General features: G+C 58.7%; 57 protein-coding genes (2 of these 57 running past the window's edge). 28 read left to right on the forward strand and 29 right to left on the reverse strand.

What is annotated here, in order from left to right; translation table 11 throughout:
- On the reverse strand, positions 1 to 424 hold the start of the coding sequence (locus tag WMO45_RS10275; protein ID WP_349140643.1) for an aminotransferase class V-fold PLP-dependent enzyme. Its footprint begins 740 nt before the window's first position; only the first 424 of its 1164 coding nucleotides appear in the window; the start codon lies at positions 422 to 424; its stop codon lies off the left edge, out of view.
- Positions 425 to 436: 12 nt separating this feature from the next.
- Complete coding sequence (locus WMO45_RS10280) at positions 437 to 1630, reverse strand: hypothetical protein (protein ID WP_349140644.1); 1194 nt, start codon at positions 1628 to 1630, stop codon at positions 437 to 439.
- Positions 1631 to 1824: 194 nt separating this feature from the next.
- On the opposite strand from WMO45_RS10280, the gene WMO45_RS10285 reads away from it, so the two are divergent.
- The 7 genes from WMO45_RS10285 (at position 1825) to WMO45_RS10315 (ending at position 8705) form a co-directional block, all read left to right on the forward strand.
- Positions 1825 to 2454, forward strand: a complete 630-nt coding sequence (locus WMO45_RS10285) for a UBA domain-containing protein (RefSeq protein WP_349140645.1) — start codon at positions 1825 to 1827, stop codon at positions 2452 to 2454.
- Positions 2455 to 2466: 12 nt separating this feature from the next.
- Complete coding sequence (locus WMO45_RS10290) at positions 2467 to 3150, forward strand: response regulator transcription factor (RefSeq protein WP_349140646.1); 684 nt, start codon at positions 2467 to 2469, stop codon at positions 3148 to 3150.
- 40 nt (positions 3151 to 3190) lie between these two features.
- Positions 3191 to 3688 carry a hypothetical protein gene (locus WMO45_RS10295; protein ID WP_349140648.1) on the forward strand — a complete coding sequence of 166 codons (498 nt, stop codon included), beginning with the start codon at positions 3191 to 3193 and terminating at the stop codon, positions 3686 to 3688.
- A 39-nt stretch (positions 3689 to 3727) separates the two neighbouring features.
- Positions 3728 to 5224 carry a sensor histidine kinase gene (locus tag WMO45_RS10300; protein ID WP_349140650.1) on the forward strand — a complete coding sequence of 499 codons (1497 nt, stop codon included), beginning with the start codon at positions 3728 to 3730 and terminating at the stop codon, positions 5222 to 5224.
- 120 nt (positions 5225 to 5344) lie between these two features.
- Positions 5345 to 6070, forward strand: coding sequence for a DUF4358 domain-containing protein (locus WMO45_RS10305; RefSeq protein WP_349140652.1), 726 nt, complete (start codon positions 5345 to 5347; stop codon positions 6068 to 6070).
- 85 nt (positions 6071 to 6155) lie between these two features.
- Positions 6156 to 7556 carry an MBOAT family O-acyltransferase gene (locus WMO45_RS10310; RefSeq protein ID WP_349140654.1) on the forward strand — a complete coding sequence of 467 codons (1401 nt, stop codon included), beginning with the start codon at positions 6156 to 6158 and terminating at the stop codon, positions 7554 to 7556.
- A 15-nt stretch (positions 7557 to 7571) separates the two neighbouring features.
- Positions 7572 to 8705, forward strand: coding sequence for a DHHW family protein (locus WMO45_RS10315; protein WP_349140656.1), 1134 nt, complete (start codon positions 7572 to 7574; stop codon positions 8703 to 8705).
- A gap of 53 nt (positions 8706 to 8758) precedes the next feature.
- Here WMO45_RS10315 and ygfK read toward each other — a convergent pair whose 3' ends face one another.
- Together ygfK and ssnA are read right to left on the reverse strand one after the other, a co-directional pair.
- The gene (gene ygfK, locus WMO45_RS10320) at positions 8759 to 11755 is read right to left on the reverse strand and encodes a putative selenate reductase subunit YgfK (RefSeq protein WP_349140658.1); all 2997 of its coding nucleotides are present in this window, start codon (positions 11753 to 11755) and stop codon (positions 8759 to 8761) included.
- 34 nt (positions 11756 to 11789) lie between these two features.
- On the reverse strand, positions 11790 to 13130 hold the full coding sequence (gene ssnA / locus WMO45_RS10325) for a putative aminohydrolase SsnA (RefSeq protein ID WP_349140660.1): 1341 nt from the start codon (positions 13128 to 13130) through the stop codon (positions 11790 to 11792).
- Between the two features lie 341 nt (positions 13131 to 13471).
- Here ssnA and WMO45_RS10330 point away from each other — a divergent pair, with 341 nt between their 5' ends.
- A complete protein-coding gene (locus tag WMO45_RS10330) occupies positions 13472 to 14110 on the forward strand; it encodes a helix-turn-helix transcriptional regulator (RefSeq protein WP_349140662.1) in 639 nt (212 codons plus the stop codon).
- 37 nt (positions 14111 to 14147) lie between these two features.
- Here WMO45_RS10330 and WMO45_RS10335 read toward each other — a convergent pair whose 3' ends face one another.
- On the reverse strand, positions 14148 to 15479 hold the full coding sequence (locus tag WMO45_RS10335; protein WP_349140664.1) for a uracil-xanthine permease family protein: 1332 nt from the start codon (positions 15477 to 15479) through the stop codon (positions 14148 to 14150).
- A 298-nt stretch (positions 15480 to 15777) separates the two neighbouring features.
- Here WMO45_RS10335 and secG point away from each other — a divergent pair, with 298 nt between their 5' ends.
- The 3 genes from secG (at position 15778) to nagZ (ending at position 19436) form a co-directional block, all read left to right on the forward strand.
- On the forward strand, positions 15778 to 16014 hold the full coding sequence (gene secG, locus WMO45_RS10340; RefSeq protein WP_349140665.1) for a preprotein translocase subunit SecG: 237 nt from the start codon (positions 15778 to 15780) through the stop codon (positions 16012 to 16014).
- A gap of 93 nt (positions 16015 to 16107) precedes the next feature.
- On the forward strand, positions 16108 to 18168 hold the full coding sequence (gene rnr / locus WMO45_RS10345) for a ribonuclease R (RefSeq protein WP_349140666.1): 2061 nt from the start codon (positions 16108 to 16110) through the stop codon (positions 18166 to 18168).
- The gene (gene nagZ / locus WMO45_RS10350; RefSeq protein ID WP_349140667.1) at positions 18165 to 19436 is read left to right on the forward strand and encodes a beta-N-acetylhexosaminidase; all 1272 of its coding nucleotides are present in this window, start codon (positions 18165 to 18167) and stop codon (positions 19434 to 19436) included. The genes rnr and nagZ overlap by 4 nt, the downstream gene beginning before the upstream one ends.
- Before the next feature lie 46 nt (positions 19437 to 19482).
- Here nagZ and WMO45_RS10355 read toward each other — a convergent pair whose 3' ends face one another.
- Complete coding sequence (locus WMO45_RS10355; protein WP_349140669.1) at positions 19483 to 21558, reverse strand: 5'-nucleotidase C-terminal domain-containing protein; 2076 nt, start codon at positions 21556 to 21558, stop codon at positions 19483 to 19485.
- A gap of 220 nt (positions 21559 to 21778) precedes the next feature.
- Between WMO45_RS10355 and WMO45_RS10360 the strand changes: the two genes are divergently transcribed.
- From WMO45_RS10360 to asnS, 10 genes are all read left to right on the forward strand, one after another.
- Complete coding sequence (locus WMO45_RS10360) at positions 21779 to 22588, forward strand: hypothetical protein (protein ID WP_349140670.1); 810 nt, start codon at positions 21779 to 21781, stop codon at positions 22586 to 22588.
- 98 nt (positions 22589 to 22686) lie between these two features.
- A complete protein-coding gene (locus WMO45_RS10365; protein WP_349140671.1) occupies positions 22687 to 23094 on the forward strand; it encodes a hypothetical protein in 408 nt (135 codons plus the stop codon).
- Positions 23094 to 23294 carry a helix-turn-helix transcriptional regulator gene (locus WMO45_RS10370; RefSeq protein WP_349140673.1) on the forward strand — a complete coding sequence of 67 codons (201 nt, stop codon included), beginning with the start codon at positions 23094 to 23096 and terminating at the stop codon, positions 23292 to 23294. Before WMO45_RS10365 ends, WMO45_RS10370 begins: the two co-directional genes overlap by 1 nt.
- Before the next feature lie 94 nt (positions 23295 to 23388).
- A complete protein-coding gene (locus tag WMO45_RS10375; RefSeq protein ID WP_349140675.1) occupies positions 23389 to 23823 on the forward strand; it encodes a LytTR family DNA-binding domain-containing protein in 435 nt (144 codons plus the stop codon).
- Between the two features lie 15 nt (positions 23824 to 23838).
- Positions 23839 to 24681 (forward strand): DUF3021 family protein, encoded by an 843-nt coding sequence (locus WMO45_RS10380; protein ID WP_349140677.1) that lies wholly within the window; start codon positions 23839 to 23841, stop codon positions 24679 to 24681.
- A complete protein-coding gene (locus WMO45_RS10385; RefSeq protein ID WP_349140679.1) occupies positions 24682 to 24969 on the forward strand; it encodes a hypothetical protein in 288 nt (95 codons plus the stop codon). It begins immediately after the preceding gene.
- A 7-nt stretch (positions 24970 to 24976) separates the two neighbouring features.
- Complete coding sequence (locus tag WMO45_RS10390; protein ID WP_349140680.1) at positions 24977 to 25252, forward strand: hypothetical protein; 276 nt, start codon at positions 24977 to 24979, stop codon at positions 25250 to 25252.
- Positions 25249 to 25755, forward strand: a complete 507-nt coding sequence (locus tag WMO45_RS10395) for a hypothetical protein (protein WP_349140682.1) — start codon at positions 25249 to 25251, stop codon at positions 25753 to 25755. Before WMO45_RS10390 ends, WMO45_RS10395 begins: the two co-directional genes overlap by 4 nt.
- Before the next feature lie 83 nt (positions 25756 to 25838).
- The gene (locus WMO45_RS10400; RefSeq protein WP_349140683.1) at positions 25839 to 27239 is read left to right on the forward strand and encodes an APC family permease; all 1401 of its coding nucleotides are present in this window, start codon (positions 25839 to 25841) and stop codon (positions 27237 to 27239) included.
- 85 nt (positions 27240 to 27324) lie between these two features.
- Positions 27325 to 28719, forward strand: a complete 1395-nt coding sequence (asnS, locus tag WMO45_RS10405; RefSeq protein ID WP_349140685.1) for an asparagine--tRNA ligase — start codon at positions 27325 to 27327, stop codon at positions 28717 to 28719.
- A 57-nt stretch (positions 28720 to 28776) separates the two neighbouring features.
- On the opposite strand, the gene WMO45_RS10410 is transcribed toward asnS, so the two are convergent.
- The 7 genes from WMO45_RS10410 to WMO45_RS10440 form a co-directional block, all read right to left on the reverse strand.
- Positions 28777 to 30504 carry a sensor histidine kinase gene (locus tag WMO45_RS10410; RefSeq protein ID WP_349140687.1) on the reverse strand — a complete coding sequence of 576 codons (1728 nt, stop codon included), beginning with the start codon at positions 30502 to 30504 and terminating at the stop codon, positions 28777 to 28779.
- 14 nt (positions 30505 to 30518) lie between these two features.
- A complete protein-coding gene (locus tag WMO45_RS10415; protein ID WP_349140688.1) occupies positions 30519 to 31187 on the reverse strand; it encodes a response regulator transcription factor in 669 nt (222 codons plus the stop codon).
- A gap of 12 nt (positions 31188 to 31199) precedes the next feature.
- The gene (gene phoU, locus WMO45_RS10420; RefSeq protein WP_349140689.1) at positions 31200 to 31844 is read right to left on the reverse strand and encodes a phosphate signaling complex protein PhoU; all 645 of its coding nucleotides are present in this window, start codon (positions 31842 to 31844) and stop codon (positions 31200 to 31202) included.
- 13 nt (positions 31845 to 31857) lie between these two features.
- Positions 31858 to 32673: a phosphate ABC transporter ATP-binding protein PstB gene (gene pstB, locus WMO45_RS10425; protein WP_349140691.1), complete on the reverse strand. Its 816-nt coding sequence runs from the start codon at positions 32671 to 32673 to the stop codon at positions 31858 to 31860.
- Between the two features lie 11 nt (positions 32674 to 32684).
- Positions 32685 to 33551 carry a phosphate ABC transporter permease PstA gene (gene pstA / locus WMO45_RS10430; RefSeq protein WP_349140693.1) on the reverse strand — a complete coding sequence of 289 codons (867 nt, stop codon included), beginning with the start codon at positions 33549 to 33551 and terminating at the stop codon, positions 32685 to 32687.
- A gap of 9 nt (positions 33552 to 33560) precedes the next feature.
- The gene (gene pstC, locus WMO45_RS10435; protein WP_349140695.1) at positions 33561 to 34427 is read right to left on the reverse strand and encodes a phosphate ABC transporter permease subunit PstC; all 867 of its coding nucleotides are present in this window, start codon (positions 34425 to 34427) and stop codon (positions 33561 to 33563) included.
- A gap of 82 nt (positions 34428 to 34509) precedes the next feature.
- Positions 34510 to 35391: a phosphate ABC transporter substrate-binding protein gene (locus WMO45_RS10440; protein WP_349140697.1), complete on the reverse strand. Its 882-nt coding sequence runs from the start codon at positions 35389 to 35391 to the stop codon at positions 34510 to 34512.
- Positions 35392 to 35694: 303 nt separating this feature from the next.
- Between WMO45_RS10440 and WMO45_RS10445 the strand changes: the two genes are divergently transcribed.
- Both WMO45_RS10445 and galU read left to right on the forward strand, forming a co-directional pair.
- Positions 35695 to 36222, forward strand: a complete 528-nt coding sequence (locus tag WMO45_RS10445; protein ID WP_349140698.1) for a QueT transporter family protein — start codon at positions 35695 to 35697, stop codon at positions 36220 to 36222.
- 37 nt (positions 36223 to 36259) lie between these two features.
- Positions 36260 to 37132, forward strand: a complete 873-nt coding sequence (galU, locus tag WMO45_RS10450; protein ID WP_349140699.1) for a UTP--glucose-1-phosphate uridylyltransferase GalU — start codon at positions 36260 to 36262, stop codon at positions 37130 to 37132.
- 61 nt (positions 37133 to 37193) lie between these two features.
- Here galU and WMO45_RS10455 read toward each other — a convergent pair whose 3' ends face one another.
- Positions 37194 to 37976 carry a PepSY domain-containing protein gene (locus WMO45_RS10455; protein ID WP_349140700.1) on the reverse strand — a complete coding sequence of 261 codons (783 nt, stop codon included), beginning with the start codon at positions 37974 to 37976 and terminating at the stop codon, positions 37194 to 37196.
- Positions 37977 to 38219: 243 nt separating this feature from the next.
- Between WMO45_RS10455 and rpsF the strand changes: the two genes are divergently transcribed.
- The 3 genes from rpsF to rpsR all read left to right on the forward strand — a co-directional run bounded on the left by rpsF (position 38220) and on the right by rpsR (position 39326).
- Positions 38220 to 38519 (forward strand): 30S ribosomal protein S6, encoded by a 300-nt coding sequence (gene rpsF, locus WMO45_RS10460; RefSeq protein ID WP_349140701.1) that lies wholly within the window; start codon positions 38220 to 38222, stop codon positions 38517 to 38519.
- Positions 38520 to 38535: 16 nt separating this feature from the next.
- Positions 38536 to 39006, forward strand: coding sequence for a single-stranded DNA-binding protein (locus WMO45_RS10465; protein ID WP_349140702.1), 471 nt, complete (start codon positions 38536 to 38538; stop codon positions 39004 to 39006).
- A gap of 80 nt (positions 39007 to 39086) precedes the next feature.
- Positions 39087 to 39326 carry a 30S ribosomal protein S18 gene (gene rpsR, locus WMO45_RS10470; protein WP_007490771.1) on the forward strand — a complete coding sequence of 80 codons (240 nt, stop codon included), beginning with the start codon at positions 39087 to 39089 and terminating at the stop codon, positions 39324 to 39326.
- Between the two features lie 67 nt (positions 39327 to 39393).
- Here rpsR and WMO45_RS10475 read toward each other — a convergent pair whose 3' ends face one another.
- The 7 genes from WMO45_RS10475 to WMO45_RS10505 form a co-directional block, all read right to left on the reverse strand.
- On the reverse strand, positions 39394 to 40560 hold the full coding sequence (locus tag WMO45_RS10475) for a pyridoxal phosphate-dependent aminotransferase (protein WP_349140703.1): 1167 nt from the start codon (positions 40558 to 40560) through the stop codon (positions 39394 to 39396).
- Between the two features lie 11 nt (positions 40561 to 40571).
- The gene (locus WMO45_RS10480; RefSeq protein ID WP_349140704.1) at positions 40572 to 41015 is read right to left on the reverse strand and encodes an ACT domain-containing protein; all 444 of its coding nucleotides are present in this window, start codon (positions 41013 to 41015) and stop codon (positions 40572 to 40574) included.
- Positions 41016 to 41030: 15 nt separating this feature from the next.
- A complete protein-coding gene (locus tag WMO45_RS10485) occupies positions 41031 to 42332 on the reverse strand; it encodes a phenylacetate--CoA ligase family protein (protein WP_349140706.1) in 1302 nt (433 codons plus the stop codon).
- Between the two features lie 21 nt (positions 42333 to 42353).
- The gene (locus WMO45_RS10490) at positions 42354 to 42926 is read right to left on the reverse strand and encodes an indolepyruvate oxidoreductase subunit beta (RefSeq protein ID WP_349140707.1); all 573 of its coding nucleotides are present in this window, start codon (positions 42924 to 42926) and stop codon (positions 42354 to 42356) included.
- Between the two features lie 3 nt (positions 42927 to 42929).
- Positions 42930 to 44672, reverse strand: coding sequence for an indolepyruvate ferredoxin oxidoreductase subunit alpha (gene iorA / locus WMO45_RS10495; protein ID WP_349140708.1), 1743 nt, complete (start codon positions 44670 to 44672; stop codon positions 42930 to 42932).
- Between the two features lie 150 nt (positions 44673 to 44822).
- Complete coding sequence (locus tag WMO45_RS10500) at positions 44823 to 46394, reverse strand: sodium:solute symporter family protein (protein ID WP_349140746.1); 1572 nt, start codon at positions 46392 to 46394, stop codon at positions 44823 to 44825.
- 23 nt (positions 46395 to 46417) lie between these two features.
- Positions 46418 to 48055 (reverse strand): class I adenylate-forming enzyme family protein, encoded by a 1638-nt coding sequence (locus WMO45_RS10505; RefSeq protein WP_349140709.1) that lies wholly within the window; start codon positions 48053 to 48055, stop codon positions 46418 to 46420.
- 372 nt (positions 48056 to 48427) lie between these two features.
- On the opposite strand from WMO45_RS10505, the gene WMO45_RS10510 reads away from it, so the two are divergent.
- Positions 48428 to 48634 (forward strand): helix-turn-helix transcriptional regulator, encoded by a 207-nt coding sequence (locus WMO45_RS10510; RefSeq protein WP_349140711.1) that lies wholly within the window; start codon positions 48428 to 48430, stop codon positions 48632 to 48634.
- A gap of 1 nt (position 48635) precedes the next feature.
- Positions 48636 to 49379 (forward strand): DUF3169 family protein, encoded by a 744-nt coding sequence (locus tag WMO45_RS10515; RefSeq protein WP_349140712.1) that lies wholly within the window; start codon positions 48636 to 48638, stop codon positions 49377 to 49379.
- Between the two features lie 43 nt (positions 49380 to 49422).
- On the opposite strand, the gene WMO45_RS10520 is transcribed toward WMO45_RS10515, so the two are convergent.
- From WMO45_RS10520 to WMO45_RS10555, 8 genes are all read right to left on the reverse strand, one after another.
- Entirely contained in the window at positions 49423 to 51177 is a 1755-nt protein-coding gene (locus WMO45_RS10520) for an NADH-dependent [FeFe] hydrogenase, group A6 (protein WP_349140713.1), read from the reverse strand.
- 14 nt (positions 51178 to 51191) lie between these two features.
- On the reverse strand, positions 51192 to 52994 hold the full coding sequence (locus WMO45_RS10525) for an NADH-ubiquinone oxidoreductase-F iron-sulfur binding region domain-containing protein (RefSeq protein WP_349140714.1): 1803 nt from the start codon (positions 52992 to 52994) through the stop codon (positions 51192 to 51194).
- Positions 52995 to 53006: 12 nt separating this feature from the next.
- Positions 53007 to 53375 (reverse strand): (2Fe-2S) ferredoxin domain-containing protein, encoded by a 369-nt coding sequence (locus tag WMO45_RS10530; RefSeq protein WP_349140716.1) that lies wholly within the window; start codon positions 53373 to 53375, stop codon positions 53007 to 53009.
- A gap of 4 nt (positions 53376 to 53379) precedes the next feature.
- On the reverse strand, positions 53380 to 53928 hold the full coding sequence (locus WMO45_RS10535) for an ATP-binding protein (RefSeq protein ID WP_349140717.1): 549 nt from the start codon (positions 53926 to 53928) through the stop codon (positions 53380 to 53382).
- 145 nt (positions 53929 to 54073) lie between these two features.
- Positions 54074 to 54568 carry an NADH-quinone oxidoreductase subunit NuoE gene (nuoE, locus tag WMO45_RS10540; RefSeq protein WP_349140718.1) on the reverse strand — a complete coding sequence of 165 codons (495 nt, stop codon included), beginning with the start codon at positions 54566 to 54568 and terminating at the stop codon, positions 54074 to 54076.
- 78 nt (positions 54569 to 54646) lie between these two features.
- On the reverse strand, positions 54647 to 55354 hold the full coding sequence (locus tag WMO45_RS10545) for a PHP domain-containing protein (protein WP_349140719.1): 708 nt from the start codon (positions 55352 to 55354) through the stop codon (positions 54647 to 54649).
- Between the two features lie 29 nt (positions 55355 to 55383).
- On the reverse strand, positions 55384 to 55722 hold the full coding sequence (locus WMO45_RS10550; RefSeq protein ID WP_349140720.1) for a DRTGG domain-containing protein: 339 nt from the start codon (positions 55720 to 55722) through the stop codon (positions 55384 to 55386).
- 73 nt (positions 55723 to 55795) lie between these two features.
- Positions 55796 to 56835, reverse strand: partial view of a [Fe-Fe] hydrogenase large subunit C-terminal domain-containing protein gene (locus WMO45_RS10555; protein ID WP_349140721.1) — the 3' portion only. It continues 286 nt past the right edge of the window; 1040 of the gene's 1326 nt are visible here — the last part of the coding sequence; its start codon lies beyond the right edge, outside the window; its stop codon occupies positions 55796 to 55798.

Here is a 56835-nt window from a genome sequence, read left to right on the forward strand (position 1 = left end):
TCCGGGTATCGGGAGTCAGGTGGTCTGCGACCTGTTCCAGACAGAGCTCGCCCGTTTCGGTGCAGGGAAGGTAATCAATCTCGACACCCTGCCGTTCCAGCTGGGTCAGTGGACGGAGTACGGCGTTGTGCTCCATGGGAGAGGTGACCACCCGGTCTCCGGGCCGCAGCAGACCCTTGAGCAGAAAATTCAGACTGTAAGTCGCTCCGGGGGTAAAGATCACGTTGCGCCCTCCGGGTGCGCCCAGCAAACGGCTGAGGCTCTCGCGCACTTCAAGAACCGTTTGAGCCGCATCGTAAGCTGGCTGATAACCACCCCGGCTGATGTTGCATCCTACCCGCTCCAAATAGTCGGCCATGGCCTGGCCCACGCCCGGTGCCTTGGGAAAGCTAGTGGCTGCGTTGTCCAGATAGACCTGCTTCATACCGGTCGCTCCTTAAAATTGAGTTTCTACCGCCAGATGGAACTGGAAATCATTTCGCCGGAGAGAAGGAAGAATACGGCTGAGGATACCAGCGCTGTCCGTACTGGCGTCCAGGAGCAGGCTGGTCTGTCCGCCACGGCTGTTCAGCCGGTTCAGCAGAGCGGAAGCCTGAGTGCTTTGACTGCGTCCATCAGGGCGAGCGTCGAGATCGGGATTCCAGCATACCCAGCCCGCCTGCTCAAGCTGGCGAAGAGTCCCGCTGGAGGCATCGGGAGCATAAAGAGTGTGGGTGCGCAGATGAGCTGCCCGTTCCAGCTGTTTCGTGCCTTCTTCCAGGGAAGAAAGCAGTTCATCCGTCTTGTTTCCCGAAACGGTCAAACCTATCATATGTCCCGAACCCAGGATTTGCCGGATCTCAGTGGCGTATTGGGAGATATCTTCTGGCTGAAAAAGAAACAGAGCTTGTATTCCGGCGCTGTCCAGTGTACTCAGCAGGGTATCCAGTCCATCTGCCGGGGTGCACAGGAAAGCGAGCATGAGATCTCCACCGGTCTCCTCCTCCGGTTCCTGACTGGACTGGGTTGGGGGGGTGGAAGCGGAAGGAGAGGCAGAGGGCGTGGGGGAAGAGGAGCTGCTGGGGTTGAGCTGGGCCAGATAATTGTAATAGCGTGAGCGCATTGCACTGCTGGCGGTGGCTGCATCCACAAATTGATTGGTGTTCATTCGCTCCTGACCGTTGGTAATGCGAATGAGAGTGCCATAGATGGTTGGGGTATAGGTATAGCTCAGTTCAAAATAACGGCATACTGCTGCCAGAGGGACAAAAGGACGGCCGTTGCGCAGTACGGCTTTCATATCCAGACTTTCTCCCGTGAGACTGTCCACGCAAGTGCCGTCATTGAGATCAAAGACCAGAGTGCCGCTCAGACTGTACAGGCTGAGCTTGTACTCACTGTCTGTCCGGCTCAATCCATAGGATACACCTAGATTGACCAAGGTGACCGAGCGGTCAAATACCAGATATGGTACATATATAATCCCATTGATCCAGGCAGGCATAGCGTCCACCGGCAGCTCCACCATTTTATCGTTTTCTGCAACCTGGTAAATTTCAATTTCATCCGCAGAGGCTGTTCCAGCCAAAACGAGTGCCAGCAGCATTGCAGATACGCATAACGCAGCCAGCAGCCGTCTACAGCGTTTCATATCTCCATCACCTCCAGGCCATTTTTCTGCATTATAACATGGTTTCCGGCTGGGGTAAAGCGTCCGCTTGCGTCCGGTGGTCCACCGTGGTATGATAATACGGAAACCTGATTTAATCCGCTTTTAAGAAAGAATCAATTCCATTTCCACTGAAAAATGGCTATACTAAAACCGATAAAAAGGGGGTGGCAGCGATGGCGATTACGCTGGAACAGGTGGAGCGTCTGCGGGAAAGAGCGGACGTCAGCTACGAACAGGCCAAAGCCGTATTGGAACAGACGGGCGGAGATCTGCTGGATGCGCTTATTCTTCTGGAACGGCAGGGGAAAATACGAGCGGGGCAGGATCGAGGGGCTTTTTTTACCACACAGCCTGGCGCACCATCAGCCACACCGCCGGAGGCCGCGGGTACAGAACGGACAGGGCCTTTGGTCAGGACTGGATTCACTTCGGAAGCAGAGGGAGAATCATCCCGCGGCGGAATAAAGAACCGTCTGCTGGAGTTGCTGGCTGGGGTGGTGGACCTGCTGCGCCACAGTACGGTGAATCAGTTTGAGGTATGGCGTGAAGGAGAGATGATGACCTCATTGCCAGTCTTGGTGTTAATCCTGTTGCTGTTGGTGGCATTCTGGATTTCACTGCCGTTGCTGGTGGTGGGATTGATGTTTGGATGTAAATACCGCTTTTCCGGACCTGATCTGGACCGCAGCCGGGTGGGAGAGGTCGTCAATGAGGTCTCCGAGGCCATGCGGGATGCGGCCGGACAAGTCCGGCAAAGCGTGCAGCGGGAGACACAGCGCTGGAGTAAGCGAAAGGGCAAGTAAGGAGCGAGATGGATGGGAGAGCGGATCCTGCTGGTGGAGGATGAAGAAAAGCTGGCTCGTATGGTGGAGCTGGAACTGAAGTATGAGGGATATGAGGTGGAGAAAGCCTTTGACGGGCGCACCGGACTGGAACGGGCACTGTCGGGGGAATTCGACCTGATCCTGCTGGACATCATGCTGCCAGCCCTGTCGGGGATGGAGGTGCTGCGTCGGCTGCGCCGGGAACAGCAGACCCCGGTCATTATGCTCACTGCGCGGGATACGGTGGTAGATAAGGTCACCGGCCTGGATATGGGAGCGGATGATTATATTACCAAGCCCTTTGCTATCGAGGAACTGCTGGCACGTATCCGAGCGGCCCTGCGTAAGCGGCCGGCTCAGGCTGCCGCACCCACCAATCGTCTGTGTGCCGGACCGCTGGTTATGGATACCGACCGGCATGAGGTGGAAGTGGATGGCCAAGGGGTGGAACTGACCCGCCGGGAGTTTGATCTGCTGCGGTACCTGCTGGAAAACAAGGAGAAGGTCATCTCCAGGGAATCTCTGCTGGACCATGTGTGGGGATTTGATTTTGTGGGAGAGACCAATGCGGTGGATGTGTACATCCGGTTTCTCCGCGCCAAGATCGACGAGCGGTTTGGCATCAAGCTGATCCACACGGTCCGGGGCGTGGGTTATGTGATCCGGGAAGAGTAGAGTCCCGGAGATAGGATGCAATGAAAAACAGGAGGCTATCATGAAGGTATCTGCAATCGTTTATACCAGCAACACGGGCTTTACCGCCTGGTACGCGGAACAGCTGGGGCAGCGCACCGGTCTGCCGGTCTATCCCCTGAAGCAGGCTGTGAGTCAGCTGGGTGCGGGCAGCCGGGTCATCTACCTGGGCTGGCTGTGCGCTGAAAAGATCCAGGGGCTGCCCAAAGCCCTGGGGCGCTTTAATGTGGCGGCGGTGTGCGCGGTGGGTATGTCCCGTACCGACATTGCCAATGTGGAGCAGATCGCACAGCAAAACAAACTCAAGGACAAACCGGTGTTCTATCTGCGGGGCGGATTCAACCGCAAGAAGCTGGACCTGGTCCATCGCTTGATGATCCGTATTGCCTCCCAAGGGATCAAGCGCTCTCCGGCGGGTACCCCGGCGGCCGAGTTGATGCAGGCATTCCGTAAGGGCAGCGACTGGACCAACGCGGAGAGCCTGACGCCGGTGCAGCAGTGGCTGGAGCAGGACGGATAACGCACCGCAGATCCGCATCCGTACAAGGAGGGAGCTGACATGGCCCGCAGTACAAACAAGAAAAACCCCAGCCGTATTCAGTCCTCCATCGTGGCCCGGCTCAACACCCGGCTGTTTTTTCGCCTGTTGGGGATCTATTTCACCATGGATGTGCTGCTCATCCTGCTGTTCTGCGGTGGATTGTTTATCTGGTCGGAACAGCAGGCGGCCCAGATCAGCCAGTTGGTAGAGGAGCGGGGAGTACCCAGCGCCGAGGCCACGGAGTGGATGCAGGCCGGCGATTACATTGTCTCTGCTGGAGAAGAGGTGCCTCAGGGCATTCATTTGCCCAACTGGCTGCCTTCTCCTGAGGCTACCCAGGATGGGGAGCGCTATTTTGAGCCAGGTACGGTGGAACTGTTTTCCCTGCTCAGCTTCAGCAGCGGAGGGGCCACGACCTATTCCCTGTGCATGGAACATGGCGGTACTCCGTATGTGATTCAGCTGGATCTGTCCCAACCTGCGGCTATTTTCGTTTTTGCAGCCCGGGTGCTGGTGTTGTGTCAGCTGGCCAGCTTGGTGACCAACCTGTTTAAAAATGCCGGGTCGATTAAAAAAGTGCTTCGGCCCATTCAGGAGCTGGCTGCCACGGCCTCCCGACTTAACCAGGTGGACCGGATGTCACCTGAGGAGCTGCGGACTTTGGCAGGCAAGCTGGATGAGATCAATGCTACGCATCTGGATCAGCGCATCTCGGTGACCGGTACGCAGAAAGAACTCAAGACCCTGGCGCAGGCAATCAATGCCATGCTGGATCGTATCAACGAGGCCTATCGCTCCCAGATGCGCTTTGTCTCCGATGCCAGTCATGAGCTGCGCACCCCCATTGCGGTCATTCAGGGGTATGCCAACCTGCTTAACCGCTGGGGAAAGGACGATCCCGCCACCCGGCAGGAGGCGATTGACGCCATTCGCCAGGAGGCTGACTCCATGAAAGAACTGGTGGAACAGCTGCTGTTCCTGGCCCGGGGCGATAATGATTCCATGCACATTGAAATGGAGGCATTTGATCTGACGGAGGTCGCCGCAGAGGTGCTCAAAGAGACCGAAATGATCGATCAGAGCCACTCCTTTTCTGCATGCTGGGAGGAGCCGGTGCCGGTATGGGCTGATATGGGCTTGGCCAAGCAGGCTTTGCGCATTTTGGTAGATAATTCTATTAAATATACTCCCGTCGGCGGACATATCACCCTGTCGGCAAGAGTGAGAGACGGTATGGCCCGAGTCTCCGTGCAGGATGAGGGACAGGGAATCGACGCCGACAGCTTGCCCCATATTTTCGACCGTTTTTACCGTACCGATGAATCCCGCGCCCGACAGACCGGTGGCACGGGGCTTGGACTGGCCATTGCCAAATGGATCGTGGACCGTCACGGTGGCTGGTTTGAGGTGCGCTCCTGGCCGGGGATAGGTACCCGAATGACCATGGTGTTTCCGCTGGCCGCCATGTCTGCTTCTGTCGGCGAGATGGAGCCGGACGGACAGCAGTCGGCCTGAGATATACAGGACCGCCGCACAGAATGCGGCGGTCTTTTTTATCACAGGGCGGAACTTTTTTGGCAAGCATGTCGTCCAAGGATACGCAAACCACAAAACATCCGAAAAGGAGCATGACTGATGAAAAAACGTATATTCGCCCTGACCCTGGCCGGGGCGCTTGTCTTTGGCCTGCTGGCCGGCTGCGGCAAGACAGAGCCCGCGCCTGAGACCACGCCTCCTGCTGTAGAGAGCCCGGCGGAAAGCCCGGAGCTTCCCGAGGATTCCGCCCTGCCCCAAGAGAGTCCGGAAGCCATCCCTGAAACTACCCAGCCCGTGGAAGAAGAGACTCCGGAGAGCACGGCGTCGACTGCGCCCTCTGCTAAACCCAGTACCGCACCTACCACCCAGCCTACGGCCAAGCCTACTCAGGCTCCCGCTAAGCCCACCCAGACCCCCGCAGCTACCCCCACCCCCGCGCCGGAGAGCGATCCGGTCCAGGAGACATGGGATGAGATCGCTCAGCTGGATCTCCCCTCCCTGACCGATCTGGATGACAGCACTCTGAACGCTTTGTATGGGATTGATCCGGCCGACCTGGACAGTTACATCTGCAAGATTCCGGTGATCAGCGTTCAGGCTACCGAATTTTTCATCGCCAAAGTCAAGGATGGAAAAATGGATACGGTGAAGGCCTGTGTGGAGAAGCGTCAGGCGGATCTGGAAGCTCAGTGGTCTCAGTACCTGCCGGAACAGTTGGAACTGGTGCAGAATTACAAACTGGTTACCAACGGCAATTATATCCTCTTTGTTATCAGTGACCATGCCGATGAGGCGGTCAACGCATTTAATAGCTATACAAAATAACGAATTGCGGGTATAATAGGAGCGCCCAGCAGGGCTGCCTGCTGGGCGTTCTTTGGCGCTACAACACAGAAGAGAAGGTGGTCCATTGGTCTTTTCCAGTCTGTATTTTCTGTTTTTATATCTCCCCATTGTATTATTATTATACTATATTACACCATTGAAATGGCGCAACCTGTTGCTGCTGGTTGCCAACCTGATTTTTTATGCCTGGGGAGAGCCGGTCTATATCCTTATCATGTTCGTATCCATCGCCATCGATTATACCCATGGCATGCTGGTGGAACACAACAAGCGCAGAGGCAATGACCGGGGGGCGCGGCTGGCGGTAGCCTCGTCAGTTATTTTTAATCTGGCATTGTTGTTTTTCTTTAAATACTGGGACTTTATTGCCGGTTCGCTGGATGCCATTGGGCTCACCTTTATGCCCAAGCTGGGGTTGAGCCTGCCCATCGGTATCTCGTTCTATACCTTCCAGACCATGAGCTATACCATTGATGTCTACCGGGGGGACGCCAAGGTCCAGCGGAATATCATTAATTTCGGGACCTTTGTTACGCTCTTCCCGCAGCTCATCGCTGGTCCTATCATTAAATATAAGGATCTGGGAGACCAAATTGACTACCGCACGCACTCTCCGGAGCAGTTTGCATCGGGTGTGCAGATCTTCGTGGTAGGTCTGGCTAAAAAGGTGCTGCTGGCCAACAACATCGGCAAGCTGTGGGATACCATCCTTGCCCTGCCGACCGGGGAACTTACCACCGCCGGGGCGTGGCTGGGCGTGGTGGCGTTTGCCTTCCAGCTTTACTTTGACTTTTCCGGTTATTCGGATATGGCGGTTGGCCTGGGGCGGATGTTGGGGTTTGAGTTTATGCGCAACTTCAACTATCCCTATATATCCAAGTCCATTACCGAGTTTTGGCGGCGGTGGCACATCTCTCTGGGCACCTGGTTCCGGGAGTACCTCTATATCCCTCTTGGAGGCAACCGGGTGAGCAAGCCCCGGCTGTTTTTCAACCTGCTGGTTGTGTGGGCGGCCACCGGAATTTGGCACGGGGCCAGCTGGAACTTTTTGATCTGGGGCCTGTACTTTGCCGCCCTGCTCATTCTGGAAAAGGCCTTTTTGGGCCGAGTGCTCCAAAAGCTCCCGGCCGTTTTCCAGCACCTGTATACCCTGGTGCTGGTACTGGTGAGCTGGGCCATCTTTGCTGTGGAGGATTTCGGCCACATGGGGGCCTACCTGAGTGCCATGTTTGGCTTTGGCAGCGGGCTGAGCAATGCCCAGGTAAGGTACTACTTCGCCTCCTACCTGCCCACGTTGCTCATCTGCGCCGTGGCCGCCACTCCGCTGGCCGCCGGTGTTTGGAAAAAGCTGCCCCGGCGGGTCATGCAGCTGGTGCTGCCTGTGCTGCTGCTGGCCGGACTGGTGTTCTCCACGGCCTACCTGGTGGACGCCACCTACAATCCCTTCCTCTATTTCCGCTTTTAAAGGAGGTATTGCACCATGTCGAAAAAATATTGTATCTTCCTCACGGCGCTGTTCTGTGCCTTCCTGGGGGTATTCCTGGTGGCCAACGCGGTGTCGCCTGACCGGGAATTCTCCCAGATGGAGAACCGTACTCTGGAGCAGCTTCCCACTCCCTCGGTGGAGAGCCTGCTCAGCGGGGAGTTCATGAAGGACTTTGAGACCTATACCACCGACCAGTTTGTGGGCCGGGACGGCTGGATCGGCCTGAAGGCCGCCACCGAGCGGACTCTGGGCAAGCAGGAGAACAACGGTGTTTATTTCTGCGATCAGGACACCCTGATTACCCGCTTTGACCAGCCGGATGCCCAAAAAGTACAGACGAATTTAACCTATGTGAATAACTTTGTGGAAAATGTGGATATCCCGGTGGTCTTTTCGCTGATTCCCACCCAGGCCTGCATCTGGGCAGACCGTCTGCCGGCAGGAGCACCCAACGCCAGCCAGACCGACATCCTGGACCAGGCCAAGGCGGCCACAGGGGCGACGTGGGCCGACCTTTACACGCCGCTGTGGGCGCACAAGGATGAGGATATCTTCTACCGCACCGACCACCACTGGACCAGCCTGGGAGCATATTACGGCTATACCGGTCTGGCCCAGGCCCTGGGCTTTACTCCGGTGAGCCTGGACAGCTATACTGAGACGGTGCGCTCCACGGAGTTTTACGGCACGGTATTCTCCTCCTCCGGCGTGCGCTGGGTAAAGCCGGACACCATCTCCACCTATGTGCCCGACACCGGCATCACCGTCACCGAGCATACCTATGACAACAAGGGTAACCCGGTGGAGAAGCCACGGGCGCTCTATGACACCTCTTACCTCTCGGTAAAGGACAAATACTCCATGTTCCTGGGCGGCAATCAGTCCCTGGGTGTGGTGACCACCCCCAATACGGATCAGCCCAAGCTGCTGATCATCCGGGATTCCTACACCGATTCTCTGGTGCCTTTCCTGACCGCCCATTACTCGGAGATCCATCTGATCGACCTGCGCTACTACAAGCTGTCCATTCAGGACTACATCAAGGCCAACGACATTGATCAGGCCCTGGTTCTCTATAGCGTGCCCAACTTTGTCACCGACAGCAACCTGCTGTGGATCACAAAATAACATCGGACGATAAAAGGCCCGGAGCCATGCGGCTCCGGGCCTTTTATGCTGTTTTACCCCAGCAGATAGGGATAATGATCGTATACCGCGCAGATCAGCCGGCGCAGAGGATCGTACAGACCACAGGCCGGGTCGGACACATCATAGTCCTTTACAGTACCGTCCAGCCGCACCCGGGTGTTGGTGCCGTCCAGTTTCAGGAAGCCCTGGTTCTCGCTGTTGTTGAAGTCTTCCTCGCTCCAGAACAGGGTGAACTTATCCTTATAGGGACGGGAAGCATAGGGGCAGAACGTGCCGCAGTTGCCGCACTCGTTGCACATGCCGTCCACGTGGATGATCTGACGCTGACGCATGCCGGGCACTGCCACGGCCACATTGGCCCGGTTGGGACAGACCTCGGTGCAGGTCTCACACACAGTGGCGCAGCCCAGGCAGCGGATGTCCTCACAGCTCTTGCAGTCGGTGCACACGTCGCCCCGCTTGGAGAGGGGCTTTTGATAGTCGGGATTCACGTTTTTGTCCACGTAGGTGTCCACGTCAAAGTCCTGGATGGCCCGGGCGGCGCGGGTCGCGTCGGCAATGGCCTCCACCACGGTGCCGGGACCCTTCATACCGTCGCCGATGACGAACACATTTTTCACGGAGGACTCCAGAGTGTCACGGTTTACCACGGCCTTGCCCCGCTTATCGACTTCCAGACCGTTGGCGGTGTACAGAGCGGTATCCACCTTCTCGCCTACGGCGGTGATGACGGTATCGGCCGGGACAGTAGCCGTCCGACCGGTGTCCACCGGGGAGCGGCGGCCAGAGGCGTCGGGAGCGCCCAGCTCCATCACGTGGCAGGTGAGCACGCCGTCCTTTACGCCCACGGGAGCCAGCAGCTCCTGGAACTCCACGCCGTCGGCCAGGGCCAGCTCCAGCTCCTCCTGGTCAGCGGGCATGTACCGCTTGGTGCGGCGGTACACCAGGGATACGGTCTCCACACCGGGGATGCGCTTGGCGGCCCGGGCGGCATCCATGGCAGTGTTGCCGCCGCCGATGACCACCACGTGCTTGCCCAGGTTCAGATGGCCGGGGTCCTTCTTGGCGGTCTCCAGGAATTCGATGACGTTCATCTCCTGACCGTACTCCAGACCGGCGCTGCCCTTGGACCAGGCGCCGGTGGCCAGGATCACGTGGGTATAACCCTGCTGGAAAAGCGCCTGCACGTCCTTAACCTCATGGTTCAGCTCCACCTTCACACCCATGGCGTTCATGAGTTTGACGTCGTTGTCGATGGCCTCGTCGCTGATGCGGAAGGCGGGGATGACATGGCGGACGATGCCGCCCAGGGAATCCTTCCGCTCAAAGATGGTCACATCCACCCCGGAACGGCCCAGGAAGTAAGCGGCCGACATACCGGCCGGGCCGCCGCCGATAATGGCTACCTTTTTGTCCGCCACGGGGGCGCCGGGGTGCAGCTTGGGCAGCAGAGCGTCGAATCCGCCCTCGGCAGCCTTCAACTTCTGAGTGCGGATGTACACGCTCTCATCATAGGCGTTGCGCATGCACTTATCCTGGCAGCGGTGGGAGCAGATGGTGCCAGTGATAAAGGGCAGGGCATTGCGGCGGGTGATGATCTCCAGGGCTTCCTCGTACTTGCCGGCATTCACCCGCATCAGATAGGCGGGAATATCCTGCTCAATGGGGCAGCCTCCGCGGCAGGGAGCAGAGAAACAGTCGATAAGAGGGACCTTCTGATCCGACTTGCGGTTGGGGATGGGCTTCATGGGCTTGTGGTAGTAGGGATCGGTAACCGCGGCCTCCGCCAGCGCAGCGGCCCGGGCTGCGTCTACGCCCTCCCAGGGCGTGTAGGGCAGGTCCATCAGTTCCCGTCCGATCTGGCTCAGACGCTGATAGCCGCCGGGCTTGAGCATGGTGGTGGCCATGGTGACGGGCCAGATGCCAGCCTCCACCAGAGCGCGGATGGAGTGAATGTCCGCGCCGCCGGAGTAGGAGATGCGCAGCTTGCCCTTGAACTCTTTGGCCAGCTTGGCGGCCAGAGCCAGGGACAGGGGGTAGAGGGACCGGCCGGACATGTACATCTCCTCGCTGGGCAGCTCACCAGCCTTCACATCCACGGGGAAGGTGTTGGTTAGCTTCACGCCGAACTCCAGCTCCCGCTCGCCGGTGAGTTTCATCAGCCGGTGGAACATGGGCACTGCGTCGGCCCACTGCAGGTCTTCATTGAAATGGTGGTCGTCAAAGGCGATGTAGTCAAAGCCCAGCTTGTCCAGGGTGGAACGGGCGAACGCATAGCCCAGCAGAGTGGGGTTGCACTTGATGTAGGTGTTCAATCCTTTTTCGGTAATGAGATAGGTGGCAATACGCTCGATCTCATCCGGGGGACAGCCGTGGAGGGTGGACTCGGTGATCGAACGGGAGACGTGGGGGGAGATGGAGCGTACATAGGCCTCATCCACCTTTTGGAACCGGTCCAGGTGGCTCAGGGTCCACTCCATGCACGCCTGCCACACCGCGCTGCCCGAGGCGTCCTTCATCCCCTCAATGTAGGCGTCTACCTTGGGGCTCTGGATGCCGGCCAGGTCATAGCCCACGCTCATGTTGAATACAAAGCCGTCCGGATCGCCCAGCTCCAGCTCCTTTGCCAGCAGCTTGCAGGCAAACCAGGCCTTCACATACTCATCAAAAGCCTGGGGCACATACAGCTCGGTGGACCACTCGCAGTTGTAGCACTCATCCTCTGCGGTAATACAGGGTTTGGCCACACAGCGGCTCAGTTCTTCGCCGTCCATGACCTGGACGGTCTTGACCTCAAAGAAGCGGCTGCCGCCAACATAGGCGGCCACCAGATTTTGAGCCAGCTGGGTGTGAGGACCGGCGGCGGGTCCGTAGGGGGCTTCGATCTTCTCATCAAAAATGGACAGAGCCTCTCCGCTGCTGTGGCGCACCAGCTTGGATACGCCGAAAACCGAGCCCTGGGTCTGATATTCCGTGAGGATCCAGTCCATCAGGTGGCCAAACGGGATGGGACGCATAATATCGCTCATGATTGCAAACCTCCAGTTTCAAAGGGTGGGATGGTCAATAGGTGCAGTGGTTCAGCTCGCCCCACAGTTTTTTGCTCTGCTCCATACACCTGGCGTTGATCTTGTCCTCATCAATGTCCACGAACTCCCGGTCCTTGTAGAGTACCCTGCCGTTGATGATGGTGGTGCGGCAGTTGCGGCCCATCATGCCGAAGAGCATATGTCCGTCGATGTTGGCCTCGGAGAAGGGAGTAAAGGGATTGTAGTCCATGACGATCACATCGGCAGCGGCACCGGGCTTCAGCACGCCCAGGGGCTTTTTGAAGTAGCGGGCGCAGATGGCCGGGTTGTTCCGGAACAACATGCCGGTGGCTTCACACCAGCCTACGTTGGGCAGACAGGCATTGTGGCGCTGCATGGGCAGCAGTACCTTCAGGCTCTCCAGCATATCGTGGGTGTAGGCGTCGGTACCCAGACCGATGAGGATACCCTTGCCGTACATCTGCAGCACCGGGGAGCAGCCCACGGCATTGCCCATGTTGGACTCCGGGTTGTGACAGACCATGGTGCCCGTCTCCTTGATGATGTCCAGTTCGGCGGGGGAGACGTGGATGCAGTGGCCCAACATGGTCTTTTCCCCCAGAATGCCGTTATAGAGCAGCCGGTTGATGGGGCGGCAGCCGTAGTTGCGCAGAGAGTCGTACACATCGTTCATACCCTCGGCCACGTGGATGTGGAAACCGGTCATACCGTCGTTGGCCTTTACCATCTCCTCAAAGGTCTTGTCCGAAATAGTAAACAGGGCGTGGCCGCCGAACATTGCCTTTATCATGTCGTCGTCCTGTTCTTTGACCCATTTAGCAAAGTCGGCGTTCTCCTGGATGGACTGGCGGCACTTCTCCTCGCCGTCCCGCTCGCTGACCTCATAGCACAGATTGGCCCGGATACCCAGCTCCTGACACACGTCCTTAATGGCAAACAGAGAGCCGGGGATCTCACAGAAGGAGGCGTGATGGTCAAAGATGGTGGTCACGCCGTCCCGGATGCAGTCCAGCACCGTGGCATAGGCACAGGCTCTGGTACCGTCCAGGGTCAGGTGCCGGTCAATGTTCCACCAGGTTCCTTCCAGTACCTCAAGGAAATTGGTGGGATTGTTGCCGGCAATGGACAGCCCGCGGGCCAGACCGGAATAGATATGGGTGTGTACATTGATGAGTCCGGGCATGATGACACCGCCCTTGGCGTCCACGAATTCCGCATCGGGATATCTGGCCTTGAGTTCAGAAAGAGTACCTACTTCCCGGACAGATTCTCCGTCCAGAACAACGGCACCGTCCTCCAGATAGGGCAGGGCCTCATCCCGCGTGATCAGCTTTCCGTTTCCCACCAGAAGCATAGTTGATTCCTCCTTTAGTTATGGCCCAGTCACAAAAAAAGCGTCCATTCCTCTGGAATGGACGCACCACCGGCGGCCCAAGCACGGAAACGCCAGGTGAATTCAGGTCCATTCAGCCCGTGCGCAAGGCACTCCGTTGCAGCCGCGATTTTGATTGTACTTTGTGAAACCTACACAGATACCAGCTCTGTTTGACTTGATAATACCACATAATGTACGGAGATGCAAGAGAGGGATTTTGAAAAACTAAAAATTTTTCAGGGCATATAATTTTGTTGAATTTATTTCGGGCTGTGGTACAATAAAAAAGAAAAATAAACCATCGCAAAGGAGGCGCAGATATGCTGGAGGCATCTTCTCTGCAACTGTTGTTCCAGCTGGCAAAAGGAATTGCCGGTCAATTCGGGCCAAACTGTGAGGTGGTGGTACACGATCTGGCATCCAATGTACCGGAAAGCTCTATCGTAGCCATTGAAAACGGCCACGTGACCGGTCGTAAAGTGGGGGACGGACCATCCCATGTGGTGCTGGAGGCTCTGGGGGGCGAGCAGGAAAAGCTGCAGGACCACCTGTGTTACCTGACCCGGACCAAGGATGGCAAGATTCTTAAGTCCACCACCATTTATATCCGGGATGACGATGGAAAGGCTATCGGAATCTTCGGCATTAACTATGACATTACCCTCATGCTGGCCATGGAGGAGATGATCAAGCAGTTTACTGCCACCGAGAAGGAGGAGCGGGAGCCGGAGCCCATTTCCCGCAACGTGTCCGACCTGCTGGATGAGCTCATCGACCAGAGCGTGAAGCTGGTAGGTAAGCCGGTGGCCCTGATGAACAAGGAGGATAAGGTGAAGGCAGTCCGTTTTCTCAATGAGACGGGGGCCTTCCTTATTACCAAAAGCGGCGATAAGGTGTGCAAGTTTTTCGGTATCTCCAAGTACACACTTTACAGCTATATTGACGAAGCGAAGGAATAAGGTGCAAAAAAGCCCGGCCATTTGGCCGGGCTTTTGATTACTTTTTCTCGTCTGGATCTTTGGGCAGCAGCAGGTTGAGCAGGATGGCCATGAGAGTGGCCACTACTACGGAAGAAGACCCGAATACCGTATTGACCCAAGCGGGGAATCCTTCCCCGCTCAAGCAGCCGGACACCTGGGTAATACCGACACCTAGGGCAACGGACAGGCCCACCACGGAGCTTTTGCGGGGAGTAAAGCCCCCTTCGGTGATCATACGGATGCCCGTCATGGTAATGGTGGCGAACACCGAAATGGTGGCGCCGCCGATGACGCACTGGGGAATGGTGGTGAGCAGGGAGGCAAACTTGGGCACCAGTCCGGCCACCAAGAGGATGAGGGCCGCCAGGGCGAAGACCGCACGGTTGATGACCTTGTTTACCGTAACGATACCAACATTCTGGCTGTAGGTAGCGGCGGGCAGACCGCCGAAGAAAGCGCCCAAAATGCTCATTACGCCCTGTCCTACGATGCCGCCGGACAGCTCCCGGTTGGTAGGCATACGGTCCATACCGCCCATGGTGGTGGAGCTGAGGTCGCCGATGGTCTGTACTGCGTTGACCACATAGACGATGCCGAGGGACACACAGGCGGCCGGAACGAATTTAATCTCGAACGGCATGAACCGGGGCAGGGCAAACCAAGCCGAGCTTCCCACGCCGGACAGGTCCACAATTCCCAAAAAGTAGGCGATGATGTAGCCTACAATCATTCCAATGAGGATGGCGCCCAGTTTGAAAATGCCCTTGGTAAAGTTGCTCAGAATCACCACTACGGCCAGTGTGATGAGAGCAACCACCCAGCTTTTCACATTGCCGAACCACTCGGTACCAGCACCACCGGCCATATATTTGACCGCTGTGGGATAGAGAGACAGACCGATGGTAAAGATCACTGTACCGGTGACCAGAGGCGGGAACAGGGGGCGAATCCATTTAACAAAGATGCCGAATACGATGGCCACGATGCCGCCCACGATTTCGGCGCCCAAGATGGTGGCCAGGTCAAATTCTGCGCCGATGGCCTGGAGGGTGGGGATGTAAGCGAAACTAATGCCCATGATGACGGGCAGACCCGCGCCAATGCGTCCGAAGATGGGGAAGAGCTGAAGCAGGGTGGCCAGAGCTGTCAGCACCAGAGAAACCTGGATCATCAGGATCTTGTCCGCTTCAGACAGGCCGCAGGTATTGGCGATCAGGATCGCTGGGGTGATAATGCCGACCACAGCGGCTACCACATGTTGCAGTCCAAGCGGGATCAGTTGTCCAGCCTGGGGGATGCCGCGCCACTGAAAGACCACATCAGAGCCGCGGGGAGTCGTTTTGTCCACTCCAATCACCTCACAAAAAATTTTTAGCACAAACTGTTTTTTTGTTTAATCAAACTATATACCATTTGCGCGTCCGATGCAAGTAAAATGTAATGAGGAAATGGAAAAAAAGACAGGGTATTTTTGTATAAAATGTCTGCCGTGGAGGCATGGCCAGCAGAGGAAAAATCAAAAAAACGCTTGCAATCAAGGGGGAAATGTGATACGATAAAAGCCACGTTTAAGGAGTGGCGCGGGATTTTTGCGCCCGGAGATAGAACAAAAACGCCCTGTAGCGGGGCCGAAAGGACGATGTAGCGTGAGTATCCCTCAGCTGATTTTGAGCATTGTGGACGTAGCTGCCGCGATTTTCCTGATTGCCGTGGTGCTGCTTCAGTCTGGTAAGAGCGCAGGCCTGTCCGGCGCCATCGCCGGTGTGGCGGACACCTTTATGGCCAAGAACAAGGCCAAGACCTGGGACGCCAAGCTGGCCAAGATGACCAAGTGGGTGGCCATCGGCTTTGTGGTCATTACGTTTGTAATGTGCCTGATCTAAACACGCGAACAAAACGCCTTCCCGGCCGGGAAGGCGTTTTTGTTTTTATATTAGTGTGTTATAATAGGAAAAAACGGGGAAAGGATTTCTTATATGAAACAAGAAAAGGAAGTCGGAGGGGTAACTGGCATTTATCAGGCCACCAGCCGCGGATTTGGCTTTGTGACGCCGGAGGGTGCCGTGGGTCGGGAAGAGGACTATTTTATCCCACCCCGGGCAGAGGGAGGCGCCTGGAACGGTGACAGAGTCCGAATCTGTCCCGAGGAAGAACAATCCGAAAGCGGCGCCAGGCGTACCGCACGGATCACCGCAGTGCTGGAGCGAGCCAACAAGACGGTGACGGGTGTGCTCAGCAAGCACAATCGGGAGCTCTGGCTCAAGCCGGACAGTGAACGCCTGCCCGGAGCCATTCAGGTAATGACCAAACGGCGGGGCATCCGGGCAGGGGATCGGGCTGCTGTGGCCATCGTGAGTTTTGGCGGCGGAAAGCGTCCTCCGATGGGGACCCTGCGGGAGGTATTTGGCCCCGCGGGAGACCGGGCCAGTTCCGTGGCCGCCCTGCTTTACCAGTATGAGATCCACCCGGAGTTCCCTGACGCTGTACAGGCAGAGGCCCAGGCGGCACCCCAGACGGTGGAGGCGGGGGCCTTGGATGGAAGGTTGGACCTGCGGGGAGAGACCATCATTACCATCGATGGGGCTGCCTCCAAAGATCTGGATGACGCGGTGAGCCTGAAGCGGGATGAACAGGGCTGCTGGGTTCTGGGGGTCCATATTGCCGATGTGAGCCATTATGTCACCGCCGGTTCTGCCCTGGATCTGGAGGCTTGGGAACGGGGGACCTCCGTGTATTTTGCCGATCAGGTGGTGCCCATGCTGCCCAGGGAACTGTCCAACGGCATCTGTTCCCTCAATCCGCAGGTAGATCGGTTGGCTCTGTCCTGTATCATGACGCTGGGAGAGGACGGAGCAGTGGTGGAGCACACCATTGCCAAAAGCGTCATTCGGACAACGGAGCGGATGACCTATGAAGACTGCAATGTGCTGCTGGCCCACGGGGACGACGCCCTGGCGGAGCGGTACAGAGATATCCTGCCCATGCTGGAGGCTATGGCGGCCCTGGCCAGAGTGCTGGAGAGCCGGCGGCGGAGGCGGGGAAGTCTGGATCTGGACACCCGAGAGAGCTATGTGGTGTGCGATGAGACGGGCACGCCGGTAGAGGTGCGTACCCGCACCCAGGGGGAGAGCGAGGCGCTCATTGAGTCCTTTATGCTGGCGGCCAATGAGTGTGTGGCCGAGCACCTCAACCGTCTGGAGCAGCCCTGTGTCTACCGGGTCCATGAAAAGCCCTCTCTGGACAAGACCGAGACGCTGCGGGCTATGCTGGCGCCCCTGGGCTATGACCTGAAGCAGGCCGACGGACCTTCGCTGCAAAAACTGCTGGATACGGCCAAAGGTACACCTGAGGAGGCTGCTGTGGCCATGATGGTGCTCCGCTCACTGATGAAGGCTCGGTATGATACCCAAAATCTGGGACACTTTGGGCTGGCGGCTCCTTATTATTGTCACTTCACCTCTCCCATCCGCCGGTATCCAGACTTAATGGTCCATCGTATTCTCACTGCTCTGCTGGAGGGAAAGCTTTCTGTCGGGACCGCCAAACGGCTGGCTGCAGCGGCGGAAAAGGCGGCCGTCCAGTCCTCTCAGCGGGAGCTGGCGGCTCAGGCCGCCGAGCGGGAGATCGAAAAGCGCTATATGGCCGAATTTATGCAGAGCCATGTGGGAGAGCACTTTACCGGCACGGTATCCGGCGTGACACGTTTCGGACTGTTTGTCCTGCTCTCCAGCGGAGTTGAGGGGCTGCTGCCGGTAGAGAATTTGCCCGGCCGGGGCTATCACTACGATGAGCTCCACCTTACCCTGAGCGAGGAGGGAGGACAAGAGCGCTATACCTTCGGCATGCCGATGGAAGTGGTTTGCGCTGCCGCCGACCCCTCCAGCGGACAGATCGACTTTGTCCTGCCCGGCAGTACGCTACAGGCACGCCCGACCCGCCGGGAGAGCAAACGGGAGAATCCGCCCACACCACGAAAAGAACGGCAGAAACGAGCCATGCATGTACCCAAAGGGCGAAAGGGACGAAAAAAGCGATGACAAAATGTAATTTTGTATTAGCTTTATTGCTTGGAGTATTTGTTTTTGCTGCCGGATGCAGCGTACAGCCCGATGCTGTTCCAACACCGAGTCCCACACCGGTGGTGACGGTTTCTCCTGAGCCTGTACCCGAACCCGAACCAACGCCTACTCCTGACCCAGCGGAGGAACGATTGGCCGGGCTGAGTGTGGAACAAAAGGTAGGGCAGCTCCTGGTGGCTGGAATCGAGGGGACGCAGCCGGGAGAGGACGCGGTGCAGGCCATACAGAACTATCAGGTGGGAGGCGTTATCCTCTTTGGACGAAATGTGGAGAGCGTCGGGCAGCTGTGTGCGCTTACCAATGGCCTGAAGCAGCTCAACGGGGAACATATCCCTCTCTTCCTTTGTGTCGACCAGGAGGGCGGCCGGGTGGACCGGATGCCGCCGGAAGTGGTTCGCACGCCCAGCGCTTGGCAGGTGGGGGAAACGTTGGATCCAGAGGGAGTTGGCACCGCCTATGGTGCGCTTTTGGCGGAGGAGTGCGAGGCGTTTGGCTTTAATGTAAATTTTGCTCCTTGTCTGGATATCTGGTCTAACCCTGAGAATACAGTCATCGGTGACCGGGCCTTTTCAAATGATGGGGAGTGGACGGCTCTGTTTGGTCAGTGCGCAGTGGAGGGAATCCAGAAGGAGAAAAATGTGGTTCCAGTGATCAAGCATTTCCCTGGCCATGGGGATACGGCGGTGGACTCCCATGAGGCGCTGCCTGTGGTAAGCAAGACGCTGGACGAGCTGAGGCAAAGTGAGTTAATGCCTTTTGAGATGGCGCTCCATCCGGAACGGTACACCGGGGGCACAGCTGCGCCTGCCGTTATGGTAGGACACATTCGGATGGACGGAGTGGACCCCAATGTTCCGGCGACCCTCTCCAACAAGGTGGTCACTAAGCTGCTGCGTGAAGAAATTGGGTTTGACGGGGTGGTGTTTACCGACGATCTGACGATGAAGGCCATCACGGATGCTTACGGTGTGGGTGACGCCGCCGTGCGGGCGGTGGAGGCGGGATGCGACGTGCTGTTGGTGTGCCATGGGGAAGAAAATCTGACACTGGCGCGCGAAGCCCTGCTGGAGGCTGTAGAGAGTGGACGGATCTCCGATGCACGCTTGGATAAGAGTGTGTGCCGCATCCTGAAACTGAAACAGATCTATGGTCTCAACGCTGTACTAGTGGAGACGCCTGATTTGGATGCACTGAATGAGCGGATCGAAACTCTTCTGGAAGCATAAAAGAAGCACCCCACATGTCAGCTGACACGTGGGGTGCTTCTTTGATTTACTGAGCGTCAATATAAACGGACAGCGCATCCAGACACAGGGTAGCGTCCTGTCGTGTAAGTGTGCTGTGGGGAAGGAAGAGATCCCCGCGTACTCCACTGGGGGGCAGCGCATTTGTACGGATACAAAATTCCACAGCCGGTCGAGCCCAGACGGAGATGTCACCGTAATCCAGCAGAGCAGTCAGCTCTGTACCAGTCGTGGGTGTGCTTATCCCAAGCCACCGGGCGTAATTGTAGATCATCACAGCAGCCTGTTCCCGGGTGACCGACTGGGAGGGGAGAAATCTGCCCTTTCCGTCGCCACTGACGATGCCATTTTCTGCTGCCCAGATCACAGCATCACTGCCTGTTACGTCCACAAAGGCAGCAGAGGCACCGGGCTGTGGGCGGCCTGCCAGGTCATAGAGCATAGTAACAAACTCCAGCCGGTTAAGCGAACCGCCATTGGAACTGGTGTAGAGAGTACACGTGCTCTCCCGTGCGGGGGAGAGGGAACCGTACTGTTCCGACTGGGCTTTGGCATAAGCGGCCAGCACGCAGGCGGCCGAGCCGCCTGAACTGCCGAAGCGCTCATCGGTGGCCGAACTCCAGGTTGGGATCACGTCCGGGAAATCAGCGGCGCTGTACCGGCAGGCCGGTACCGCTACCCGCAGAAGTGTCGAATCGTCTATCGGCACACCGTCACGGAGCAGGGGGCTGACTCGCTGGCCGGCTGAACCGGTCAGGTAGAGGTCATAGTCCAATCCATAAAGCAGGTCGGCATTTTTGCCGCCCGAGATGGTCAGATCCTGAGTAGACACAGTGTACTGCCCAGCTGAGGCGTCCAGCAGCGTCCGAAGCTGGTGGGCAGTCAATTCTACGACCACTATGGGGGAGTCGTCGGGCAGCAGGCGCGTGCAGTCACGCAGAGTGAGGCTGGTCTTTCCCGCGGCCATCCACTGTGCCACCGAGCCATTTTCCAGCAGGCCGGGGGAGAGCAGGGCTACATCAGCGCCAGAGGCCCACAGCATGGCACGTGCCACCAGGTCGGTGGTATCGGTCTGGGTATAGCAGGGACCAGCGCTGTCCTCCCAACTGCCGCTCAATACGGCCAGGGGTTGGAGCGCTTGGCGCTCAGTGGCAGCGTGGAAGGAGGAGAGCGTGGCAGACAGCGCCGGATCGCTTTCGTAGGACTCCAGCTCCAGCAGGTTGCTGGAGCCAAGCTTCACGCTTCCATCAGGTGAGAGAGTAACCGTGGTGCGGGTCAGAGCGTGACCGCCACCGTTGACATAGCTGACGGCCTCTCCGGCCGCATTTTGAAAGATTTTGGTATCGGCAATACCATGACCGCCCACCAGAAGGTCTATCCCGGTGGTCTCGGTAGCAAAGGCGGTTAATTCCGCGTCAGACCCATGACAGACCACCACGACCAGATCGCACGCCTCCTGCTCCAAAACGGGCTGCCAGATGTAGGTCCACTCCCAGGCGTAGGAGTTGGTAGTGTTCTGACTGTGGGAAAAGCACAGGCCGTTGTAATGAGAGGCGGGGACCTGCTCAGGGGCGTCCATAGCGCCCAGGCCAAGCACGCCCACACGGATGGTCTGCTCCCCGGCAGTCAGGGAAAAAATCTCATAAGGAGTATAGGCCGGAGCCTGGCTGCTGCGGTTGAGAATATTGGCCGAGAGCACCTTGGTGGTGCCTAGAGAGTGGAAAAACTGGGTCTGGTCTCCAGCGGCAAGCTGAAATTCTTCCCAGCCGGGAATCAGCGCGTCATAGCCGATGCCGGTCAGCGCAGCAGACACTGCACTGGACGAAGTAGTGGTCACTGAGCCTCCGGCATCCAGCAACAACACGTCATCCATGACCGAGCGCTCCTGCGTCATGGCTGTAGCGACCTTCAGATAGTTCTGCGGCGTATTCTGCCCCGTCAGCGGATCTGTATCGCTGGTACGGCCGGCCATATCGGCAGTGGTATAGATACCAAAGGTGACGCTCTCATTTTCAGGAATGACTGCCGCCGCGCCGCTTAACAGCAGGGCGGCGGAAAGTGTACCTGCCCAGATCAGCTTCCAGAATGGGGATTTATGTCGCATATTATATCGCCTCATTTCTCCCAATGGAGGGAACGATGTCTTCTTGAGGCAATTATACGTCCCGGCTTGGCGGGATGCAACCGGTGGGGGTACGATGTTAGGAAAAAGAAACATTCGTGGTATAAATAACCCTTAGAATTGCGAAAATGGGGGGCGACCGTCCGGATTCCGGAACTTCCTGAAAAAGAGACCGTCTAACAGAAAAAAGGAGGGAAGCAGCATGAAACGAACCCTATTGCCTACATGTTTGCTGTGCGTTGCCGTGCTGGCCGGGTGCAGCACGTCTGCCGGGACGGGTGAGATCCCTTCGTCCATGGCTCCGCAGAGCGAACCGCCGGCCAATGAATTGCCCGGCGTGGAGATGTGGCAGATGACCTGCCGCATTGTGGACGGAGCGGAGAGCGGCACCCTGCTGCTGGCGGAGGGTGAGGACGGCGTCTATAACGGCACCGGGATCTACACCTTTGCCGTGGGGGATACCCCGGTGTGGATTGACGGAGAGGAGAAAACCGCCGCCGACCTGGTGGACGGCATGCTGGTGACGGTGTATTGGAACGGCATGGTGGCCGAGAGCTACCCCGCCCAGCTGGGGGAGGTCTACTCCCTGCGGGCGGAGCGCAAGGACACCGACGACCGCTGCGGCCTTTACCTCCAGGTGCTGGAGGACCTGTGGGAGGTGGACTCCGGTCTGAATACCGACCTGGAGGAGCTGGCGGTGGACTTTTCGGAACTCACCGACCTGAGCGAAAGTGAAAAGGATGCCCTGGGCTGGGTCTTCGGCAATGCCCACGGCCTCATGCCCATCACCGGCACCTGGGAGGAGCTGGTGGAGCAGGGCTATATCGATGGGGAGGAACTGCTCTGGAACGGGAACGGCTGCCTGTTTACCCTCTCTGGCTCCGCTGACGATACCTTTCAGGCAGACAAGTGGGCCTCCGGCCTGGGAGCGTATTTCTTCGGCGATTGTACCGCCCAAATGGGAGAGGACGGCAGCTGGACCTACGCCGTGGGCTCTGAGGCAATTTCCTGATGTGATAAATTTCTCACATATTATCTTGACAACAGATTCGGCGTGTGATATATTCCTCACATAAGATACAAATATATCACATGAAGGAGCTGTATTATATGAGCCTGTCCAAACGGCTTTCTCTCACCCGTAACCGGCAGCTAGGCGCCCTGTGCTGGGCACTGATCTTGGCGGCCAGCCTGTGCGCCCGCTTTTTCCCGGTCCGGGGCCTGCCCTTTCCCGCCCGGGTGGCTATCGCCGTGGTACTGGGGGCGGCGGGCGTGGTGGTGGTGTTTACCACCCTGGGCCTGTTCACCGAGAAGGGGGATGAGCGCTCCGCCGAAAATGAGCGGCGGGCGGACGCCGCTTTGTTTACCCTGTTTTTCCTGGCGATGGGTGCGGGACTCTTCCTGCTTAAGGACGGGCGTACCTTCCTTGTGGGCAAAAGCGAACTGCTGGTGATTTTTGCCTCCATCTGCCTGGCCAAGGACCTGCTTTTCCTGGCCTATGAGAGGTGGTCAAACTGATGCTGGAGACAAAGATCAAGACGCTCCGGCAGGAGCGTGGGATGGACCAGAGCCAGCTGGCCCAGCTGGTGGGGGTGCGGCGGGAGACCATCGGCAGGCTGGAAAAGGGCCTGTATAACCCCTCCCTCAAGCTGGCCATGGACATTGCCCATGTGTTCGGACTCACCGTGGAGGAGGTATTCACCTTCCGGGAGGAATAAAAAACCGATTATCCCCCCAACGGGGCCGTCTGTCCGAAAACGGTGGACAGACGGTCCCTTTTTGGCTATATTGAGGGTGAAAGGAGGGGGCGGTATGAAGGTAGATATCCACATTCAGCCAGACTGTGGGGAAGTTTCGGTGGCCATCACCGCTCCCGCCCTCACCGACGAAGTCAAGGCTCTGGCTGCCCGGCTCCAGGGCGGCGGAGTCCTCACAGGCTGGCGGGGGGATATGGCCATCCCCCTGGCGGCAGCGGACATCCTGCGGTGCTATGGGGAGGAGAAGGGAGTGAAGGTCCAGACCACTCGGGAGGTGTACGACCTGAAGGAACGGCTCTACGAGCTGGAGAGCAAATTGGACCGGCACACCTTTGTGCGTATCTCTCACTCCGAACTGGTGAATCTGGAACAGATCACCGCCCTGGACCTGTCCCTCACCGGCACCATCCGCATCACCTTGGCGGGGAACACGGTGTGTTATGTTTCCCGGCGGTATGTAAAGAAGATTAAGGAGGCCCTGGGGCTTTGAACGGAGGGAATTCCCATGACGCACAGACAGAAGCAGTGGCTGGTCCGGATCCTCATTGGCGGGCTCATCGGCATAGCTGTCCTGATCCCGGTAGGCGGGCTGTTCAATGATCTGGTGAGCGGCGGTTTCCTATTTTTTATGGGGAGCCTCACCCACTTCCGGCTGGTGAGTTATGACCTGGAGCGGCTGGCCGGCCCTGCCGCTCTGGCGGTCCAGCTGGGGCTCTACTTCCTGATGGGGGCGGTGGTGGGAGTGTCCACCCTCCCCTTTGCCGACGATGGCGCCACTCTGGTTCGCCGCTCTCTGGCCCACTTTGCCGTCACCGCCGGGGCTTTGGCCCTGATGGTGTGCCTGTGCGGCTGGAACTGGGGAGAGCCGGTCGTCTTGCTGGTATACCTGGTGCTGCTGGCAGGGGTCTACCTGCTGATTTGGGTGGCCCGGTGGGTGGGCTGGTACGCCGAGGTGGCCGTCATCCGGGAAAAGCTGGGGCTGCCTCCCGGTCCCTCCCCGCTGAAGTGGAAGGAGACCCTGCCCTATATCCCCTTTGCCCTGGGCTTGTGTCTGGTGCTCCCCGCCCTGCTGCGGGCGCTTGACGCGCCTGATGTTCCGGTGCTGTCCGGGATCCTCTACCCCATGCTGATGGCGGTGGGATGCTTCTTTTCCGGTATGTTCCTGGCCAGACGCCAGGGTTTCTGCCTCCTGTATCCCGTGCTGTGCGGTCTGTTCCTCATCCCAACAATGTTCTGGCTGTATAATGTTTCTGCTCTGCCCTATGCCGCTGTGGCGTTTCTGGCGGCCCTGATAGGTGAGGTGCCCGGCCTTGCACTCAAAATGGCAAGGGAACGGAAGGAGGAGTGAATGAACAGACTATATCTGATGATGCTAGGAGGTTCTCCGATCCTGGGTGGCCTGCTAGGGTCAATGGCACTCACGCTGTTGATAGGGCGGCTGACCCGGCGGCAGTACCGGTTGCTCCGGCTGCTTCCCCTGGGCCTTTTGGCCATCCCTCTGATCGTTGCCGGGGATCAGTACCTGACGAAAAATTTGTTCTGGGAGCTGGGTGTACTGTACTCAGCCGCCGTGGGCGGGGCCATCTTCCTGGGCTGGCTGATGGGGTGGAGCTTCTGCCTGAGGAAGGGAGTGTGATGAAAGCGTGGAGATACTTGCGCTGATGTTTTGGGGGCCTCTGGTCGGGACGCTGGCACTCACCCTGCTGATCGGGCACTTGACCAAACGGCGGTTCCGGCGGCTTGCCCTGCTCCCTCTGGGTCTTCTGTTGATCCCCCTGGTGGAGGGCATACACGAATGGCGGGCAGGCGGGCTTTTCCGGGAACTGGTTCCTCTCCTGTGGGGAATGATCGGCGGGGCGATCTTTCTGGGCTGGCTGGCGGGCTGGAAATTCTGCCGGGGAAAGGAGAGAGTACCGTGAAAAAGAGCATAAAGCTGTACAATGTCCTGCTGCCCATCTGGATTTTGTATTTCTTTCCGCAAGTGTTGCTCATCACCCTGCCGGGGAACCTGCTGATCGACTGCGCGGTGCTGCTGATCACCCTGGCGGTTTTGAAGCACACCGAGAAAAAGACGGTGCTGAAAAAGCTCTGGTGGAAGTTCTGGCTGCTGGGTTTTCTGGCTGACTTTATCGGGGCGGTGTTCCTTTTCGGCTTCTGGTATCTCTCCCTGCTGCCGGAGCCCGTCGGCCCTTGGGTGGATCAGGTGGTCTCCGATGCCTTCCTCAACCCCTTCCGCACTCTGCCCGGCTTCCTGTATACCCTGGCGGGAGTGGCCATAGCCGGTGTGTGTATCTACTTTTTCGACAAACGGGCCATGAAGTCCTGCCCTCAGCTGGACAAACGGCAGCGGCACATCGTTGTTCTGACCATGGCCATCGTCACCGCCCCCTGGACCTTTTTGATCCCCCTCTATATCGGTTGAATTGTCGGCTCGAGGGACAAGGCTTGAAGCTTTGTCCCTCGGGCATTATAATGAGGACAGATCAAAGAGAACGGGGGATGGGCATGGGCAAAAGCATTAGCTATTTCGGCCTTGTGGCCATGGGTGTGGGGTGTATGCTGGGCACCAGTTGGCTGCTTCTTACCGGTACCTGGCTGGAGACGGCAGGAGGGCCGCTGAATCTGGCGGTGGCATTTCTGCTGTGCATCCTCATCGAACTGCCTTTTGCCTTTGCCTATATGGAGGCCATCCCCATGCTTCCACTGCCCGGGGGCGAGGTGGTGTATTCCTGTGCCGCCTTTGGCCCACGGGGCGGGTTTGCTGTGGGCTGGGCGGGCATTTTGATGAACTCCATTGTATTTTGCTGGGTAGATCTGGCGGCCATATCGCTGCTGGACGCTCTGTTTCCTGTTTTGGGGGAGAGCATGGTGCTCTACCGGACGGGGGAGTTTGCTGTGACGCTGCCTAACGTGCTTCTCCAGCTGGCTCTGGCGGGCGGAATTTTGTGGGTTCAGGTCCGGGGAGCCAATGTGTGCGCCTCTCTGGCCAAGTTTGCCACAGTGGTGTTGCTGGTGATGTGCGCGGTGGGGCTTGCCATCTGCATCCCCCATTTTGACCCCGCCGTATACGCCACAGATGGGGGAATGGAATTCAATTTCTCCGGCTCGGCGGCGCTGCTGTCCCTGCTGGTGTTCTCAGTGGCCGGGTGGGAGACGGTGTCCAAGGCCGCAGCCGACGCCACCGGACCCGCCGCACGGAAGGCGGGGGCGGCCCTCATTACCTGCCTGCTGCTGGTGACCGGGCTTTTGTGCCTGGTGTCCACCGTGGTGGCCGGGTGCATGCCCTGGACTGAGGCGGTGGAGTGTACAGCGCCCTTTGCGGATGTGCTGGTGGGCATCACCGGTGTGCCGGCAGTGCGGGTATTGCTGTTGGGTACCGCGTTTGTGGGAGCGGTGGGAGTGATGAACTCCACCCTCTATTCTTCCGCCCAGATGCTCTATGGACTGGCCAAATTCGCTATGGCCCCCCGGGCCTTTGGCCAACTGCATCCAAAGTATGGGACGCCGGTGCGCAGCATCTGCTTTGCTGCGGCACTGGTGTTGGTTATCCCTTTTACCGGAAAGCTGTTTTTCCTGCCGCTGATCAACATTGCATCTCTGGCCACCATTGTCATGTGGGTGATGACCTACGCCGCAGTACTCCGCCTGCGGCGTATCCGGCCTGATCTGCGCCGGCCGGTGTCCATGCCCGGCGGGCGGATCACGGCGGTGCTGGGGGCGGCGGCATCCATCTTCTTGGCGGGCAACCTGCTGCTGCCCATGAGTCCGGGAGGGCTGGACGGGTTGGAGTATGCTCTATCTGCACTGCTGGCCGGGGTGGGCGTGCTGCTTTACCTGGGCCGGGACCGTTCGGTCTCCCGGCAGGAGCAGGAAAAGCTGATTTTTGGGGATGCTTTGCGCCGGTAATTGGCTGCGACCCCTTGCAAAATCGGGGAAAAATGATATACTACTACCCACTGAGGCTATTTTTTACGAATCGAGGGAATAGAGCATGGAACGCACAAAGATCGCACAGCTTTTTGCCGACCGGGAGCAGCTGGGCGGCCAGGAGGTCACCGTCTCCGGCTGGGCCCGCACGATCCGGGACATGAAGGGCTTTGGTTTTATCGAGCTCAACGACGGCTCCTGCTTCAAGAATCTGCAGATCGTCCTGGATGCCAGCGTATTGGACAACTATAAGGAGATTGCCGGACAGAATGTGGGCGCCGCGCTCACGGTCACCGGTACCCTGGTGCTGACCCCTGAGGCCAAGCAGCCCATGGAGGTAAAAGCGGCCTCCGTGGTGGTGGAGGGAACGTCCACGCCCGACTATCCGCTGCAGAAAAAGCGCCACAGCGTGGAATATCTGCGCACCATTCAGCACCTGCGGCCCCGTACCAACCTGTTCTCCGCCGCCTTCCGGGTGCGCTCCGTGGCGGCCCACGCCATCCACACCTTCTTCCAGGACCGGGGCTTTGTGTACGTTCACACCCCCATTATCACTGCTTCCGACTGTGAGGGCGCCGGTGAGATGTTCCGGGTAACCACCCTGGATCTGGAGAACCTGCCCCACACCGAGGACGGCAAGGTGGATTACAGCCAGGATTTCTTCGGCAAGAGCGCCAACCTCACCGTTTCCGGCCAGCTCAACGCCGAGAACTTCGCCATGGCCTTTGGCGATGTGTACACCTTTGGCCCCACCTTCCGGGCCGAGAACTCCAACACCCAGCGCCATGCCGCCGAGTTCTGGATGATCGAGCCGGAGATGGCCTTCTGCGACCTGAAGGGCGATATGGACGTGGCCGAGGCGATGATCAAGTTTATCATCAACACCGTGCTGGAAAAGTGCCCTGACGAGATCAACTTCTTCAACTCCTTTGTGGACAAGGGCCTGAAGGAGCGGCTGGAGCACGTGGCGTCCTCCGATTTCGGCCGGGTGAGCTACACCGAGGCGGTGGAGCTGCTGAAGAAGAACAACGACAAGTTTGACTACAAGGTGGAGTGGGGCTGCGACCTGCAGACCGAGCACGAGCGCTATCTCACCGAGCAGATCTTCAAAAAGCCGGTGTTCGTCACCGACTATCCCAAGGAGATCAAGGCTTTCTATATGCGCCTCAACGACGACGGCAAGACCGTGGCCGCTGCCGACTGCCTGGTGCCCGGCATCGGCGAGATCATCGGCGGCTCCCAGCGTGAGGAGCGTCTGGACATCCTGGAAGCCCGCATCCAGGAGCTGGGCATGAACCCCAAGGACTACTGGTGGTACTGCGACCTGCGGCGGTACGGCGGCTGCAAGCACGCCGGCTACGGCCTGGGCTTCGAGCGGATGGTGATGTACCTCACCGGCATTTCCAACATCCGTGACGTGCTGCCTCATCCCCGTACCGTGGGCAACGCGGATTTCTAAGACAGAATCATTGGATCAAAGAAAAGGACGGCTGAAAATTCAGCCGTCCTTCTTTGTTTACTGCGCAAGAGGCAGGGCCACGGTAAACGTGGAGCCCTTGCCCACCTCGCTCTCCAGCGAAACGGTGCCGCCGTAGAGCTGGGTGATGTGCTTGACGATGGCCAGACCCAAGCCGGTGCCGCCGTGCTTGCGGGCCCGGCCCTTGTCCACCCGGTAGAATCGTTCAAAGACCCGGCTCTGGGCTTCGGGCGGAATGCCGATGCCGTTGTCCCGCACGGAGATAACCACCTGGTGGTCCTGCTGGAGAATGGTGGTATCCACTTTGCCGCCCTTCTCGGTATACTTGATGCCATTGCTCATCAGATTGAGCAGCAGCTCTTTCAGGCGGCTCTGAGGCACTGCCACCTGGGCGGAGGTGCCGGAGACCGTCAGGGTAATATCGGCGGCCTTGGCGCTGGGGGCAAGCAATGCAGCCGCATCGTTGGCCACAGTCAGGGCGTCGGAGCGCTCCTCACACTGGTCAATGGCCACCGACTCCAGCTCGGAGAGCTTGAGGATGTCGTTGATCAAGTCGATGAGCCGGTCTACCTCTACGCCGATCATGGTGATGAAGCGTTTCTGATCCTCCGGAGAAGCCACCATGCCGGAAGAGAGCATATCCGTAAAGCCCTTGATGCTGGTCAGCGGAGTTTTAAGCTCATGGGAGACGTTGGCGGTAAATTCGCTGCGGATACCCTCCGCTTTCTTGAGCTCCGTCACGTCGGAGACAAGGATAGAGGTACCCACGTCCTGTCCCTCATATTGCCGGCCGGATACAGGGGAGACGAACAGACGCAAGCTGCTGGCATCCTCGGTGAGGGCGTCCACATCCAGCACCACCGAGGCGTGCTTTTCCCGGCATTCCTGAATGGCTTCCCGCAGGCGGCGGCTGCGGGTGAGCAAAAGTGCCCCGTCATCCTCACTGTTTTCGGGGAAGCCGAAGAGGGTGCGGGCCGCACGGTTGATGGCCAGCACGTTGCCCGATGCATCCAACAGGATGAGGCCCTCGTCCATACAGTCCAGAATAAGGCTGACCTTATCCCGTTCTGCGGTGATGGATTGGATATAGCCGCCCAAACGCTCCATCAGCTTGTCGATGTAGCGCAGGATGGGACGCAGCTCATCGTCGGTCTGATAGACGTCCAGCCCGGGCGTATTGGTGCCGTCCAGAACGCCTTGCAGGGCATTGCCTACGGCATTCAGGGGTTCCACCACTCGATTCGCGGTACGCCGGGCCAGCACCAGAGCCAGAAGCAGCGCGGCAGCCGAGGCAATGAGGAAGCCCCATACGCCGTTCCAGACCAGACCGTCGATAGAGGCAAGCGGCATGGAGGCCCGGCCTACCATGCCGTCGGCAAAGCGCTTGGCCACATAGAGCATGGAGGTGTTCAGCGTGTCTGAGTGTCGCACCGCCTCTCCCCAGCCGGTGGCAGAGGCTTCCGCCACCTCGGGACGGTTGTTGTGATCTTCCAGATTCTCAGGGTTGGCCTCGGTGTCCGCCAGTACCGTACCGTCGGTGTCGATGATGGTCAGACGCTTGTCCGGCGCGGCCTGACTAAATTGCCGGGCAAGTTCTTGAGGATCCGTGTCAGCGCTCTGGGCATCCATCAGAATAAGCAGTTCCTGCAGCGTGCTGCGGGCGGCCTCCATTTCCCGGCTGCGGAACAGGAAGATTCCCATTACGTTGGAAATCAGGAGGGCGCACACCACCGTCAGCAGTGTGGCGCCGATAATACGCTTTTTCATGTAAGTTCCTCCAACTAGGACATTTTATAGCCCACGCCGCGGACGGTGGTGATAATGTCCTCGCCCAGCTTCTGACGCAGGGCCTTCACGTGCATGTCCACTGTACGGGTCTCACCGGTATAGTCATAGTCCCACACGGCCTGCAGGATCTCGTCCCGGGTGAGGGCAACACCCCGACGGGTACACAGCAGGCGCAGCAGCTCAAATTCCTTGAAGGTAAGTTCCACCAGTTTGCCGTCCTTACGTACTTCACGGGCAGCAGGGTCGATTTCCACGTTGCCCCAGGTGAGCACCCGGTCGCCCCGGCGCTCCGTGCGGCGGAGCACGGCTTTGACCCGGGCCTGCAGTTCCATGATGCCGAAGGGTTTGACTACATAGTCATCTGCGCCGCTCTCCAGGCCGGAGACACGATCCATCTCCGCGGAGCGGGCAGTGAGCATGATGACGGGAATGTCCGAAGTATCCCGGTCTTCCCGCAGGCGGCGGAGGATTTCCAGTCCGTCCATACCGGGCAGCATAATATCCAAAATATACAATGCGGGTGAGGGCTGACCGGGCTCTCCGGAAAAAAGAGCCTCGCCCGATTCGTAGACCCGTACACCGTAGCCTACCGACTGAAAATAATAGCGGAGCATCTCACGGATGCTCTCATCGTCCTCCACGACCACGATGGCCTTGGACATTGGATCACTTCCTTACCCCAGAATTTCACCTGTCACACAGAAAATAGCCCACTGGGCGATGTTCACCGCGTGATCGGCAATACGCTCCAGGTACTTGGCAATGATGATAAGGTCGATGGCCTGGTCCGCTTCCTCACGGTTTCCTACGATGAGCTCCACCAGTTCGCCCTTGATGGTGCGGAACAGTTCGTCCACTTCGTCGTCCAGGCTGATGACTGCACGGGCCGCGTCGGTATCCCGGTTTACATAGGCGAAGATAGCACGTTTCACCATTACGCCGGCTTTCTGGCTCATGGTACGGATGTCGGCCAGCGTGCGGGTCTGCTTTTGCTCCTTGAGCAGCAGAGAGATTTCAGCGATGTTGGAACATTGGTCACCGATGCGCTGCAAGTCCGTGACCATCTTCATGGCCGCAGAGATGGTGCGCAGGTCCCGGGCCACCGGCTGCTGCTGAAGCAGCAGACGCAGGCAGCGGTTTTCGATATCCCGCTCCATCTGATCCATGCTGCGGGTCATCTCAATGGCGTTTTTTGCTGCGGTATCGTCGGCGGAGGCCAGGGATTCGGTGACGACGTCGATGGCGTCCTCCGCGGCGGCGGCCATGTCGATCATTTCATAGTTGAGCTCCTGGAGCTCTGCGTCAAAGGTTTTTCTCATAGCCTGCTCCTTTTTAACCAAACCGTCCGGTGATGTAGTCCTCGGTGCGCTTGTCTTTGGGCATGGAGAACAGCTGAGTGGTGTCGCCGAACTCGATAAGCTGACCCAGCAGGAAAAAGGCGCATTTGTCGGACACACGGGTGGCCTGCTGCATGTTGTGGGTGACGATCACGATGGTATACTGATTCTTCAGATCGGCGATCAGATCCTCAATCTTGGAGGTGGAGATGGGGTCCAGAGCGGAAGTGGCCTCGTCCATGAGCAGAATATCGGGCTCCACCGCCAGGGCACGGGCAATGCAGATACGCTGCTGCTGGCCGCCGGAGAGGCCCAGAGCGGACTTCTTCAGCCGGTCCTTCACCTCGTCCCAGATGGCCGCACCCTGGAGAGACTTCTCCACGATATCGTCCAGTTGGCTCTTGTTTCGAATGCCATGCGTACGGGGACCATAGGCAATGTTGTCATAGATAGACATGGGGAAGGGATTGGGCTTTTGGAATACCATGCCGATCTGTTTGCGCAGCCAGGTCACGTCCACACTGGGATCGTAGATCTCCTGGCCGCGGTATTGTACGCTGCCGGTGATCTTGATGCCGGGGACCAGGTCGTTCATCCGGTCCAGAGTCTTGAGGAAGGTAGACTTGCCGCAGCCGGAGGGGCCGATCAGGGCAGTCACTTGCTTTTCCGGAATATCAATGCTCACATTTCTCAGCGCCTGAGCCTGACCGTACCAGAGGTCCAGATTTTTGGCCGCGAGAATGGTCTGCTCCGTGCCGGCGGAAGAGGTATCCGGCTGGGCCTTGTTCAGGCGAATGCTGTTGTCATCCATATCGGATCTCCTTATTTCTGTTTCAGTTTTGTGCCCACCAACTTGGCCGTCAGATTGATGACCAGGGTGAGCAGCATCAGGATGGCGGCAATGGCAAAGGCCACGTCAAATTCCGCCCGCTCCTTGGCGTAGACGTACAGAGCCACGGTGAGGGTGGCGCCGGAAGAGTGAATAAAATTATCAAACGAGGAGAAAAAGTGGTTCAGCGACATGCCCATGCCGGCGGTAAAGAGCAGTGCGGCCGATTCGCCCACAATGCGGCCCACCGACAGGATGCATCCGGTGACGATGCCGTCCACCGAGGAGGGCAGCACCACCGTGCGGATCATGCGCCATTTGCCGGCGCCCAGACCGAGGGCGGCCTCACGGTAAGACTGGGGCACGGTCTTGAGCGCCTCCTGGGTAGTGCGCACGATGGTGGGCAGAGTCATAATGACCAGCGTCAGCGCGCCGGCCAGCAGGGAGGCTTTCAAGCCTAGAAACTGGCAGAAAAACAGCATGCCCACCAGACCAAAGATAATGGAAGGAATACCGGTGAGGGTCTCGGTGGCAAATTCAATGGCGGCTACCAGTCGGCGGTTGCGTGCGTATTCGGTAAGATAGATTGCTGCACCGACGCCCAGGGGCAGGATAAAAACCAGGGTGACCAACACGATGTAAACCGTGTTGAGAATGTTGGGCAGGATACCGATGGTATCCTTGATATAGCTGGGCTCAGAGGTGAGGAAGTTCCAGGAAATATGGGGCAAGCCCTTAATAAAGATATATCCAATGACGAACACCAACAGTGCACAGGTCAGGATGGCACAAAAATAAAGCAGGAAACGGAGGGTGCGGTCGTAGGCCTTCCGCTTTCCGGAGAGCGGTTTCATTTCCATATCAGTATATCACCCCTTCTTGCGCTTGAGAAGCGTATTGAGGATTACATTGATGAGCATGATGAAGAGAAACAGGACCAGGGCGATGGAGAACAGCGCCTGACGCTGCAGGCCGGAGGCATAGGACATCTCGCTGGCCACAGCGGTGGTAAGAAAGCGGACAGAAGAAAAGAGGGTAGGCATATTGGCCACGTTGCCGGCCACCATGATGACAGCCATGGCTTCGCCGATGGCACGGCCGATGCCAAGAACAATGGAAGCGGCAATGCCGCTGGAGGCGGCAGGGACGGATACCCGGAACACCGTTTCGATGTGGGTGGCGCCCAGGGCCAGGGAAGCTTCCTCATATTCCTTGGGGACTGCTTTCAGCGCAGTCTCGGAGACAGAAATGATGGAGGGCAGGATCATGATGGCCAGCACAATGATGGCGCAGAACAGGCTGGCGCCGTCAGGCAGGTTAAATGCCACCCGCACGGCGGGGACCAGAACCATCATACCGATGAGGCCGTATACCACGGAGGGGATACCGGCCAGCAGATCCACAGCGGTACGTACTGTGGCAGCCAACTTGGGGGGCGCTACCTTGGCCAGAAATACCGCCGTCATAAAGCCGACCGGTACACCCAGCACAATGGCACCGGCAGTGCCGTAGATGGAGGTCAGAATAAAAGGAAGGATACCAAAGGAGGGCTCCGACGCGGTAGAGGCCCACTTGGTGCCGAACAGAAACTCCACCAGTCCGATCTCCTTGATGGCAGGCAAACCGGAGATGATGAGATAAATGCTGATAAAAAGAACGAAGACGACCGCAATGAAACCGCACAGGAAGAACACCAGGTTCATCAACAGTTCCAGCGGCCGGAGCTTTTGTTTCATGGCAAATGACCGGCCTTTCGTAAAAAGTTGATATCATGCCGAATGCCCCCTCGTGTCCGAGGGGGCGATTCGGAGGGCGTAGTTACTCGGCCACAGGTACCGCGCCGGCGCCGGCGATCAGGTCAGCGGCGTCCGCAGAAGTAGCCCAATCGACGAAAGCCTGAGCGGCATCGGAGAGAGAATTGCTCTCGTTGACAATGAAGTTGAAGTTACGCTGAATGGCGTAGGTGCCGTCCAGAACGGTCTCCTCGGTGGGAGCCACACCGCCCACGGTGATGGCCTTCACGGTGTCATCCACAGCGGACAGAGAGGCATAGCCGATGGCGTTGGGGTTGGAGGCTACGTTGGCAATCACCTCACCGGTGGAGGTCAGCTCGTTCTGGTACTTGCAGGCATCCTCGGTGCCGGTGATGGACTCAAAGCCGTCGCGGGTACCGGAACCGGCCTCACGGCCGATGAATACGACCTCGGCGTCGTTGCCGCCCACCTCGGACCAGTTGGTGATCTCACCGGTGGCCAGCTGGGCGATCTGCTCCACACTCAGGTCAGCCACAGGGTTTTCAGGGTTGATGATGATGGCGATGCCGTCCTTGGCAACGGTGATCTGAGTCACGCCGGTTTCGTCATCCTTCAGGTCGCGGGAGGCCAGGCCGATGTCGGCAGTGCCGTCCTGAGCGGAGGTGATGCCGGCGCCGGAACCGCTGCCGGTGTACTGAACGTTCACATTGGGCTGGACTTCCTTAAAGGCCTCGATCAGGGAACCCATCACGCTCTCCATGGAGGTAGAGCCGTTGGTCACCACAGTGCCGGAGAGCTCGGTGGTGCTGTCGTCAGCAGGAGCAGCGCTCTCGGTGGAAGGGGTGCTGGTATCGCCGGTATTGGTGGACTCGGTGCTGCCGCAGCCAGCCAGCAGGCCGACACACAGAGCGGCGGAAAGAATCAGGGCAATGGTTCTCTTTTTCATTGAATTCGATCTCCAATCATGCATTGTTTTCGAACCTCTTGGGAACGATACTCAGTATATCGGCCAATTGTAAAGTTGTCCTTCACGACTTTGTAAAGACTGTGTAAAGTCACTGCGCCCCATAGCATTCCCGACTTTACATAATAAGATACAGCCCCGGCAGGGATGCTTTACTTCCAATGAAAAACATGTTACAATACCTCCGACTGGTTTCCACACCCGGTCCAAGCACGGCTGTGCCGTGTTCGTTCGGTGGGACTCACCGCCGTTCTCTAAATACCAAAATGGAGGTAATGGAAAACAATGCGCAAATTTACTACGAGAGATCTGACCCTGGCGGCATTGATTGCCGCGCTGTATGCCGTACTGGGCTACTTTGGCAATATCTTTGGCCTCACCTTCGGCGTGGTGCAAATCCGTTTTGCCGAAGCGCTGACCGTACTGCCGTTTTTGTTCCCTGCTACTGCGCCCGGGCTGATTCTGGGCTGCCTGATCACCAATCTGCTTTCCCCTTATGGTCCTATTGATATAGTAATGGGAACCCTGGCCACCGCCATTGCGGCCTTCCTTACTGTGCGGATGCCCCGCTGGTACCTGGCCGCCCTGCCTCCCGTGCTGGTCAATATGGTCATTTTGGCCCCCATGTGGTCCTGGGCTGAGGTGGGCGCGGTGAACAGCGCTTTCTGGGCCGCCTGTGGTTTTAACGCAGTTACTTTTGCAGTAGGCGAGGTGGCGGCCTGTTACGTACTGGGCACCGTTCTGCTGACAGCACTGCCCAAGATCCGTTATTTCAGAACCATGATCCCGGAGCAACGCCTGGCACATTTTTAAGGTGTGACGCTCCGGCGTTTGACAAGGAGGATATGTTATGAAAGTCCGTAAGGCTGTTATTCCCGCTGCGGGGCTTGGTACCCGGATGCTTCCGGCCACCAAGACTGTGCCCAAAGAGATGCTCCCCATGGTGGACAAGCCGGTGATCCAGTACATCATTGAGGAGGCAGTGGCCTCCGGAATTGAGGATATCCTCATTGTCACCAACCGCGCCAAGTCCGCCATGGACGACTACTTTGACTATTACCCCGAGTTGGAGACCCGTCTGCTCCAGGCCGGGAAAGAGAGAGAGTTGGTGGAGGTCCGCCGGGCGGCGGATCTGGCTAACATCTTCTATGTCCGGCAGAAGGAGACCAAGGGATTGGGCCACGCCATTTCCCGGGCCCGGCGTTTTGTGGGGGATGAGCCCTTTGCGGTGCTGCTGGGAGACGATATTATGCGGGCGGAAAAGCCGGTTACCCTCCAGCTGGTGGAGGCGGCCGAGAAATACGGAGCGTCCGCGGTCGGGGTACAGCGGGTGGCGACTCAGGCCATCTCCCGCTACTCCTCGGTAAAGGTGGCTCCGCTGGAGGATCGGATTTTCAGCGTTTCAGATATGAATGAGAAGCCGACCCCCCAGCAGATGTTCTCCAACTATGCTATCCTGGGGCGGTATGTACTTACGCCTGATATTTTTGACATCCTGGAAAATGTCAAGCCGGGCTATGGCGGGGAGATCCAGCTTACGGACGGTCTGCGGGAGCTCTGCCAGCGCAACCGGATGGTGGCAGTGGACTTTGAGGGACGCCGGTATGACACCGGTAACCTGTGTGGATTTCTGGAGGCGACCATCGACTTTGCTCTGGAAAACAAAGCCACGGCTTCCTGGCTGCGCGGTTTCCTGAAGGAAAAGGCGGAGCAGCTCAAGTAAAAAGAACAAATAACAGGGGCGGGAAGCAGACATGCTTCCCGCCCCTGTTATTTTGTATGAGTCAGTCGTCGTAATCCACATCCCAGTCCACGATGACGCCGGTAACAGCGTTGATCTCGCAGTCGTACTCTGTACGGCCGGAGCGCAGTTCCAGTTCATAGACATAGCGGCCGTCATCCCGATCCAGCTCGCATTTTACCACAGTAGCGCCCGATGGAGCCTTGGCCAGGGCGATGGACTTGGCCTTTTCCTCGCTGATCAAGTCATCCTGGGATACGCTGGTGCCGGAATTGCCCGGCCGGGAAAGGGAAAAATCATCCCAGTCCTTGTCAAAGGAGCGGATGGTGCCGGTTACCGCATCGATGTCGTAATCGTACTCCGTATTGCCGGCATAGAACTCCACTTCATACTCCACTTTGCCGTCGTCCCAATCCAGACCGGCCTTGACAAACACAGCGTCGTCAGCCTTGACACCGGCATGCTCCAGGGCGATGGATTTGGCCTTTTCCACCGTGATATAGTCGGAGGCGGTGGGAGTGGAGGCAATATATTGGTCGTAGGTCGTGAGTACGGCGGTGTAATTGGCGGAATCAAAGTCCACCTTCAGGCCGGCGGCCTCACAGATGGCACGCACGGGGGCATAGGTAGTGCCGTTATAGGAGAAGAGGGGGACATCCTTGCCGTTGGCATCTTTGGGGGAGAACGTGGCGCCGTTGAGGGTGATGCGGATGTTGTCATCCACTGTAATGGTACGGGTGGCCGCCATAGCGGAAACGCCCAGTCCTGCTACCAGTGCTGCTACCAGAATACCGCTGAAAAAGCCTTTGCCGAAACCTCTCTTCATAGTAAAAACTCCTTTTCCGTTGATGATTGTACTAGTGTTCTCGGGCCCTTCTGTCTTAGAAATGAACGGAAGGGGTTTTTTATTGCATCCAAAATAAAAAAACTTTTTTTCTTTTTTTGAGATGCAAAGACTTGACTTTCCGTTGGATTCCTATATAATAATATAGCTTGTTTCTAATAAACAGGCACATCCTTGCCCCCGCAAAGGGCGGGGGCCATACGTCCATAAGGAGGTGCAAACAAAATGGCAAAACTCAGCGGTAATTATGAGGTGGTCTACATCCTCGATCCCAACCTGGGTGAGGAGGCCACTGCTGCCATGGTGACCAAGTTCAAGACTCTGGTGGAGCAGAACGGCACCCTGGCTGAGGTTGACGAGTGGGGCAAGCGCCACCTGGCCTATCCCATCAACGACCTGACCGAGGGCTACTATGTGCTGATGACTTTTGAGGCCAAGCCCGAGTTCCCCCGCGAGCTGGATCGTATCCTGCGGATCACCGACGGCGTGATGCGTTCCCTGATCGTCTGCAAGGACGAGAAGTAAGAAGGGAGCGGCAGTCATGCTGAACCGGATTATTCTAATGGGTCGTCTGACCCGTGATCCCGAGCTGCGCCACACCCAGACAGGGACCCCCGTGGCCTCTTTCTCTCTGGCGGTGGACCGGGATTTCAAGGACAAGACCACTGGCGAAAAGTCTACCGACTTCATCGATATTGTGGCTTGGCGTCAGACTGCCGAATTTGTCTCCCGTTTCTTCACCAAGGGCCGCCTGGCTGTGGTGGAGGGCCGGCTCCAGCTGCGTGACTGGACCGACCGGGACGGCAATAAGCGCCGTACTGCGGAAGTGATCGCCGACAATGTGTATTTCGGCGACTCCAAGCGGGATGCCGAGGCGGGTGGTTATGCTGCTCCCGCGCCCGGCGGTTTCGGGGCCCCTGCGGGTGGCTATGCGCCGCCTCCGGCCGCGCCCCTGGGCGGCGGCGACCAGTTCGCCGAACTCTCCGACGACGACGGGGAGCTGCCCTTTTAATTGATTTTTGGCGCGCAACGTTCGGCGCGCTGCATAAACAAGCCGGGCTGTAGGCCCGTGGAAAAAGGAGGTTCCCTGTTATGGCTATGGATAGAGAGCGCCCCCGCGGCCGCAAGCGCCGCAAGGTCTGCACCTTCTGTGTGGACAAGGTGGAGCACATCGATTATAAGGATGCTGTGAAGCTGCGTCGGTTCCTGTCCGAGCGGAGCAAGATCCTGCCCCGCCGTACCACCGGCACCTGCGCCATGCATCAGCGTCAGCTGACCGAGGCCATCAAGCGTGCCCGTCAGATCGCGCTGCTGCCCTTCGTGACCGACTAATCGAATCACAATTGAAAAACGGCAGATACTGTTTTGCAGTATCTGCCGTTTTTTATTTTATAAACATTTAGGCCATTTTGGACTTGATATCACTTAGACGGTTCAGAGCCTCCAGCAGAGTCTCGTCCTTCTTGGCAAAGTGGAGGCGTACGATGTTGCGTACATCTTCCATAAAGAAGGAGGTGCCGGGTACGGCGGCCACGCCGACTTTTTGCGTCATCTCCTCACAGAACTCCACATCGGTCTGCCCCTTCTTCAGATAAGGGCCGATGTCCGCCAGGACGAAGTAGGTTCCCTGAGGATCGGTGAAAGGGATCCCGATGTTTCGCAGTCCATCGGTAAACAGCTGCTTCATATGCGCATAGTGAGCGCCGAACTCCTCATAGTAGCTGTCCGGCATCTCCAGTCCGGCAATGGCGGCCTCCATCAAAGGAGAAGGAGCCCCCACGGCGTTGAAATCATGGTACTGCTTTATTTTATCCATGATTTCCTTGGGCGCGATGGCGTAGCCCAGTCGCCAGCCGGTGATGGAGTAGGTCTTGGACAGAGAGGAGCAGGAGATGGTCCGCTCCCACATGCCGGGCATATTGCACATGTACAGGTGCTTGTGAGGGGCGTAGACGATGTGCTCATACACTTCGTCCATGATGGCGTACACATCGTATTTGACACACAGCTCGGCAATGAGCTTCAGCTCTTCCTCTGTAAATACTTTGCCGCTGGGGTTGGAGGGGTTGCAGATCAGAATGGCCTTGGGGTGCTGTTTGAAAGCGTCCTCCAGCACATTGGGGTCGAAGTGGAACTGGGGAGGGACCAGAGGCACGTAGATGGGTTCGCAGTCGGCAAAGAGGATCTGGGCGTGGTAGTTCTCAAAGTAGGGGGAGAAGAGTACCACCTTGTCCCCGGGGTTAGTGAGAGCGAAGATGGAGTCCACCATAGCCTCGGTAGAACCGATGGTTACCACCATCTCGGTCTCCGGATCAATGTCCCGGCCCATGAAGCGCTTACATTTTTTAGCCAGGGCCAGGCGGAAATTGGGGGCGCCCATGGTGATGGGATACTGGTGGGGGCCCTCATGGCTCACCTGGGCCAGCCGGTCCAACAGGGCCTGGGGCGGGTCGAAATCGGGGAACCCCTGGGCCAGGTTGATGGCGTTGTTGGCGATAGCGATACGGGTCATCCGACGGATGACCGAGTCGGTAAAATACTGGGTTTTGCTGCTCATCGGCTGCATAATGTGCTACCTCATTTCTGTTCGTCTAGGATCCCCAACTCCCCATGGAGAGCGGGAGGCATCCCGTTGTCCTTCAGCAGGGTGGCCAGTCGTTCAATATCCCCCACACGGAAGATCATGCAGGCCCGGCCCTGAACCTGTCCGAACACGGAGTAGACATACTCCACGTCGATATTCTCTTTGGCAAGCAGGGTGAGAATTCGTCCCAGGGCGCCCGGTTCATCGGGTACCACCACTGCCAGCACGGGAGTCATGGACAGGATAAAGCCGTGTTCCAGCAACAGGGAGGCCGCCCGCTGGGGACGGTCCACGATCATGCGCAGCACGCCGTAGTCGCTGGTCTCGGCAATGTGCAGAGCCCGCATGTTGACCTGATGCTCGGCCAGAATGGTGGTGATCTCCGCCAGCTGACCGGCGCGGTTCTCCAGAAAGACGGAAATTTGTTGGATCGTCATATGCTCGCTCCTCCCTTAAATCTTCCGCTTGTCGATGACCCGGACCGCTTTGCCCTCGCTGCGCTGGATGGACTTGGGGGCCACCAGGCGCACCTTGGCATAGATGCCCAGCATGGCCTTCAGGGCGGCTACCACCTGCTTTTCCTTCTCGGCCACCTGGCTCAGCTGGTCGGAGAACATCTCGGGGGTCATCTCCACCAGTACCTCCATGGTGTCGGTGTTGTTGACCCGGTCCACGATGATCTGGTAGTTGGGGGCGAAGCTCTGGCCCAGCAGTACCGTCTCGATCTGGGACGGGAACACATTGACGCCCTTGATGATGAGCATGTCGTCGCTGCGGCCCATGGGCTTGCTCATCTTCACATGGGTGCGGCCGCAGGGACAATCCTCGTGATGGAGCACACAGATATCCCGGGTGCGGTAGCGCAGCAGGGGGAAGGCCTCCTTGGTGATGGAGGTAAACACCAGCTCACCCTTGGACCCCTCGGGGAGCACCTCACCGGTGTTGGGGTCGATGATCTCGGCGATGAAGTGATCCTCATTGATGTGCATGCCGCTCTGGGCGGAGCACTCGAAGGACACGCCGGGGCCCGACAGCTCGGTGAGGCCGTAGATGTCATAGGCCTTGATGCCCAAAGTCTCCTCAATGTTCTGCCGCATCTCCTGGCTCCAGGCCTCGGCGCCGAAGATGCCCGCCTTCAGGGGGATCTGGTCGGGGGTGAGACCCATCTCCTTCATGCTCTCGGCCAGGTAGGCGGCGTAGGAGGGGGTGCAGCACAGAATGGTGGCGTTGAGATCCCGGATAAACATGATCTGACGCTCGGTGTTGCCGGAGGAGGTGGGGATGGTGAGGCAGCCCACCTTGTGGGAGCCGCCGTTGAGGCCGGGGCCGCCGGTAAACAGGCCGTAGCCGTAGGAAACCTGGCACACGTCCTCATTGGTGCCGCCGGCTGCCATAATGGCCCGGGCGCAGCAGTCCTCCCACAGGTCGATGTCGTGCTGGGTGTAGAAGGCCACCACCCGCTTGCCGGTAGTGCCGGAGGTGGACTGAATGCGGACGCAGTCCTTCAGGGGACGGGCCAGCAGGCCGTAGGGATAGGCCTCCCGCAGGTCGTCTTTGGTGACGAAGGGCAGTTTGTGCAGGTCGTCCACGCCCTTGATGTCCTCGGGGGTGAGGCCCTTCTCCTCCATCTTTCTGCGGTAGTAGGGCACGTTGTCCCAAACATTATGGACTTGCTTGACCAGACGCTCGTTCTGCCAGGCACGGATCTGCTCCCGGCTGGCACACTCGATGTCTTTCTGATAGTAACGCTCCATGTTCTCTCTCTCCCTTGTGCCTCAGGAATTTCTGCCCAGGTGGAAGGCGGTCCGGTTCAGCTCCAGGAACTTCTCCGGCACGCTGTTGGTGATGGCCTTCTGCCATACCTCTTCCGGCAGATCGAAGTACCGGGAGAGCCGCCCCATCAGCACCAGATTCACCGCCTTGCTGCTGCCGGCCTCCTCGGCCAGAGCCAAAGCGTCCATGGCGTCTACGTTTGCTCCGGCGGCAGTCATCTTCTCCACCAGGTTCTGGGGATACTCCGCCGCACCGGTGATGACCGGCATGGGGTTGGTCTGCTGGGTGTTGGTGATGATCCGGCCGTCGGGGCGGAGAAACTCCAGCCACCGGGCGGCTTCCAGCAGTTCAAAGGAGACAATGAAGTTCGCCTCTCCCTTATCGATGACCGGGGAATACACCTTGTCGCCGTAACGCACATAGGTGACCACGCTGCCGCCCCGCTGGCTCATGCCGTGGACCTCGGATACTTTCACATCATAGCCCTGGTCCAGCAGCAGACGGCCCAGAAGTTTGCTGGCCAGCAGGGTACCCTGGCCGCCCACGCCTACGATCATGATATTTTTGGTCTGCATACCTTACACCTCCTGGGGCGCCTGGAGCGCATCGAATTTGCACAGCTGCTGGCACACGCCGCAGCCCACGCACAGGGTAGCGTCTACCCCGGCCTTGCCGTCCCGGACGGAGATGGCGGGGCAGCCGATCTTCATGCAGGCCTTGCAGCCCACACACTTGGAGGTCTCGACCGTCAGAGGTGCCTTGTGCTTGACGTATTTGAGCAGGGCGCAGGGACGACGGGAAATGACCACCGATGCCTCGGGAGCTGCCAGCTCCTCCTTGATGACACTCTCGCACTGAGCCAAGTCGTAAGGGTCCACCACCCGCACCCGGCGAATGCCAACCGCTTTGCACAGGGACTCCAGATCGATCTTGGTGCAGGGGTCCCCCTTCAGATTAAATCCGGTAGTTGGGTTCTGCTGGTGACCGGTCATGCCGGTGATGGAGTTGTCCAGGATGATGACGGTGGCGTTGGACTCGTTGTAGGCGATGTTGACGAGTCCCGTGATGCCCGAGTGCATGAAGGTAGAGTCGCCGATGACTGCTACCGTCTTTCCATCCATCTCCCCGCCGCTGCCCTTCAGAAAACCATGCAGACCGGATACCGAGGCGCCCATGCAGATGGTGGAGTCGATAGCACTGAGGGGAGCCACTGCCCCAAGCGTGTAGCAGCCAATGTCGCCCAGCACGGTGAGCTTCAGCTTATTCAAGGTATAGAACAGACCGCGATGGGGGCAGCCGGCGCACATCACTGGAGGCCGGGCGGGGATGTTTTCCTCCAGAGCCTTGCCGGCAGCGGGCGCGACCCCAAGCTTTTCGGCCACCAGGTTTTGGCTCAGTTCTCCGATGGGGGAGAAGTAATCCTTCCCCGCCAGGGCCAGGCCTAGGGCGCGGCAGTGGTCCTCGATAAAGCCGTCCAGCTCCTCTACCACGGTCAGCAGATCCACGGAAGCGGCGAAGTCCCGAATTTTCTGGTCCGGCATGGGCCAGACCATGCCCAGTTTGAGCACCGGGTATTTATCGCCGCATACTTCCTTCACGTACTGGTAGCTGGTGGAGGAGGTGATGATGCCGATCTTATGGTCGGAACCCTCTTCTACCCGATTGAGGGGGGAGGTTTCCGCATACGCAGCCAGAGCGGCCAGACGATCCTCGACCACTGGGTGGCGCAGCTTGGCATAGCCGGGCATCATGATGTACTTGGCGGGCTTCTTTTCATAAGGCACCGGAGCGGGTTCCAAGCGCTCGGCGGTCTCCACCACACTCTGGGAATGGGACACCCGGGTACACATCTTCAGCAGAACCGGGGTGTCGAACTGCTCGGACAGTTCATAGGCCAGCTTGGTAAAAGCCAGGGCCTCTGCGGAGTCGGCTGGCTCCAGCATGGGCAGCTTGGCAGCCTGGGCATAGTGGCGGGAGTCCTGCTCATTCTGAGAGGAGTGCATCCCCGCGTCATCCGCCACGCCGATGATCATACCGGCGTTGACGCCGGTGTAGGCGATGGTAAACAGGGGATCGGCGGCCACGTTGAGGCCCACATGCTTCATGCCGCAGAAGGAGCGCCGGCCGGCCAGACTGGCGCCGAAGGCGGTCTCCATGGCCACCTTTTCGTTGGGGGCCCACTCGGCGTAAATTTCCTGGTATTTGGCGGCGGCCTCGGTGATCTCGGTGCTGGGAGTGCCGGGGTAGCTGGACACAACGGCGCAGCCCGCCTCATAGAGGCCCCGGGCCACGGCCTCGTTGCCGAGCATCAGGGTTTTCATGGTACATCTCTCCTTTTCAGAGGCCGGGAAGATAAAAAACGTCCTCTGCATCCCTGCAGAGGACGATGAATTCCGGCGAAACGGCCTCTACCTGGTTCCGTTCTCGCAAAACTTTGAACGGTTTTACTTTATCACTTTGTGATAATAAAGTCAACGTGTTTTTCCGGGATTCTCCAGGGCGTTCCTGGGACCAATGGAGTCGGTGACCGCTACAGTTACGGTGCGCTGATAACAGGAAAAAATCGCCTCCACCCGCTCTGGAGCAGGGGGTGGGGTGAGAAGGCTCACCACCGGTACGATCACCAGGCCTGCCAGCATGCAGAAAGCGCCGGCATTGATGGGGGACTGGAGGGGAGCGGGAAAAGAACTGCCCACAAAAATATTGGCCAGCATGACCACAGTGGAGAATAGAAAGCTGCACACGCAGGCGGTCTTGGTGGTGCGCTTCCAGTACAGCCCGTACAGGAAGGGTGCCAGGAAGCTGCCCGCCAGCGCGCCCCAGGACACGCCCATCAGCTGGGCGATAAAAGTCAGGTTGGAACGGTACTGAACGATTGCCAGCACCACCGAAATAGCGATGAACACCACCACCAGTGCCCGCATCCAGCGCACCTGCTGTTTTTCACTCATATCCTTGATCATGGTGCCCTTGATAAAGTCTAGCGTGAGGGTGGAACTGGAGGCCAGCACCAGAGAGCTGAGGGTGGACATGGAGGCGGAGAGTACTAGGATGACCACCACCGCAATGAGAAGGGTGGGCAGGCCGGAGAGTATGGTGGGGATGATGGAATCATAACCGTTGGCGGCCACCTCCTCCGGGGTGGAGAACAGCCGGCCGAAGCCACCCAGAAAGTAGCAGCCCCCTGCCACGATAAGGGCGAAGACGGTGGAGATGATGGTACCCTGGGTAATAGCGTCCTCGCTCTTGATGGCATAGAACTTCTGCACCATCTGGGGCAGCCCCCAGGTGCCCAGACTGGTGAGTACCACCACACCCGCCAGACTGAGCAGGTCGGGACCAAAGAAGGAGGCGAAGATGCCAGGGGTATCGGATACGGTGGGGTCGCTTACCCGGGCCAATCCGTCCAGAGCGGCCTGTAAGCCTCCCTGGCTGCCCAGCACCGCCGCGATAACGGCGATGATGCCGAAGATCATAATAATGCCTTGGATAAAGTCGTTGATGGCAGTGGCCATATAGCCTCCGGCGATGACATATACGCCGGTGAGCACGGCCATCACTACCACGCACACGGCATAGTCGATGTCGAAGGCCATGGCAAACAGTCGGCTCAGACCGTTATACAGACTGGCGGTATAGGGGATAAGAAAAAGAAAGATGATCACCGAGGCGGTGAGTTTCAGAGGCTTGCTCTCAAACCGCCGGCCAAAAAATTCCGGCATGGTGGCACTGTCCAGATGCTGAGTCATGATGCGGGTGCGCCGGCCCAGCACCACCCAGGCCAGCAGGGAGCCAAGGAAGGCGTTGCCCAATCCTGCCCAGGTGGAGGCGATGCCGAACCGCCAGCCGAACTGGCCAGCGTAGCCCACAAAAACCACTGCGGAGAAGTAACTGGTACCGTAGGCAAAGGCGGTGAGCCAAGGACCCACTGACCGGCCGCCCAGTACGAAGCCTGTTACATCGGTAGCGTGGCGGCGGCAATACAGGCCGATACCGACCATAACAGCAAAAAAAATCAGTAGCAGGGAGAGCTTGATCCACAGGTCGGTCACTTGCAGCCCTCCTCTCAGTTGGTGATCTGAGCCTCTACCAGGCGGCCGTGGCAATACTTCTCCCGCAGAGCCGGCTTTTCGATCTTGCCGGTGGGATTGCGGGGCACCTTGTCAAAGATGACCTTCCTGGGCCGCTTGTACCGCGGCAGCTCCTGGCAGAAAGCATCGATCTCCTCCTTCGTACAGGTCATGCCCTCACGGACTTCGACGATGGCGGCGGCAATCTCGCCCAACCGGGGATCCGGCAGACCGATGACCGCAACGTCCTTAATTTTTTCAAAGCGACGAAGAAAGCCCTCGATTTGAACCGGATACAGATTTTCACCGCCGGAGATGATGACATCCTTTTTCCGATCTACCAGATAGATAAAGCCGTCCGGGTCGACCTCGGCCATGTCGCCGGTGTATAACCAGTCCCCTTTCAGAACTTCGGCGGTGGCCTCCGGATTCTTGTAGTAGCACTGCATGACGCCGGGGCCGCTGACGATCAGTTCGCCCACCTGGCCCTGGGGCACTTCCTGTCCCTGCTCGTCCACCACTTTAGCCTGCCATAAATAGCCCGGTTTGCCGATGGCACCAACCTTTTCAATGTTTTCCACGCCCAGGTGGACGCAGCCGGGACCGATGGATTCACTGAGACCGTAGTTGGTATCGTAGAGGTGGTGGGGGAAGAATTTTTTCCACCGGTGGATCAGGCTGGGCGGCACCGGCTGAGCGCCAATATGCATCAGCCGCCATTGATCCAGCAGATAGTCATCCAGATTGACCGCCCCGCTGTCGATGGCGTCCAGGATGTCCTGGGCCCAAGGCACCAGCAGCCAGACGATGGTACACTTCTCTTCCGTGACTGCCCGGAGGATCCACTGGGGGGAGACGCCACGCAGAAGCACCGCCTTGCCGCCGGTGGCCAGGGAGCCGAACCAGTGCATTTTGGCTCCCGTGTGGTACAGCGGCGGGATACACAAAAAAACGTCCTCATGGGTCTGACCGTGGTGATGCTGTTCGGTGAGACAGGCGGAAAGCAGAGCCTTGTGGTTATGTAAGATGGCCTTGGGGAAGCCGGTGGTGCCGGAGGAGAAATAAATGGCGGCCAGATCGCTGAGCTCCAAATGGACCGGCGGATTTTCAAAGGAGCAATACATCACCAGCTCCCGGTAACTCTCAGCAAAGGCGGGGACCTTATTGCCTACGTAAAACCACTGCCGCACTCGTCCCAGAGTGGGCAGAATAGGCTCCAGCCGGTCGATGAACTCCGGGCCGAACACCAGGGCCTCCACATCCGCGAGATCCAGACAGTACTGAATCTCATCGGAGGAATAGCGGAAATTCAGAGGCACCGCCAGACACCCGGCTTTCAGAATGCCAAAGTAGATGGGCAGCCACTCCAGACAGTTCATCAGCAGGATGCCCACTTTGGCCCCCCGCTTCAGTCCCCGGCTCAGCAGGAGATTTGCAAACCGGTTGGCCTTCTTGTCAAACTGCCCCCAGCTCATCTCCCGGCGGTAGGGCTCATCCGGGCGGTTGCGCTCGATCAGGCTATACTCCCGCCAGGTGGCGGCCCGGTCCCGTTCCTCCGAGGGGTTAATCTCTACCAGTGCTGTCTCATCCCGGTACAGCCGGGCATTGCGTTCCAAAAATTCTGTAATCACCATCGGATTCTCTCCCTCTCTCCCAGCGGCGGTATGGGCCGGGGAAAATATGGTTTTTATGCCGATTATTTTACCGCTTTAAATGGGCGAAGTCAAGAGCGGGATGCAAAGACAGGGAAATACTTTTATGCTGCGTACCCTGTATGGATGGCGTGTGCAGCATAGATCTCTGTCAGATCCACAGAGTACGCCGTATCGGAAAAGGGTCGGGGAGGATTAGCCATCCAAGCGTCAGCGCTTTTGCTTAATATAGGAGCCGTGGCGGCAAAATATCCACTCCTTTCTCTTGACAACTTTACTTGTCAATGGTATCCTATAATTGACAAGCAAAGTTGTCATTATGACAAAGATAATTGTCGATTAGGAGGCGAGACGATGCCACTCTATAACCGGTTGAAAGAGCACCGAGCCCGGTTGGGAGTCAACCAGCAGGAACTGGGCCGCATGGCGGGGGTATCCCGGCAGACCATCAGCCAGATCGAGCGGGGGGACTACTCCCCCTCCGTCACTCTGGCCCTGAAGCTGGCCAAACTGTGCGGTGTCACCGTAGAGGATATTTTCTGCTATAAGGAGGATGAATGAGATGAAGGATCAGGTCACACGGGAAAATCGCAAGGCACTGCCCAAGTTTGTTGGTACGGTGCTCCTGTTTGCGTTCCTGGGAGGAATCGGCGGCTTTATTGTGACGTTTGCGGGAGTCTCCGGGGTGGCTGACTGGGCGGAGACGGGTCTGAAGGGGCTGCTGGCGGCGGTGGTACCCTGGGGCATTCCGGTGAGTTCACTGGTACTGCTGGGCATCGGGCTGGGGCTATACCGCTCTGCAAAGGGGCGGTACAGCCGCTGGGACGGGGAGGACGAGGACCTGGCGGATGGCATAGAGACTACTCTCAGCTATGTGCTGCTCTTCACCTCCCTGGCAGTCATCCTGGATTTCTTCTTCCTGTCAGCCGCCTTTTTGACCTCCCTGCCCCTGATACCCGTCCTCTGCTTTGTGGTCTCCGTGGTGCTGAGCATGGTGCTCCAGCAGAAGGCGGTGGATCTGACCCGGCGGATGAACCCGGAAAAGCAGGGCAGCGTGTATGACACCAAGTTCCAGAAAAAGTGGATGGATAGCTGTGACGAAGCGGAAAAAGCCCAGATCGGTCAGGCGGCTTATCAGGCTTTCCGGGTGGCGGCTGGTACCTGTCTGGGGCTGTGGGTGGTGTTCACGATACTGAACTTCTCCTTTGATATTGGCCTGCTGCCCGCTCTGGCGGTGTTGGTAATCTTCGGGGTGCTCCAGGTCACCTACTGCTTGACCTGCATCAAACTCAGCTGCTCCAAATAAAAGAAACGGCCGGTCCCAAAGAGGACCGGCCGTTTTATTCGGCTTACACCCGGTAGCGTTTCTGTTTGATATAGGAGCAGTGGAGCAGGGAATGTGCCTTGTGGCTGCCGGGATGGCCCAAGAAGTCACGGTAGACCGTCTGGACCACCGGGTTATCATGACTGCGGCGGTAGGGCATTCCCTCATCCTGACGATAGAGGGCAGCGGCCCGCAAAGCCTTAATGTCGGTGAAGTTACGCACGTCGGCGTGCTGGATGGGCTGGCCGCCGCCGTTGATGCATCCGCCGGGGCAGGCCATGAATTCCACAAAGTCATAGTGCAGCGAGCCGTCCCGCATGCCATCCAGCACCAGCTTGACGTTGTGCAGACCGGAGGCGACGCACACCTTCACCGTACGTCCGGGCAGCTCATAGCTGGCCTCCTTGATGCCCTCCATACCGCGCACTTCATGGTACTCCAGCGGGGCCATACCCTTGCCGGTGAGTTCTTCCACCACGGTGCGCAGGGCGGCTTCCATCACGCCGCCGGAGGCGCCGAAGATAGTGGCCGCGCCGGTGGATACGCCCAGCAGCGGGTCAAACTCCTCGTCAGGCAGGTGGTCGAAGAGCAGCCCGGCCTGAGTGATCATACGGCCCAGCTCCCGGGTGGTGAGGGACACGTCCACCGGCATGCAGCCGTTGGGCAGGCGCTGTTCCTCCCGCAGGACCTCATATTTCTTGGCGGTACAGGGCATGATGGACACCACATAGATGTCGTGGGGATCGATGCCCGCCTGCTCGGCGTAATAGGTCTTGACCAGGGAACCGAACATCTGCTGGGGGGATTTGCAGGAGGAGACATTGCGGAGCATGTCGGGGGCGTGCTGCTCCATGTAGCGGATCCAGCCGGGAGAGCAGGAGGTGATGAGGGGCAGGGGTTCCTCCTCCCGCAGACGGTTGAGGAACTCTGTGCCCTCTTCCAGAATGGTGAAGTCGGCGGCCGTGTCTACGTCGAATACCTTATCAAAGCCAAGCCGGCGCAGAGCGGTGACCATCTTGCCCTGTACATTGGTGCCGATGGGCATGCCGAAGCACTCGCCCAGGGTAACCCGGATGGAAGGGGCGGGGCCCACCACCACGTGCTTCTTGGGATCGGCCAGAGCGGCCAGCACCTTACCGGTGTCGTCCTTTTCACTCAGCGCGCCGGTGGGACAGGCCACAATGCACTGACCGCAGGAGACACAGTCCACCTCGCTCAGATCCCGGTCGAAGGCGCAGCCAATGTGGGTGGAAAAGCCGCGATCATTGGGGCCGATGACGCCAACCTCCTGCACGTTGCGGCAGACGGCGGTGCACCGGCGGCAGAGCACACACTTGGAATTGTCCCGCACCAGATGGGGGGCCGAGGCCTCAATCTGGGGAGGCATGTTGTCGTTGGCGTAGCGCACGGCGTCAATGCCAAGGTCGCTGGCCAGCTGGCGCAATTCGCACTGGCTGTTGCGGGAGCAGGTAAGGCAGTCCATCCGGTGGTTGGAGAGAATGAGCTCCAACGTGAGCTGGCGGGAGCGGCGGACCCGCTCGGTGTTGGTGAAAACCTCCATACCCTCGCTGACCGGATAGACGCAGGAGGCCACCAGAGTCTTGGCCCCTTTTACCTCCACCACGCAGATACGGCAGGCGCCGATCTCATTGATGTCCTTCAGAAAACAAAGAGATGGGATATTGAAACCCGCGGAGCGGGCCGCTTCCAGCACCGTGGACCCAGCGGGAACGGTGACGGGGATGTTGTTGATGCGCAGCGATACCATTTTTTCGTCCATGTCCGTTCCCTCCCTTACTGCTTATAAATAGCGCCAAAGCGGCAGTGGTCCATACAGGCGCCGCACTTGATGCATTTGGACTGGTTGATGATGTGGGGGGCGCGCACCGCGCCGGAGATGGCGCCGGTGGGACAGCCCTGGGCACAGCGGGTACAGCCTTTGCACTTGGCCGGGTCCACCACGTATTGGATGAGGGCCTTGCACACCCCGGCAGGGCAGCGTTTCTCATACACGTGGGCCTCAAACTCCTCCCGGAAGTGCTTCAGAGTAGAGAGCACCGGGTTGGGTGCAGTTTGTCCCAGACCGCACAAAGCGGACTGCTTGATGTGGTTGCACAGCTCCTCAATGGTGTCCAGATCCCCCGGTTCGCCGTTGCCCTCGGTAATCTTGGTCAACAGGCCCAGCAGACGCTTGGTACCGATGCGACAGGGGGAGCACTTGCCGCAGGACTCATCCACGATAAACTCCAGGTAGAACTTGGCGATATCCACCATACAGTTGTCCTCATCCATGACGATGAGGCCGCCCGAGCCCATCATGGAGCCGATGGCACCCAGGGATTCATAGTCGATGGGGGTATCGATGAGGGACGCGGGGATGCACCCGCCGGAAGGACCGCCGGTCTGGGCAGCTTTAAATTTCTTGCCGCCGGGCACGCCGCCGCCGATATCCTCCACCACCGTGCGCAGGGTAGTGCCCATGGGAACCTCCACCAGGCCGGTATTGGTGATCTTGCCGCCCAAGGCAAAGACCTTGGTGCCCTTGCTCTTTTCCGTACCGATGGAGGCAAAGGCCCCGGGGCCATGGTTGAAGATCCAGGTGATGTTGGCGTAGGTTTCCACGTTGTTGAGGAGGGTAGGCCGGTCAAAGAGACCCTTGACCGCCGGGAAGGGGGGACGGGTCTTGGGCTCGCCCCGGTGACCTTCAATGGAGCGCATAAGGGCGGTCTCCTCGCCGCAGACGAAGGCACCGGCGCCCAGCCGCAGTTCCAGATCAAAGTCAAAGCCGGAGCCAAAGATATTTTTACCCAGCAGGCCGTATTCCTTGGCCTGGCCAATGGCGGTTTCCAGGCGCTGCACTGCGATGGGATATTCCGCCCGGACGTAGATGTAGCCCTGGTGGGCGCCCACGGCGTAGCCGGCGATGGCCATGGCCTCCAGCACGCTGTGGGGATCGCCCTCCAGCACGGAGCGGTCCATGAACGCGCCGGGGTCGCCCTCGTCGGCGTTGCAGCAGACATACTTGATGCCGTCCGGGCTGACGGCGTCGTGAGTGAACTGCCACTTCATGCCGGTGGGGAAGCCTGCGCCGCCCCGGCCGCGCAGGCCGGAGGCCTTGACAGTGTCGATGACCTGCTGGGGCGGGATGTGTTCGGTGAGGATCTTGCCCAGAGCCTCATACCCGTCCACACCGATGTACTCATCGATGCTCTCAGGGTTGATGACGCCGCAATTGCGCAGGGCGATGCGTTTTTGATGCTTGTAAAAACGGGTCTCATTCAAAGAGGTGGCGGGCGCTTCATTCCCCTCGTTCCGGTTGAGCAGCCGTTTGACGATGCGTCCCTTCACGATGTGTTCGGAGACGATCTCCTCCACATCATCCACCGTGACATGGGTATAGCAGGCTCCCTCGGGGTAAATGGTGACGATGGGGCCCAGGGCGCACAGACCGAAGCAGCCGGTGCGTACCACCTTGGCTTCCTTGTCCATACCCTGAGCGGCCAACTGCTTTTCAAATTCCGCAATGATCTTGGGGCTTTCCGAGGAGGAACAGCCGGTGCCGGTGCACACCAGGATATGGGAGCGGATCAAACTCATATCATACCCTCCTCATTCCGCCGCGCCGATGGTGTACTCTTCCACCACGCGGCCGTTGACCAGATGTTCACTGACGATGGAGGCCACCTTGTCGGGAGTCATCTTTACATAGGTGACCTTTTCCTGCCCGGGTACATAGACTTCTACAATGGGCTCCAGCCGGCACACGCCGATGCAGCCGGTCTGGGACACGGTCACGTTTTTCAGTTCCCGCTTGGCCACTTCTTCCAGAAAGGCGTTGAGTACCGGGCGGGCGCCGGCGGCGATGCCGCAGGTGGCCATGCCCACCACCACCCGGATGCGGTCCTCGCCCGCGTCCCGCAGGTCGATCTGGCTGCGCATCCGGTCGCGGATTGCCTTGAGTTCTTCCAGAGTTTTCATTCCTTCATCCCCTTTGTTCGTTCAAAGCAAGCTCCTGTTCCTGCAGATAGTCGCGGACCCAGAGGACTACCTCCGGCTCGGCGAGGGAAATGCCGTCGCCCAGCTGTTCCCGTACCAAAGCGGTATCGAAGGTGAGACAGGTTCCGCCGGCGCGGTGGAGGTACCGGACCTCCAACTCCGGCGCGCCCTGCAGCAACAGGGAAATGGTTCCGGCCATGTCCCCTATGGGGGGACAATCGATGTGGTCTGTGCAAAAACGGGCGGTGACTGTAGTGCCCACGCCCAGTGTGCTGGCGATCTCCAGTGTGCCGCCCGTCTGCTCGGTTGCCAGGCGCAGCAGGGGCAGACCCAGCCCCATCTTCCGTGTGGTGCGGGTAGTGGTGAAGGGATCGCTCACCTGCGAGAGCAGCTCGGGTGACATACCCGTGCCGTCGTCGGTGATGGTCAGGGTGAGGACCCCGTCCTCCTCGGCCAGGGTGATGTCCAGGTGTTTGGCCTGGGCGGTGACGGAGTTTTGGGCAATATCCAGCGCATAAAGGGCAATCTCTTTCAAGAGAAGCTTCCTCCTGATGTTACGCTGCGCACGCCGCACGGCCGGGTCGCTTTCACTTTGCCTCGGGCTGGCCTCGGGCCGCAGTACGGCCCTGCGCTTGCCTTCCCTGCGCTCCAAGCTCCCCTGAGCGGCGGCTCCACGCTTGTTATTTATACATATCCAGGATGGGTCCCACTTGATCGGGCGTCAGACGGCCGTACACATCATTGTTGACCATCATGACCGGCGCCAGGCCGCAGGCACCCACGCAGCGGCAGGAGTCCAGGGAAAACTTCCCGTCCGGCGTGATGGAGCCCGGGACGATCCCCAGCTTCTGCTCCACGGCGGCCAGTACGGCAGCGGCGCCCTTGACGTAGCAGGCGGTGCCCAGACAGACCGAGATCTGATAGCGGCCCTTGGGGTTCATGCTGAACTGGGCGTAAAAGGAAGCGACTCCGTAGACCTCGGACAGGGGAATGTCCAGTCCTTCAGCCACCATGATCTGGACCTCTTCCGGCAGGTAGCCGAAAATAGCCTGTGCGGCCTGGAGCACGGGCATGGTTGCGCCCGGCTGTCCCTTATGAGCTTCGATCACCTGACGCAGGCGCTCCTCCTGCTCGGGCGTGCCCCGGTAGGGAACGACGGTTTTGCAGTTTGGCATGGAAACGTCCATCCTTTCTTGTCGGTATCAGTTCCAATTATAACAGTTTCTGGGATGATGTAAAGCGTAGCTGATTCGTTAGCCGCGGCGCAGCCAACGCAGGACCGCCTCGGCGCTGCGCTCAGGCAGGTCCATGGAATACTCGGCACTCCACACCTGGTCCAGGTAGTGGGCGTCGGAGTTGACGATGAGGCGCACATCCTTCAGGTCGGGGCGGACGGAGAAACCAGGCGGGCACTGACGGGATACCTCCGCCACCGGAAAGGGCAGCGACGGGTCCCACAGTCCAAGTACGCCCAGCAGGGAAAAGGCGTCCCGGTCGATGTGGGCGGGGAAGGCTACTCCGCCGTACAGGCCGGCCAGGTGGGGTAGTTCCTCCAAAGCCAGGTCGGTGTGCCCAATGAGTAGCCGCGTGTCCTCCCCCAGTACCAGGTCTCCTTCGTCCATATAGAGTTGACGGCCAAAGAGAGCGGGGTCGTTGGCCAAAGGGAACAGGTGCTGGGAGAGCAGTTGGTCAAACGCTTCGGCCAGCCGGGGGGTGGGGAAGAGGCAGACCACGTGAACGTCTTCCCGGGTACATACCTCTATCCCGGCCAGAGCGAGCAGGCCGCGCTCCTGTGCCGCCCGGCAGAAGGCGGCACAATTGCCAGCGGTGTTGTGATCGGTAAGCGCCACGATGTCCAGTCCTGCCAGGGCGCACATGGCGGCCAGATTGGCGGGAGTCATATCCTCGCTGCCGCAGGGGGACAGGCAGGAGTGAAGGTGCAGATCATAGTAGAAGTTCAATCCGTTTGCCCTCCTTTTTCCGGAGCGGCTCAGGTGCCGCCGGAGAGAATCTGCCCCAGACGGCCGGCGGCGGAAAAGGTGTCCTGAGCCGTGCCCAGGAGATTAACGCCCTTTTCCCTGGCCCGGCGCAGCAGATCGGGGTCGGGCAGGACGTCCTCGGTGAGGATCACACAGGAGACGTCGGCCATCAGGGCCACGGCCGCTACATTCTGATTGGACATAATGGTCAGCCAGGCGTGGTCCTGTCCGGCCCGGCTCAGCACCCAACTCAGCAGATCCCCGGCATAGCCCCCTGTGACCGGGCGCTCAGGCTCGGCCAGGTGGAAGACCTGCAGGGAAAGCAACGGACACAGCTGTTGTACGGTCATAACAATACCCCCTTGTTGAGCGTATGAAACAGCCGCCGCGACACGCCGGGGGCGTATCTGCGGCGGCTGGGTGTTACGGTTTGGCCGCCTTTTCCCGCTGGCCGCGGAAGGGAGGCGGCAGGTAGTCGTCCGCCTCTTCCTTGCCGGCCATGGAGCGCATGCGTTCACGGACCTTGAAAATGCAGTCATCCTCGCAGGCCCGGCCCAGGACCACATCCTCGGCAAACGCATGACAGGAGGGTGCCCCGCAGGAGCCGCAGTGCAGACCGGGCAGATGCGCCTCCAACTCCTGAATACGCATTTGCTTATTCAGCGCTGCCTCCACATCCTGATCCAGCACCAGTGCGGGCAGATATTGCAGCTCCTTATCCCGCACCACCAGAGTGCGGTCCGGTCCATTCAGCGGAAAGCGGTTGCGGGAGACGGGCAGACCGCGGGTCAGGCCCTTCAGACGCATTTTGGCGGCATAGGGGTTCTCCACATTGAAGCATCCGCCCACGCACCCCTGGGTGCAGGCCGACAACTCCAGAAAATCTGCCTCGGGCAGGCGGCCGTCCTCAATTTCATCCAACATACGGATAACATTTTCGATGCCGTCCACTGCCACACTGCGCTCACCCAGCCGGGCGGCGCTTTCGCCGCCGCAGGAAGCCCAGCCAAGGCCCAGGATCCCCGCGGAGGAGAGCGGTTCCAATGGGGTCTCTGCCAGACGCTTCATGGGGCCAAGAAGGCGCAGATATACATCACGGATAGGAATGGCGCCGTCCAGCACCGGCCGGCTTAGATGTTCCGGCGAGCGGGCGGCGGTGACCTTGGAGGAGCAGGGGACCAGAGCGAATACTCCGATTTGCTCCGCCGGCAGACCGGTAACGGCTTGTGCCTCACGCCGGGCCAGAATGGCTGCCAGCTCCATGGGCAGGATTGTGGTGGCCACGTGGGGGATCAGTTTGGGAAAGCGCATCCGAATCAGCCGCAGCACCGTGGGGCAGGAGGCCGAGATCTGAGGCGTGGGTGTGGGTACACCGCTGCGGATACACTCGCGTTCAAAGTCGGAGATCATCTCGGCTGCCTTGGCCACCTCATATACCCGGTGGAACCCAATCTCCAACAGGG

This window comes from Flavonifractor hominis (assembly GCF_040095835.1).
GTDB classification, from domain to species: domain Bacteria; phylum Bacillota; class Clostridia; order Oscillospirales; family Oscillospiraceae; genus Flavonifractor; species Flavonifractor hominis.

Coding starts and splice junctions, on each gene's coding strand:
- WMO45_RS10360 (WP_349140670.1), top strand. CDS start 21,779: ATGAAACGAACCCTATTGCCTACATGTTTGCTGTGCGTTGCCGTGCTG.
- WMO45_RS10530 (WP_349140716.1), bottom strand. CDS start 53,375: ATGAAAACTCTGGAAGAACTCAAGGCAATCCGCGACCGGATGCGCAGC.
- WMO45_RS10515 (WP_349140712.1), top strand. CDS start 48,636: ATGAAGGATCAGGTCACACGGGAAAATCGCAAGGCACTGCCCAAGTTT.
- phoU (WP_349140689.1), bottom strand. CDS start 31,844: ATGAGAAAAACCTTTGACGCAGAGCTCCAGGAGCTCAACTATGAAATG.
- WMO45_RS10380 (WP_349140677.1), top strand. CDS start 23,839: ATGACGCACAGACAGAAGCAGTGGCTGGTCCGGATCCTCATTGGCGGG.
- WMO45_RS10315 (WP_349140656.1), top strand. CDS start 7,572: ATGTCGAAAAAATATTGTATCTTCCTCACGGCGCTGTTCTGTGCCTTC.
- WMO45_RS10305 (WP_349140652.1), top strand. CDS start 5,345: ATGAAAAAACGTATATTCGCCCTGACCCTGGCCGGGGCGCTTGTCTTT.
- WMO45_RS10480 (WP_349140704.1), bottom strand. CDS start 41,015: ATGACGATCCAACAAATTTCCGTCTTTCTGGAGAACCGCGCCGGTCAG.
- WMO45_RS10370 (WP_349140673.1), top strand. CDS start 23,094: ATGCTGGAGACAAAGATCAAGACGCTCCGGCAGGAGCGTGGGATGGAC.
- ygfK (WP_349140658.1), bottom strand. CDS start 11,755: ATGAGCGATATTATGCGTCCCATCCCGTTTGGCCACCTGATGGACTGG.
- nagZ (WP_349140667.1), top strand. CDS start 18,165: ATGACAAAATGTAATTTTGTATTAGCTTTATTGCTTGGAGTATTTGTT.
- WMO45_RS10400 (WP_349140683.1), top strand. CDS start 25,839: ATGGGCAAAAGCATTAGCTATTTCGGCCTTGTGGCCATGGGTGTGGGG.
- WMO45_RS10285 (WP_349140645.1), top strand. CDS start 1,825: ATGGCGATTACGCTGGAACAGGTGGAGCGTCTGCGGGAAAGAGCGGAC.
- galU (WP_349140699.1), top strand. CDS start 36,260: ATGAAAGTCCGTAAGGCTGTTATTCCCGCTGCGGGGCTTGGTACCCGG.
- WMO45_RS10365 (WP_349140671.1), top strand. CDS start 22,687: ATGAGCCTGTCCAAACGGCTTTCTCTCACCCGTAACCGGCAGCTAGGC.
- WMO45_RS10465 (WP_349140702.1), top strand. CDS start 38,536: ATGCTGAACCGGATTATTCTAATGGGTCGTCTGACCCGTGATCCCGAG.
- WMO45_RS10385 (WP_349140679.1), top strand. CDS start 24,682: ATGAACAGACTATATCTGATGATGCTAGGAGGTTCTCCGATCCTGGGT.
- WMO45_RS10525 (WP_349140714.1), bottom strand. CDS start 52,994: ATGAGTTTGATCCGCTCCCATATCCTGGTGTGCACCGGCACCGGCTGT.
- WMO45_RS10455 (WP_349140700.1), bottom strand. CDS start 37,976: ATGAAGAGAGGTTTCGGCAAAGGCTTTTTCAGCGGTATTCTGGTAGCA.
- WMO45_RS10355 (WP_349140669.1), bottom strand. CDS start 21,558: ATGCGACATAAATCCCCATTCTGGAAGCTGATCTGGGCAGGTACACTT.
- pstA (WP_349140693.1), bottom strand. CDS start 33,551: ATGGAAATGAAACCGCTCTCCGGAAAGCGGAAGGCCTACGACCGCACC.
- rpsF (WP_349140701.1), top strand. CDS start 38,220: ATGGCAAAACTCAGCGGTAATTATGAGGTGGTCTACATCCTCGATCCC.
- WMO45_RS10440 (WP_349140697.1), bottom strand. CDS start 35,391: ATGAAAAAGAGAACCATTGCCCTGATTCTTTCCGCCGCTCTGTGTGTC.
- nuoE (WP_349140718.1), bottom strand. CDS start 54,568: ATGCCAAACTGCAAAACCGTCGTTCCCTACCGGGGCACGCCCGAGCAG.
- WMO45_RS10290 (WP_349140646.1), top strand. CDS start 2,467: ATGGGAGAGCGGATCCTGCTGGTGGAGGATGAAGAAAAGCTGGCTCGT.
- WMO45_RS10550 (WP_349140720.1), bottom strand. CDS start 55,722: ATGACCGTACAACAGCTGTGTCCGTTGCTTTCCCTGCAGGTCTTCCAC.
- rpsR (WP_007490771.1), top strand. CDS start 39,087: ATGGCTATGGATAGAGAGCGCCCCCGCGGCCGCAAGCGCCGCAAGGTC.
- iorA (WP_349140708.1), bottom strand. CDS start 44,672: ATGAAAACCCTGATGCTCGGCAACGAGGCCGTGGCCCGGGGCCTCTAT.
- WMO45_RS10510 (WP_349140711.1), top strand. CDS start 48,428: ATGCCACTCTATAACCGGTTGAAAGAGCACCGAGCCCGGTTGGGAGTC.
- pstC (WP_349140695.1), bottom strand. CDS start 34,427: ATGAAACAAAAGCTCCGGCCGCTGGAACTGTTGATGAACCTGGTGTTC.
- WMO45_RS10280 (WP_349140644.1), bottom strand. CDS start 1,630: ATGAAACGCTGTAGACGGCTGCTGGCTGCGTTATGCGTATCTGCAATG.
- WMO45_RS10475 (WP_349140703.1), bottom strand. CDS start 40,560: ATGCAGCCGATGAGCAGCAAAACCCAGTATTTTACCGACTCGGTCATC.
- WMO45_RS10505 (WP_349140709.1), bottom strand. CDS start 48,055: ATGGTGATTACAGAATTTTTGGAACGCAATGCCCGGCTGTACCGGGAT.
- WMO45_RS10375 (WP_349140675.1), top strand. CDS start 23,389: ATGAAGGTAGATATCCACATTCAGCCAGACTGTGGGGAAGTTTCGGTG.
- WMO45_RS10300 (WP_349140650.1), top strand. CDS start 3,728: ATGGCCCGCAGTACAAACAAGAAAAACCCCAGCCGTATTCAGTCCTCC.
- WMO45_RS10490 (WP_349140707.1), bottom strand. CDS start 42,926: ATGCAGACCAAAAATATCATGATCGTAGGCGTGGGCGGCCAGGGTACC.
- WMO45_RS10445 (WP_349140698.1), top strand. CDS start 35,695: ATGCGCAAATTTACTACGAGAGATCTGACCCTGGCGGCATTGATTGCC.
- WMO45_RS10330 (WP_349140662.1), top strand. CDS start 13,472: ATGCTGGAGGCATCTTCTCTGCAACTGTTGTTCCAGCTGGCAAAAGGA.
- WMO45_RS10415 (WP_349140688.1), bottom strand. CDS start 31,187: ATGTCCAAGGCCATCGTGGTCGTGGAGGACGATGAGAGCATCCGTGAG.
- asnS (WP_349140685.1), top strand. CDS start 27,325: ATGGAACGCACAAAGATCGCACAGCTTTTTGCCGACCGGGAGCAGCTG.
- WMO45_RS10410 (WP_349140687.1), bottom strand. CDS start 30,504: ATGAAAAAGCGTATTATCGGCGCCACACTGCTGACGGTGGTGTGCGCC.
- WMO45_RS10520 (WP_349140713.1), bottom strand. CDS start 51,177: ATGGACGAAAAAATGGTATCGCTGCGCATCAACAACATCCCCGTCACC.
- WMO45_RS10485 (WP_349140706.1), bottom strand. CDS start 42,332: ATGGAGCGTTACTATCAGAAAGACATCGAGTGTGCCAGCCGGGAGCAG.
- rnr (WP_349140666.1), top strand. CDS start 16,108: ATGAAACAAGAAAAGGAAGTCGGAGGGGTAACTGGCATTTATCAGGCC.
- WMO45_RS10295 (WP_349140648.1), top strand. CDS start 3,191: ATGAAGGTATCTGCAATCGTTTATACCAGCAACACGGGCTTTACCGCC.
- ssnA (WP_349140660.1), bottom strand. CDS start 13,130: ATGCTTCTGGTGGGAAACGGAAAGCTGATCACGCGGGATGAGGCCCTG.
- pstB (WP_349140691.1), bottom strand. CDS start 32,673: ATGGATGACAACAGCATTCGCCTGAACAAGGCCCAGCCGGATACCTCT.